General features: G+C 59.1%; 50 protein-coding genes and 4 pseudogenes. 36 read left to right on the top strand and 18 right to left on the bottom strand.

Going from position 1 to position 56,456, the window contains the following annotated elements; translation table 11 throughout:
* Positions 1–517 precede the first annotated feature (517 nt).
* From YUA_RS0135550 to YUA_RS0135535, 4 genes are all read left to right on the top strand, one after another.
* Positions 518–3,487: an HAD-IIIC family phosphatase gene (locus YUA_RS0135550; RefSeq protein ID WP_027534939.1), complete on the top strand. Its 2,970-nt coding sequence runs from the start codon at positions 518–520 to the stop codon at positions 3,485–3,487.
* Positions 3,484–4,512, top strand: a complete 1,029-nt coding sequence (locus YUA_RS46050) for a glycosyltransferase family 2 protein (protein ID WP_051383558.1) — start codon at positions 3,484–3,486, stop codon at positions 4,510–4,512. The genes YUA_RS0135550 and YUA_RS46050 overlap by 4 nt, the downstream gene beginning before the upstream one ends.
* Positions 4,513–4,923: 411 nt before the next feature.
* The gene (locus YUA_RS46045) at positions 4,924–6,180 is read left to right on the top strand and encodes a WecB/TagA/CpsF family glycosyltransferase (protein ID WP_084293084.1); all 1,257 of its coding nucleotides are present in this window, start codon (positions 4,924–4,926) and stop codon (positions 6,178–6,180) included.
* A gap of 52 nt (positions 6,181–6,232) precedes the next feature.
* Positions 6,233–8,644, top strand: coding sequence for a tetratricopeptide repeat protein (locus YUA_RS0135535; protein WP_027534938.1), 2,412 nt, complete (start codon positions 6,233–6,235; stop codon positions 8,642–8,644).
* On the opposite strand, the gene YUA_RS0135530 is transcribed toward YUA_RS0135535, so the two are convergent.
* The 3 genes from YUA_RS0135530 to YUA_RS0135515 form a co-directional block, all read right to left on the bottom strand.
* Positions 8,641–9,876, bottom strand: a complete 1,236-nt coding sequence (locus YUA_RS0135530; RefSeq protein WP_156947507.1) for a hypothetical protein — start codon at positions 9,874–9,876, stop codon at positions 8,641–8,643. The genes YUA_RS0135535 and YUA_RS0135530 overlap by 4 nt on opposite strands.
* Before the next feature lie 36 nt (positions 9,877–9,912).
* Positions 9,913–10,497 (bottom strand): polysaccharide biosynthesis/export family protein, encoded by a 585-nt coding sequence (locus YUA_RS0135520; RefSeq protein ID WP_051383555.1) that lies wholly within the window; start codon positions 10,495–10,497, stop codon positions 9,913–9,915.
* Between the two features lie 132 nt (positions 10,498–10,629).
* A complete protein-coding gene (locus YUA_RS0135515) occupies positions 10,630–11,466 on the bottom strand; it encodes an ExeA family protein (protein WP_027534934.1) in 837 nt (278 codons plus the stop codon).
* A 270-nt stretch (positions 11,467–11,736) separates the two neighbouring features.
* Here YUA_RS0135515 and YUA_RS0135510 point away from each other — a divergent pair, with 270 nt between their 5' ends.
* Together YUA_RS0135510 and YUA_RS0135505 are read left to right on the top strand one after the other, a co-directional pair.
* On the top strand, positions 11,737–13,092 hold the full coding sequence (locus YUA_RS0135510) for a sugar transporter (protein WP_027534933.1): 1,356 nt from the start codon (positions 11,737–11,739) through the stop codon (positions 13,090–13,092).
* A gap of 14 nt (positions 13,093–13,106) precedes the next feature.
* A complete protein-coding gene (locus YUA_RS0135505; RefSeq protein ID WP_027534932.1) occupies positions 13,107–13,916 on the top strand; it encodes a CpsD/CapB family tyrosine-protein kinase in 810 nt (269 codons plus the stop codon).
* A gap of 42 nt (positions 13,917–13,958) precedes the next feature.
* On the opposite strand, the gene YUA_RS0135500 is transcribed toward YUA_RS0135505, so the two are convergent.
* Together YUA_RS0135500 and epsI are read right to left on the bottom strand one after the other, a co-directional pair.
* Positions 13,959–14,600 carry a trypsin-like peptidase domain-containing protein gene (locus tag YUA_RS0135500; RefSeq protein ID WP_245285343.1) on the bottom strand — a complete coding sequence of 214 codons (642 nt, stop codon included), beginning with the start codon at positions 14,598–14,600 and terminating at the stop codon, positions 13,959–13,961.
* Positions 14,601–14,718: 118 nt separating this feature from the next.
* Positions 14,719–15,417, bottom strand: coding sequence for an exosortase-associated protein EpsI, V-type (gene epsI, locus YUA_RS0135495; protein ID WP_027534930.1), 699 nt, complete (start codon positions 15,415–15,417; stop codon positions 14,719–14,721).
* A 273-nt stretch (positions 15,418–15,690) separates the two neighbouring features.
* Between epsI and YUA_RS0135490 the strand changes: the two genes are divergently transcribed.
* The 8 genes from YUA_RS0135490 (at position 15,691) to YUA_RS0135450 (ending at position 22,278) form a co-directional block, all read left to right on the top strand.
* A complete protein-coding gene (locus YUA_RS0135490; protein ID WP_156947505.1) occupies positions 15,691–16,569 on the top strand; it encodes a hypothetical protein in 879 nt (292 codons plus the stop codon).
* A 53-nt stretch (positions 16,570–16,622) separates the two neighbouring features.
* Complete coding sequence (locus YUA_RS0135485; protein ID WP_027534928.1) at positions 16,623–16,844, top strand: XrtV sorting system accessory protein; 222 nt, start codon at positions 16,623–16,625, stop codon at positions 16,842–16,844.
* A 78-nt stretch (positions 16,845–16,922) separates the two neighbouring features.
* Entirely contained in the window at positions 16,923–17,825 is a 903-nt protein-coding gene (xrt, locus tag YUA_RS0135480; protein WP_084293083.1) for an exosortase, read from the top strand.
* Positions 17,826–17,984: 159 nt separating this feature from the next.
* Positions 17,985–18,659, top strand: a complete 675-nt coding sequence (locus YUA_RS0135475) for a metallophosphoesterase (protein ID WP_027534926.1) — start codon at positions 17,985–17,987, stop codon at positions 18,657–18,659.
* Positions 18,660–18,663: 4 nt separating this feature from the next.
* Positions 18,664–19,845, top strand: a complete 1,182-nt coding sequence (locus YUA_RS0135470; RefSeq protein ID WP_027534925.1) for a glycosyltransferase family 2 protein — start codon at positions 18,664–18,666, stop codon at positions 19,843–19,845.
* A 325-nt stretch (positions 19,846–20,170) separates the two neighbouring features.
* Positions 20,171–20,410, top strand: a complete 240-nt coding sequence (locus YUA_RS0135460; protein WP_035972563.1) for a hypothetical protein — start codon at positions 20,171–20,173, stop codon at positions 20,408–20,410.
* Between the two features lie 140 nt (positions 20,411–20,550).
* Positions 20,551–21,234: a hypothetical protein gene (locus tag YUA_RS0135455; protein ID WP_156947503.1), complete on the top strand. Its 684-nt coding sequence runs from the start codon at positions 20,551–20,553 to the stop codon at positions 21,232–21,234.
* A 399-nt stretch (positions 21,235–21,633) separates the two neighbouring features.
* Positions 21,634–22,278 carry a PEP-CTERM sorting domain-containing protein gene (locus YUA_RS0135450; RefSeq protein WP_156947501.1) on the top strand — a complete coding sequence of 215 codons (645 nt, stop codon included), beginning with the start codon at positions 21,634–21,636 and terminating at the stop codon, positions 22,276–22,278.
* A gap of 697 nt (positions 22,279–22,975) precedes the next feature.
* On the opposite strand, the pseudogene YUA_RS52855 reads toward YUA_RS0135450, so the two are convergent.
* Together YUA_RS52855 and YUA_RS51345 are read right to left on the bottom strand one after the other, a co-directional pair.
* Positions 22,976–23,086, bottom strand: a pseudogene (locus tag YUA_RS52855) (PEPxxWA-CTERM sorting domain-containing protein); the annotation flags it as partial.
* Entirely contained in the window at positions 23,053–23,199 is a 147-nt protein-coding gene (locus YUA_RS51345; RefSeq protein WP_198029565.1) for a hypothetical protein, read from the bottom strand. The gene YUA_RS51345 and the pseudogene YUA_RS52855, both read right to left, overlap by 34 nt.
* 458 nt (positions 23,200–23,657) lie before the next feature.
* Between YUA_RS51345 and YUA_RS50565 the strand changes: the two genes are divergently transcribed.
* Entirely contained in the window at positions 23,658–23,825 is a 168-nt protein-coding gene (locus YUA_RS50565) for a hypothetical protein (RefSeq protein WP_156947497.1), read from the top strand.
* Between the two features lie 56 nt (positions 23,826–23,881).
* Here the strand turns inward: YUA_RS50565 and YUA_RS52850 are convergent, their stop codons facing one another.
* Positions 23,882–23,974, bottom strand: a complete 93-nt coding sequence (locus tag YUA_RS52850) for a hypothetical protein (protein WP_371259935.1) — start codon at positions 23,972–23,974, stop codon at positions 23,882–23,884.
* 29 nt (positions 23,975–24,003) lie between these two features.
* Complete coding sequence (locus YUA_RS50560) at positions 24,004–24,216, bottom strand: hypothetical protein (RefSeq protein ID WP_156947495.1); 213 nt, start codon at positions 24,214–24,216, stop codon at positions 24,004–24,006.
* 309 nt (positions 24,217–24,525) lie between these two features.
* Here YUA_RS50560 and YUA_RS50555 point away from each other — a divergent pair, with 309 nt between their 5' ends.
* Positions 24,526–24,693 (top strand): hypothetical protein, encoded by a 168-nt coding sequence (locus tag YUA_RS50555; protein WP_156947493.1) that lies wholly within the window; start codon positions 24,526–24,528, stop codon positions 24,691–24,693.
* Between the two features lie 1,674 nt (positions 24,694–26,367).
* Here YUA_RS50555 and YUA_RS52845 read toward each other — a convergent pair.
* Positions 26,368–26,475 (bottom strand): annotated as a pseudogene (locus YUA_RS52845) (PEPxxWA-CTERM sorting domain-containing protein); the annotation flags it as partial.
* A 1,256-nt stretch (positions 26,476–27,731) separates the two neighbouring features.
* On the opposite strand from YUA_RS52845, the gene YUA_RS51340 reads away from it, so the two are divergent.
* On the top strand, positions 27,732–28,613 hold the full coding sequence (locus YUA_RS51340) for a PEP-CTERM sorting domain-containing protein (RefSeq protein ID WP_051383552.1): 882 nt from the start codon (positions 27,732–27,734) through the stop codon (positions 28,611–28,613).
* Positions 28,614–28,879: 266 nt separating this feature from the next.
* Here the strand turns inward: YUA_RS51340 and YUA_RS0135410 are convergent, their stop codons facing one another.
* Positions 28,880–31,420 (bottom strand): bacteriophage N4 adsorption protein A, encoded by a 2,541-nt coding sequence (locus YUA_RS0135410; protein ID WP_027534917.1) that lies wholly within the window; start codon positions 31,418–31,420, stop codon positions 28,880–28,882.
* Positions 31,421–31,975: 555 nt separating this feature from the next.
* Between YUA_RS0135410 and YUA_RS46035 the strand changes: the two genes are divergently transcribed.
* The 5 genes from YUA_RS46035 to YUA_RS0135390 all read left to right on the top strand — a co-directional run bounded on the left by YUA_RS46035 (position 31,976) and on the right by YUA_RS0135390 (position 36,129).
* Complete coding sequence (locus YUA_RS46035; RefSeq protein WP_051383551.1) at positions 31,976–32,260, top strand: hypothetical protein; 285 nt, start codon at positions 31,976–31,978, stop codon at positions 32,258–32,260.
* A 101-nt stretch (positions 32,261–32,361) separates the two neighbouring features.
* Complete coding sequence (locus YUA_RS0135400; RefSeq protein WP_156947491.1) at positions 32,362–33,045, top strand: hypothetical protein; 684 nt, start codon at positions 32,362–32,364, stop codon at positions 33,043–33,045.
* Positions 33,046–33,068: 23 nt separating this feature from the next.
* On the top strand, positions 33,069–33,371 hold the full coding sequence (locus YUA_RS0135395; protein ID WP_156947490.1) for a hypothetical protein: 303 nt from the start codon (positions 33,069–33,071) through the stop codon (positions 33,369–33,371).
* A gap of 41 nt (positions 33,372–33,412) precedes the next feature.
* The gene (locus YUA_RS50545) at positions 33,413–33,592 is read left to right on the top strand and encodes a hypothetical protein (protein ID WP_156947488.1); all 180 of its coding nucleotides are present in this window, start codon (positions 33,413–33,415) and stop codon (positions 33,590–33,592) included.
* 1,106 nt (positions 33,593–34,698) lie between these two features.
* Positions 34,699–36,129: an undecaprenyl-phosphate glucose phosphotransferase gene (locus tag YUA_RS0135390; protein WP_027534914.1), complete on the top strand. Its 1,431-nt coding sequence runs from the start codon at positions 34,699–34,701 to the stop codon at positions 36,127–36,129.
* 37 nt (positions 36,130–36,166) lie between these two features.
* Here the strand turns inward: YUA_RS0135390 and YUA_RS0135385 are convergent, their stop codons facing one another.
* Both YUA_RS0135385 and YUA_RS0135380 read right to left on the bottom strand, forming a co-directional pair.
* Positions 36,167–36,448, bottom strand: a complete 282-nt coding sequence (locus YUA_RS0135385) for a hypothetical protein (RefSeq protein WP_027534913.1) — start codon at positions 36,446–36,448, stop codon at positions 36,167–36,169.
* 280 nt (positions 36,449–36,728) lie between these two features.
* A pseudogene (locus YUA_RS0135380) lies at positions 36,729–37,064 on the bottom strand (NAD-dependent epimerase/dehydratase family protein); the annotation flags it as partial.
* A 346-nt stretch (positions 37,065–37,410) separates the two neighbouring features.
* On the opposite strand from YUA_RS0135380, the gene YUA_RS0135375 reads away from it, so the two are divergent.
* The 5 genes from YUA_RS0135375 to YUA_RS0135355 are packed head-to-tail and all read left to right on the top strand — an operon-like array spanning position 37,411 to position 42,557.
* A complete protein-coding gene (locus tag YUA_RS0135375) occupies positions 37,411–38,361 on the top strand; it encodes a PDR/VanB family oxidoreductase (protein WP_027534911.1) in 951 nt (316 codons plus the stop codon).
* Positions 38,362–38,379: 18 nt separating this feature from the next.
* Positions 38,380–39,720 carry a Rieske 2Fe-2S domain-containing protein gene (locus YUA_RS0135370; RefSeq protein WP_027534910.1) on the top strand — a complete coding sequence of 447 codons (1,341 nt, stop codon included), beginning with the start codon at positions 38,380–38,382 and terminating at the stop codon, positions 39,718–39,720.
* Entirely contained in the window at positions 39,717–40,193 is a 477-nt protein-coding gene (locus YUA_RS0135365; RefSeq protein ID WP_027534909.1) for an aromatic-ring-hydroxylating dioxygenase subunit beta, read from the top strand. The genes YUA_RS0135370 and YUA_RS0135365 overlap by 4 nt, the downstream gene beginning before the upstream one ends.
* 7 nt (positions 40,194–40,200) lie before the next feature.
* Positions 40,201–41,817 (top strand): ATP-dependent acyl-CoA ligase, encoded by a 1,617-nt coding sequence (locus YUA_RS0135360; RefSeq protein ID WP_027534908.1) that lies wholly within the window; start codon positions 40,201–40,203, stop codon positions 41,815–41,817.
* An 11-nt stretch (positions 41,818–41,828) separates the two neighbouring features.
* A complete protein-coding gene (locus YUA_RS0135355) occupies positions 41,829–42,557 on the top strand; it encodes an SDR family NAD(P)-dependent oxidoreductase (RefSeq protein ID WP_027534907.1) in 729 nt (242 codons plus the stop codon).
* A gap of 61 nt (positions 42,558–42,618) precedes the next feature.
* Here YUA_RS0135355 and YUA_RS0135350 read toward each other — a convergent pair whose 3' ends face one another.
* The 4 genes from YUA_RS0135350 to YUA_RS0135335 all read right to left on the bottom strand — a co-directional run bounded on the left by YUA_RS0135350 (position 42,619) and on the right by YUA_RS0135335 (position 47,465).
* Positions 42,619–43,101 carry a MarR family winged helix-turn-helix transcriptional regulator gene (locus YUA_RS0135350; protein WP_027534906.1) on the bottom strand — a complete coding sequence of 161 codons (483 nt, stop codon included), beginning with the start codon at positions 43,099–43,101 and terminating at the stop codon, positions 42,619–42,621.
* A 14-nt stretch (positions 43,102–43,115) separates the two neighbouring features.
* Positions 43,116–43,595: a MarR family winged helix-turn-helix transcriptional regulator gene (locus tag YUA_RS0135345; RefSeq protein ID WP_027534905.1), complete on the bottom strand. Its 480-nt coding sequence runs from the start codon at positions 43,593–43,595 to the stop codon at positions 43,116–43,118.
* A 148-nt stretch (positions 43,596–43,743) separates the two neighbouring features.
* Positions 43,744–45,309, bottom strand: coding sequence for an indolepyruvate oxidoreductase subunit beta family protein (locus YUA_RS0135340; protein WP_027534904.1), 1,566 nt, complete (start codon positions 45,307–45,309; stop codon positions 43,744–43,746).
* Positions 45,306–47,465: an indolepyruvate ferredoxin oxidoreductase subunit alpha gene (locus tag YUA_RS0135335; RefSeq protein WP_027534903.1), complete on the bottom strand. Its 2,160-nt coding sequence runs from the start codon at positions 47,463–47,465 to the stop codon at positions 45,306–45,308. Before YUA_RS0135335 ends, YUA_RS0135340 begins: the two co-directional genes overlap by 4 nt.
* Positions 47,466–47,594: 129 nt before the next feature.
* Between YUA_RS0135335 and YUA_RS0135330 the strand changes: the two genes are divergently transcribed.
* The 5 genes from YUA_RS0135330 to YUA_RS0135310 are packed head-to-tail and all read left to right on the top strand — an operon-like array spanning position 47,595 to position 51,879.
* Positions 47,595–48,617, top strand: coding sequence for a carbon-nitrogen hydrolase family protein (locus YUA_RS0135330; protein WP_027534902.1), 1,023 nt, complete (start codon positions 47,595–47,597; stop codon positions 48,615–48,617).
* 54 nt (positions 48,618–48,671) lie between these two features.
* Positions 48,672–49,778 (top strand): cupin domain-containing protein, encoded by a 1,107-nt coding sequence (locus YUA_RS0135325; RefSeq protein WP_027534901.1) that lies wholly within the window; start codon positions 48,672–48,674, stop codon positions 49,776–49,778.
* A gap of 42 nt (positions 49,779–49,820) precedes the next feature.
* Positions 49,821–50,729, top strand: coding sequence for a fumarylacetoacetate hydrolase family protein (locus tag YUA_RS0135320; RefSeq protein WP_027534900.1), 909 nt, complete (start codon positions 49,821–49,823; stop codon positions 50,727–50,729).
* Positions 50,729–51,166, top strand: a complete 438-nt coding sequence (locus tag YUA_RS0135315; protein ID WP_027534899.1) for a thioesterase family protein — start codon at positions 50,729–50,731, stop codon at positions 51,164–51,166. Before YUA_RS0135320 ends, YUA_RS0135315 begins: the two co-directional genes overlap by 1 nt.
* A complete protein-coding gene (locus YUA_RS0135310) occupies positions 51,163–51,879 on the top strand; it encodes a hypothetical protein (RefSeq protein ID WP_027534898.1) in 717 nt (238 codons plus the stop codon). The genes YUA_RS0135315 and YUA_RS0135310 overlap by 4 nt, the downstream gene beginning before the upstream one ends.
* Positions 51,880–52,206: 327 nt before the next feature.
* Here the strand turns inward: YUA_RS0135310 and YUA_RS46030 are convergent, their stop codons facing one another.
* A complete protein-coding gene (locus YUA_RS46030; protein ID WP_051383549.1) occupies positions 52,207–52,536 on the bottom strand; it encodes a hypothetical protein in 330 nt (109 codons plus the stop codon).
* A gap of 520 nt (positions 52,537–53,056) precedes the next feature.
* Here YUA_RS46030 and YUA_RS0135295 point away from each other — a divergent pair.
* From YUA_RS0135295 to YUA_RS46025, 4 genes and pseudogenes are all read left to right on the top strand, one after another.
* Positions 53,057–54,187, top strand: a complete 1,131-nt coding sequence (locus YUA_RS0135295) for an ABC transporter substrate-binding protein (protein WP_084293079.1) — start codon at positions 53,057–53,059, stop codon at positions 54,185–54,187.
* Between the two features lie 20 nt (positions 54,188–54,207).
* Positions 54,208–55,224, top strand: a complete 1,017-nt coding sequence (locus YUA_RS0135290) for an ABC transporter permease (RefSeq protein ID WP_027534896.1) — start codon at positions 54,208–54,210, stop codon at positions 55,222–55,224.
* The gene (locus tag YUA_RS0135285) at positions 55,218–56,006 is read left to right on the top strand and encodes an ABC transporter ATP-binding protein (RefSeq protein WP_027534895.1); all 789 of its coding nucleotides are present in this window, start codon (positions 55,218–55,220) and stop codon (positions 56,004–56,006) included. Before YUA_RS0135290 ends, YUA_RS0135285 begins: the two co-directional genes overlap by 7 nt.
* 95 nt (positions 56,007–56,101) lie before the next feature.
* Positions 56,102–56,456 (top strand): annotated as a pseudogene (locus YUA_RS46025) (tyrosine-type recombinase/integrase); the annotation flags it as partial.

Genomic DNA, 56,456 nt, shown 5'->3' with positions numbered 1-56,456 from the left:
TTGGATGCGGTATTGCAAGGCCGCCTCCGATTCGGCAGTTGATGGGGATCTCCGCACCTGTCACTACGCTCCAAAAACGATACTCGAGAACGTATAGCTTGCGGCGCAGCACCGCGGGAAGCCCGGTGCGAGCCGCACAGCGCTGGTAGCCGCGAATGGTCTTGAGGAGTTGCTTTCCCGGCTCCCAGAAGCTCGTAACCCTCTCGCGAGACCAGTCCGGCTCTGTCGCGGAAACCCCTACATCACCTGTAAACTCGTTCATTGCGAAAATCGTGTGATGCGCCTCTTCAAATGCTCGATTAGCCATTAGATCATGTCCGCAAAAAAATCTCTAAATCCCAGCGGTTTTTAAACTATGCTATATTTAAGAGGTTATATATTACCTACGATGCTTAAGGAACTTTGTCATTTGAGCGTTTAAGCCGTTTCGTTCGTTACGAGGAGTTCGAAAACGGGTGATATCTCTGGAAAAGCAGCCGGCAGCCTTTTTGCATATGGCTGGCAATTTGGGATCAAGATGGCTCAAAAGACCGACCAGACCAGATCAGTAGTCATCGCGGCCACGTTTACGGCCGAGCCGCTTCAGCCGAGTTTGGAGTTTCTCTTTGAGAAGATTGGATTGCGTCTCGATGTCCGATTTTCGCCCTACCATCAGGTCTTGCAGGAGCTGATTTCCACTTCAAGCACGCTCGCCAACCTCGACAAGGGTGTGGCCGTGATCCTCGTGCGTCTGGAAGATTTCATTCGCGACATTAACGATCATTCGCGCGCGCTAGAGACGATTTCGTCAATCGCGGGCGAAATCGCCTCCAGCCTCGCAGCATTTGCCGCCCGAGCTAAATCCCCCGCGGTGTTATCGGTTCTGGCCGCATCCCCGGAGGTGCCGGAGCAGTTGAGAGTGGCGATTGAAAAAGCCACCGAACAGCTCGTGGAGCGAGTGACTGGTCTGTCCGGGCTCACCGTTCTCCATCCGCGGGATATCGACGTCGTCGCCGGCAGCGACAGATTTGACCGCGAAAGCGACCGACTCGCCCATGTCCCGTTCACGGAGGATCATTACGCGAGCCTGTCCTTGGCGATTGCGCGAAAGGTCCACGCCTTTCTCGTCCCCGATCGGAAGGTTCTGGTTCTCGACTGCGACAACACGCTGTGGCGTGGTGTTGTTGGCGAGGACGGGGTAGATGGCATCGCAATTCCTCCGAGCTTCGCTTATTTGCAGAAGTTCGCGCTGGGGCTCCAGGCGCAGGGAGTTTTGATCTGCCTAGCGAGCAAGAACGTGGAACGCGATGTTCTTGACGTGCTGGAGCAGCGGCGGGACATGTTGCTCAAGCCCGAGCATATCGTCGCCCATCGGATCAACTGGAATCCCAAGCCGCAGAATCTTGCCGATATTGCGCAAACGCTTAATCTCGGTTTGGACTCGTTTGTATTCTTGGATGACAATCCGGTTGAATGCGAACTCATGAAGGCGGAGCTGCCGCAGGTTTTGACGCTTCTGCTACCTCCCGAGGATCAGATCGAGGCTTTCCTTGATCATCTTTGGGCTTTCGACAAGGTCGCGGTCACGGAAGAGGATAAGCGGCGTACTAGTCTTTACAAGGAAGATGCGGCCCGCAAGGCCTTGGAGAAAGATGCAACCAACATCGTTGACTTCGTTGCCTCTCTGGAGGTGAAGGTTGATGTCGATCCGCCAGGCGAGGGGGACTGGCCGCGCCTTGCGCAGCTCACCCAACGTACGAACCAGTTCAATTTCACGACAGTCAGGCGGACGGAAAGTGAATTACGGACGCTCGTTGATGGCTCGCCTAATCGAGCCGGACAAGTGCTCAAGGTCAAAGTTAGCGATCGTTTCGGCGATTACGGGTTAGTTGGTCTCGTTATTTGCGTCGAGGCCGATCGCAAATTGCTCGTCGACACGTTCCTTCTGAGCTGCCGCGTTCTCGGCCGAGGCGTCGAACACGCAATCCTTCGGTATCTTGCCGCGATTGCCAAGTCGCGCGGGTTCGAAACAGTCTCCCTGCCCTTCGACAAGACCGCGCGAAACGAGCCTGCCTCTGCCTTTGCGGACAGTGTTGCCGAAGCCTTTAAGGGCGCGGAAGGTGACAGAACAGTCTATCGTATTCCCACGCATGTGGCGTTGGAGATCCATCATCGTCCGGGGTTCGACCCTGACGCAGTCATCAAGGCAAGAGAGTCCGACGGGAAGAAACCCTCCGTGCAGGTGACGACGGCAAATGTCAGCGAGCGTTACACGATAGTTTCTCAGGCGTTGCTCACTGGCAAAGACGTACTCAGCGCCCTGAGCAAGTCGAACGTGCGGCATCGAGCGCTTCCGGGGACGGCCGCGTTGCCTGCAACCGAAGCTGAACGCCATATGTTGGCGATCTGGGAAGAAGTGCTCGGTATCGAGGGGCTCGGAATCGATGACGATTACACCGACGCAGGCGGTACCTCGCTTCTTGCTGCGCGTTTGTTCGCCCTGGTGTCTCAGCGCTTTGGCGTGAGGCTGCCGCTGACGTTCATTTTGGAGCATCCAACCGTCCGTCGATTGACTGCGGTTGTGAATCAGGATCGTTCGCAGATTTCATCGCTGGTGGAGTTGAGGAGTGGCGGACGTCACAACTTCTTCTTCGTGCACGACGGCGATGGTGAGACGCTGTTATATCAAAACATCGCGCGGCGGCTTCCTGAGGGGTTTAACGCCTATGGAATTGAGCCTCGTCAGTTGCAGAACATTCCTCTGGCGCACGTATCGATCGAGGATATGGCCACACACTACCTTGATTTGATCCGGGAAAAGCAGCCCGTTGGTCCGTATTTCGTCGGCGGGATGTGCGCAGGTGGCGTTATCGCCTTTGAGATCGCCCGCCAGCTGACGAAAGCCGATCAGCAAGTGGGGCTGGTTGCGCTTCTGGATTCAGCATTGCCCGGGACGCCTCGCCGGCGTGGACGGATCGCCAAGCAACGGGCGAACCGCGTGGCGGAATTGCTATCGGGGCACCCCGAGCAACGGGGTGGATTGGCCGCAAAGGCAGCCATGCTGTGCCGCAAGGCCTTCAACGCCGCGACGTGGGAGGTTAGCAACCGGATGGGCCGGTTGTCCGTTAAGGCACGCTTCGAATTTCTTCGGCATGCTCTGCGTCGCGGCATTGCTTGGCCTGGATTGATGCCGGCACTCACGGTGCGTCAAATCTACGATTCCGCCGAATCGAGCTACAGCCCAGCCCCGACGTCTTTGCCCGGCTTGATGCTAGTGCGGGCTCGAGCGGGTCAGGGGGGCGACACCCCATTCCGGGAAGTGTACGCGGACGACGAATTGGGCTGGCGACGCGTGAGCACCGATCTGCTGATCGAAGATGTGGATGGCGGGCACTACACGATGCTGCAAGAGCCCTTTGCAGAGGCAGTTGCCGAGAAGATCGCAGTCGTTCTTGATGGGAATTCCGGAGTAGCGACACCGCCCGCTTACTTCAAGGCAACCGCATGACCAGGCTGGATGTCGTCGTTGCCATTGTAACCTATAAGTCTGCCGATTTGACCGTCGCTTGCATTCGCTCCATCGAGGTCGAGCGGGCGGCGTCGAAGCTGGCGATATCGGTCGTCGTCGTCGATAACGTGTCCGGTGACGCCCCTGTAATCGCGCAGGCAATTGCGGATAATCATTGGAACGCCTGGGTGAAGCTCGTTGTTGCCCCAAAGAACGGCGGCTTTGCCTACGGAAACAACGTTGCGATCGGCGAAGCCGCGCGAATGGGGCCTCCGCGCTATTGCCATCTCTTGAATCCCGACACGGAGTTGCGGTCAGGGGCAATCGATGCTTTGGTTTCATTTCTTGATCAAAATGCGTCCGTTGGTATAGTTGGCAGCAGCTTTGAAAACTTGGACGGGAGCGATTGGCCGATTGCGTTTCGTTTCCCGACGCTGTTGAGCGAAGTTGAATCCGGATTGCAAATCGGAACGGTCAGCGGAATCTTGAGCCGTTGGGTGGTGGCGCGGCAGATGGGCAAGAGCGCAGAGCCGATCGATTGGGTGCCCGGTGCGTCGATGATGGTCCGCTGGCAGGTGATCGAGAGGATCGGCGGTCTCGATGAGAATTACTTTCTCTATTTCGAGGAGACCGATTTCTGCCATCGTTCATCGCGAGCGGGCTTTCAGACCTGGTATGTCCCGGCGAGCCGTGTGATGCACATTGCTGGTCAGAGCACCAAGGTTACGGAGCGGGACGCAAAGGTGAAGCGATTGCCCGCCTACTGGTTTGAATCTCGAAGGCGCTTTTTTGCCACGACTTACGGGCTCGGCTACGCAATGGCGACGGATTTGGCTGCCTTGGCCGCGCACGGATTAGGTCTTCTCAAACGTTTGTTGTTGGGACGAGGCCACGAAGCGGTCCCGCATTTCATCAGAGATCTTTGGACTTATAGTGTGCTCCGCCCATGCAATCGGCGCGCGGCAATCAAGCACAGTGTTGGACTCGATGGCGGGGCTGGCAAAGTTCGGGTGAGCAATGGTTGATGTATTTCTCGCTCCATTCTTGCCGGTCATGTAACGCAGTATCGAGTTTTGATGGGCCAGGCAGGGGCGGCTACGATCGTCCGGTACCGCAATATTAAGCGGCTTCCGTCTTCGCCGGCCAGGCGGTTCGGCCTAGCCGTAACGTTAATTTCGACCGGCGGGGCAATCGACCACATTAATCACCCTAATTAATTGGCGTTTCGAACGCGACTTCCAGCATTCTATGAGAATCGGCCTTTCTTATTGGGCCGGGCAGGGGCGGCTGCGATCGTCCTGCGACGCTATATCGAGCGGCTTCAGCCTTCGCCGGCCAAGCGGTTCGCCTAGCCGAACCGTTAATTTCGACCGGCGAGGGGCAATCGGACGCATTAATCACCCTCAATTAATTGGCTTTCGGACGCGGCCTCCAGCATGTTATGGAAATCCGTCTTTAAGAAAAGCCATTTGGGATTAATTCGTTCGGTCGATTTGGTCCCAATTTTAGAGAGTTCAGTTTTGAATATTTTACGGACCGCTCGTTTGGGCTCACTTGATGCTCCCGCTATGCGCGTTTCCCCGCGCGCGGTCGAGCCGACTGACTGTCACGTGAATGCAGCCCGGAAGGTGTATGGGCTGCTCGGCTTGCCTGTTGACGCAATTGACTTCGAGACGTTGATCGCCGCGATGGATATGGCTGCTGCAAAGCGAGAGCCGTTTCTGATTTCAACACTCAACGTAAACTTCCTGATCAAAAGCCAAGAGAACGTCAGCTTCCGAGACAGCGTGCTGTCGAGTGATCTTTGCCTCGTCGATGGCATGCCGCTGATCTGGATGGCAAAGTTCCTGCGAGTTCCGATTTGGGAACGGGTTGCCGGCAGCGATCTCTTTGGTCGCTTGAAGGCCAGGACAGACATCCGCTTGCGTGTCTTTCTGTTCGGGGGAACCGGGGATCTTGCCGCAAGAGTGGGCGAGAAGCTGAATGCGGAGAAGGGCGGGCTGGAGTGTGTCGGCGTTCTCAATCCCGGATTTGGGTCGGTCGAGAAACTGAGCTCTTCCGAAATCATAGATCAGATCAATGCCAGCGATGCAGACCTGCTTGCGGTTTTCCTGAACGCTGAAAAGGCTCAAGCTTGGCTGCTGCACAATCATCATCGCTTGACCGTCCCAATTCGCGCGCAATTCGGTGCAACCGTCAATTTCGAGGCGGGCACCATTAGGCGTGCGCCGCCGCTCCTGCGCAGCACGGGATTCGAGTGGCTCTGGCGGATCAAGGAAGAGCCGTATCTGTGGCGGCGCTACTGGAATGACGGTAGGTCGCTGCTTCAGATCTTTCTGACTTCTGTCTTGCCTATTGCGATTGCCGCAAGGCTAAATCCTGGTCGTTCGGAATTTGCTATTCGTCAAAACCACAGCAGTGGAGGCTACGTGCTTGCCCTCTCGGGTGCGGCAGTAGGAGAGAGCGTCGACCGCTTGCTGCCCTTTGCCAATGAGGCTGAGAAGGAGCATCGTGCCGTTACGATTGATCTCTCTGATCTAGACGATGCGGATGGCCGCTTCTTTGGCCTGCTTCTCGGTTTGAGAACCCGGCTCGCCAAGCGAGGTCTTGATCTTCACCTTGCTGGCATTTCTCCGCGCATGCGACGAATTTTCCGACTGAACAGGTTTGAGTTTCTGCTCACCGGGCGCTAATTCGCTTGCGCGTCGCGGCCAGTGCGAGTGCGTGAACATGGGATCCAAAGTAATGACGAATAGCTTCGAAAGGCGGTTGGTTGGTCAGGCTGTCGGGGCTGTCATCATGGCAGGCTTGCTCGCCGGTTGCGGCTCACCTGAACAGAAGGCCCAGGACCTCTATGAAAAGGGAATGGCGCTCGTCGCAAAGAATGACGACCTCAATGCGAGAGTGGCGCTGCTCACGTCGGCCAAATACAGGAGCGACAGGATCGAGGTCTGGAAGGCGTTGGCCGGGATCGACGAGCGTACCAAGTCCAGCTCGCTCTTCGTCGACCTGCGTCGCATCGTTGAGCTTGACCCCAATGACCTGGACGCACGGCTGAGGCTTGCCAGAATTATGGTGGCTGGCGGAGCTGCCGAACCGGCGATCAAGATTCTAGATGCCGCCAATGAGGGCGACAAGCCAAATGCAACGCTTCATGCCGTCCGCGCGCTCGCCCTGGTTAGAACGAATGATGCAGCAGGGGCTCTCCGGGAAGCACAGCGTGCCTACGACATCGACCCCACTAACATTGACGCCGTAACCTTGCTCGCATCCAAGAAGCTCGCTGACGGCGATAGCGGGGGCGCCCTAAAAATGCTGGATACGGTTCCGTCGCAGGCTCAAGACGCGGACCGCTTGCGTGCCATACGGTTGCGGATCGATATTCTCGTAAGGAAGGGCGAGTTGGCCGAGGCTGAAAAGCTGGTGCGCCAATTGGTAGCCGACTATCCGCAGGAGGCCTCGTATCGGCTTCTGCTGGTCCAAATTCTCACAACCGAGCGCAAGTTCGACGATGCCGAGAAGGAGCTGCGAGCGCGGGTCGCGTCCAATCCATCGGACAGCAAACTCGAACTCGAGTTGGTTCGTTTCTTGACCACGTTCAAGGGGGCCGACGCGGCACGTGCCGAACTCGTGTCCCGGATCAAGGCCGGCGGCGATACGTTCGACTTCAGATTCACAATGGCTGAGCTCGATTTCGTTGGGCAGCGGCAGGGCGAAGCGATTTCCGAATTACAGAAGCTGGTTTTGGAGGCCGATAGCGCCGATCGGAAGCTCAAGGTCCAGGTCAGGCTTGCCGAGATGCTGATTGCGAGAGGCGATAAGGCCACGGCGGAGCCCTTGATTTCGGAAATTCTTGCGAAGGACCGCCGGAATGCTGGCGGGCTCCGCCTTCGCGCGGCGCTCAGTCTAGACAAGGGGCAGACGGACAGCGCCATTGCGGATTTGCGCGAAGCGCTCAACGACCAGCCAAAATCGCCTGAACTGCTGATCGCGCTTGCTCTTGCCTACGAGCAGGGTGGGAAGCCCGAGCTTGCTGACCGCCAATATGCCGACGCACTGAAGAATTCGAACCTCAATATCGAAGTTGCCCTTAGATACGTTGCCTTCCTTCAACGACGGAACGATGCCACGCGCGCCGAGGATGTCTTGACCGAAGTCGTCGCTCGCTATCCGGGAAACCTGCAGGTTCTCTCGTCGCTCGCGCAGGTGAAGCTTAGTCGTCAGAACTGGGATGGCGCTCTCTCGATTGCGCAGACCATTGCTGCTAACAAGGACGGTCGCGTCGTAGCCGATCAGATTAAGGCTGCAGCTTTTGCCGGCCAACAACGTATTGGGGAAAGTATCGCTGCGTTGGAAGACGCACGCAAAGCCGCGCCGGAGGCGATCCAGCTAGCGGTTGCGCTGGCATCCGCCTATATTCGAGCCGAGCGAGCTGCCGATGCCGTGACGGTTTTGCAGGAGATGAATAAGCGCTATCCTGATAACGCGGAACTCCTAGTTATTATCGGGCAGGCGCAACTGGTCCAGAAGAAGGATCAGGACGCGATCGCGAGCTTCCAGGAAGCGACTAAGCAAAAGCCGAAGGATGTGTCCGGCTATACTGCGCTGTCGGATTACTACACCCGTGTCAAAAAGTATGATGCCGCCGAGGGTGTCTTGCAGAGCGGCTTGAAGGAAAATCCCCAGAATATGACTCTGAGGATGTCAACGGCGAGTCTCCAGATTCTGAAGAACGACAATGCGGCAGCTATTTCTCAGTACGAGTCGATCCTGAAGGACCAACCTCAGGCGCAATCCTTGATCGTGGTCAACAACCTTGCCAGCCTGCTCCTCGATACGAGGTCTGACAAGGAAAGCCTAGACCGAGCTGCTGCCCTGGCTGAAACACTTAAGGCTTCCAACGTGCCGCAATTCCAGGATACAGTGGGATGGGCTCGATTCAAGCAGGGCGACATCAAATCGGCGATTGCTATCCTTGAGCCTGCGGCAGCGAAGTCCGCAAACCTCTCCGCGGTGCACTATCATCTAGGCCTTGCTTACGCTGCTGACGGGCAGGCTCAGAAAGCCAAAGAGGAGCTGGACACCGCTGCCAAGCTTGAGCCCGATGGAACCCCGCTCAAGAAGAACATCCAGGACGCGATAAAGAAAACGCTCTAATTTCCGTGCGGAAGCACGAGGAAATTGTGTGTGGCAACGAACATCACGCTATGCGAATCCGCGGGACCGGTTCCAGAAACCGTGGGGGTGCCGGTCAGCGGGTCGAAGATCGTCGTTCCCGTGCTCGCGAAGCGGTGCTGGTAGCGATAGTTGAATTGCAACGAGACGTCTTGTATCGGATTGTAGCCATAGGTGGCGGAAACTGAAGCGTAGTCAGTGGTCGTCCCGGTGATCTGTCGGTTGCCGCTGGCCGAGATGGTCAGGTTCTCGCGGCTGTTGATCAGATAGTTCACGCTAGCGCTGAGGCTATCTCGCTTGATCAACGAGCCTACGATGCTCGGTCCGACGGACTGGCTGGCGAGCACGGACAGCGTCGCGGTTTTCATGAACTTATAGGTCAGAATGGCGTCGCCGATCCAGTCGAGGGAGGTGCTCCCGATTGGGATATTCGAGTTCACGCCGCCAATCGCGGATGTCGACACGCCGCGATCGGTCACCAGATACGCAGCGCCGATATTGCCTCTAAAGGACAGCAAGGAGGACAGGGCAGTGTCAACCCCAACCTGATTGCGAAAGATGTTTACCTGCGTACTGAAGGCATTGTCGTAGGCTAGCAGCTCGGTTTCGGACGACAGGTTCACACCGGTCGTGGAACTGATGCCGTGTCGCCAGGATCCCCGAGCGATCGTATCGGTAAAAGCGGTCCCGCTGCTCGAAGGTTCGTAGTAAGTGCGGGTTGATGTCGCGAGCAAGTTGATGCTGTCGCGCGCGTTGAACGCGCGATCAATGCCGCCGGTTGCCGTGAACCGATCAATGAAGCCGCTGGCTGGCGAGATGACACCGAGGTCATTCAACAGCGCCAGCGAGGTGCTCTGCTGCCTCCAGGCGGTTTCAACGAACTCTCGGTCGAATTTGTTTTTGCCGTATTGATCGTAGCGCGCCGTCGCCCCGTAGGAGATAGATTCTGGTACTCCCTGAGCGCCTGGTCCCCAATAATTTCTGTAAGAACCATCTCCATCGAGGGTGAGCTTGGACGTCGGTGTAAGAGCCTCTGCGGTTCCTGTAATCGTGGAGTACGAGCCGAGCGAACCAGCGGGGGATGATTTCAAGAACTGGTTGCTGTTGAGTTCGACCGTCTGGCTTTCAGAAGTTCTGAGCGACCAATCCCACGCGAACGCCGTCGCCGGTGCTAACCCGAGCGAAATCGAGACCGCAGTCGCAATCCTCTTCACTGTCGGTCCCGCCCCAGGCTGCACTTCACTTGCGTTTTAGTCGAAGAATCCTCGCTCCGGGACCATGATCACGTCGCCGGCTCTCAAAGCGATGTTGCCTTCGAGATCGGCGCCGGCCTCATAAGCCCTGTAGTTGAAGACATAGATTGTCTCGTCGCCGCCTGGGGCGCGCCGACGCACCTGGATTCGCTTCTTAGCCGCGTACGGACCGAGGCCACCGGCAAGCGATATGGCTTGCATCAGTGTGGTGGGCTGCCGGACGACGTAAGGTCCAGGCCTCAAGACCTCTCCGGTGATGAAGATCTTCGGCTTCAGATCCTCTTCCGGAACATCCTTGGGGGCATTGGCCAGCGCGACCGTCACGTCCAATGCATCATCCTTGTAGTTCGGCTTCAGCTTCGCTCTGAGGACGTTTTCAAGTGCGAGGGGCGTTAACCCGCGTGCTCTGATGTGCCCGGCCAGCGGAAATGCGATTTCTCCAAGCGGGTCAACGACCACCGTGCGGTCGAGTTTCGGGTCCTGCAATACGGTAATCGACAGGGTATCGCCCGGCTTGAGCGTCTGTGAGAACGCAGACGTGGCGAAGATAGTAATCAATACTGCCAGCAAAACCGTCCGCATGTTTCTATCCTCTTCGCGAAGGGCGCAGATGCGCGAAGTAAAGTGTTAATCTTAATCTTTGCTGAACAACTCAAGCTGAGACACCCCCAGCGAGCCGAGGACAACTTTCGGAAATTAATGGGTTTCAGCTACTTAAGGAACCCGCGAGAGCTGCTTCACGGGAAAAATACTGTACTGTTGCTTGTCTGCAATAACGTCCCGGACCAGTTGGTCGCTTATGGTCTTTTGGTCATTGGCAAACCCATACACGAGGGCTGTGTCGCATAGGACGTTGATCATTCGTGGAATCCCGCCGCTGGCGGCTCCGATCAATGTACAGGCTTCTTGGGTGAAAAGCGGTCGATGGGCGCCGACGGCCTGAAGGCGGAAGGCGATGTAATTGGCGACTTCACGGGCATCCAGCGGTCGCAGATGGAAGTCGGATGAAATGCGCTGGGCGAATTGGTGCAGTTTGGGTAGCAGGAGCAGGTCGCGCAGTTGCGGCTGACCAACAAGTATAAGTTGCAGGACCTGGAATTTGTCTGCATTGATGTTAGATAGCATCCGCAAATGCTCAAGCGCTTCCGGCTCGAGATTTTGCGCTTCGTCAATGATCAGGACGGTGCGCCGGCCAGTCGCGTATTGGCCATGCAAGAAGTCTTGTAAGTTTTTGAAAAGATGAGGGTAACTCCCATCGAAGGGTTGCCCTAGCGCCATTAAAATCCACTGGAGAAGCTCCTCGCGCCCTTGGGGTGAACTGGAGATTAGCCCGAGCGTCAGTGTCGGGCTGAGCTTCCTGAGGAGGTGCCGCACGAGGGTCGTCTTGCCCGAGCCGATTTCGCCCGTGATGACGGTAAACCCGGCATTGTTCATGATGCCAAACTCCAGCATCGTGAACGCCATCGAGTGCATCTTGCCCCAATAGATCAGGTCTGGGTCGGGCAGAATCGAGAATGGCTTCTCGCGCAGTTGATAAAATGACTCGTACATTCTGCCGTTCTCTAGCCTGCCTCCGCCGCCTTATAGCGCATAACCAGCTATCCAGGCTGCCGCGAGTATTGAACGAAATTGCCTAAAGAACGACTCACGATCGTCATTAAGGCTGACAATTCAAATCCTTCTCGCGGCGCAATAATTAATGAGCCTCTATGCAATTTCGATGCTAAAATCCATTCGAAATGATCGATTGCAGGCTGACCGAACTTACAAAATTACGTTTTCGCGCTTTGCAGGTCGCACCAACCAGGTTTCAGAAAACGCATGCTGCAAAAGATTGATTTTGAAGACAGTTTCGACGGTCAGGTCGAGCAGGATCGGTCTCATCTGCTGCGGCCTTCCTATTATCTGGATATCATGAAACGGCGCTGGCCCTTCTTTGTCCTGCCGTTCGTCCTGATTGCCGTTGCCGGAACCGCTGCGGTGTTGATCTGGCCCCCGACTTATCTTTCCGAGGGCAAGATTCTCGTCCAGTCGCAGCAGATTCCCACCGAACTTGTGCGGCCGACCGTCACCAGCGCGGCGCAGGAGCGAATCCAGGTCATTCAACAACGCACGATGACGCGGGACAACCTCATCGCGATCGCCGACAAGTTCCAGCTTTTTCCCGAAAAGCGCACGCTCATGTCGGTGACCGAGTTGGTCGAGTTGATGAAGAAATCGACCAAGATCACGCCGGTCGATCCCATCCTCGATTTCAAGCAGCGGACCAGGGCCGAAAATCCGACGATCGTCTTCTCGGTTGGATTTGAGTACGGTGATCCTGCTGTCGCAGCTCGTGTTGCCAACGAGTTGATGACTCGAATTCTAAACGAGGATCTTCGCGATCGGACGAGCCGTGCGACAGACACATCGCGTTTTTTGTCCCGCGAAGTTCAGCGGCTGCAGACCGAGAATGCGACGCTCGATGCGAAGATCGCCCAGCTTCGGATTGCCCAGGGCAAACCGGCGACGACATCCGGCCAGGATCAGCCGACGAGCACGCTAGCTCAATTGAAGGCGGAACTGATTCAGAAGGGTGCGCTCTATTCCGATAAGCATCCGATGATTCAGTCGCTGAAGCGTCAGATCCAGGCGATGGAAAGCGTAGCTCAGGGGCCGGCTCAGACTTCAACTGGAAATGATGCCGCGGCAGCAGCGAGCCTCGACGCTCTTGTAGCTCAACAGGATAGCTTGCAAAAAAATCTCGAAGCGGCCATGGGCAAGCTGATGGCCGCAAGGCTGGGCGAAAACCTCGAAAAAGATCAACAGTCCGAAAAGCTTGAGGTCATCGAGCAGCCGACCGCGCCTCAGGAGCCGATCAAGCCGCATCGGCCAAAGCTGTTGGTCTTTACGCTGGCGCTGGCGTTTGGTGTTGGCGCGGGCCTGACCCTTGTTCTCGAACTGACCGACAAGGCGATCCGACGCAGCAGCGAGTTGTTTACGATCGTCGATAATCGTCTCATCGTTCCGATCCCATATATCGCAACGAGGGGTGAGCTGCGCCGACAGAAGCGTCGCAGGATCGCCGTGGTCGTGCTGGCCGTCGTGGCTGTGATAACGCTTCTTGGGGGCGCCTACTTCTTCATGCCACCGCTCGATCTCATGCTCGCGAAGGCGCGGGCAGGCCTGTTCCGCTAATCCGAGAGGTTTCCATGGACTCGATCAAGCAGGCCGTGGAGCTGGCGCGCTCCGGTGACAGTCTGGTACAGCAAGAGCTCATCGGCGGATCGACGCCGATCGCCGGGGGGCAGCGCGAGCCAGTCTCGGTACGAGAAGTCCGGCTCGATGCGGATCATCTCGAGGCCAATCGTATCGTGGCTTTCGCGACCGGTAGCGAAAGCGGCCGCTACTACGATATGCTGCGCACGCAGGTGTTGCAGGAGATGGACAAGAAGAACTGGCAGTTTCTGGCTGTCACTTCGCCCACTGCAGGATGCGGAAAAACCGTGACTGCGTGCAATCTCGCGATGAGCATCGCAAGGCTTCCTGAACGGTCGGCGCTCATCGTGGACCTCGATTTGCGCAAGCCTATGGTCGCGAACTATCTTGGATTGCCACGTAGCGGCGGCGTTCTCAGTGTACTCGATGGACAGGTGCCGATTTCCTCGGCGGTCATCAGGGCGGGAGTCGGACCGAACAGCTTGTTCTCGTTGCCAGGCTCGGCACCAGCTTCCGGTTCGTCGGAGTGGATGGCCTCACAGACCATGACGGCGTTGCTTCAGGCGATCAAACGGGAATTTCGTTCTCATACCGTGATATTCGATTTGCCTCCCATGCTGCTCGGCGATGACGTGATCTCGATCCTGCCGCGCATGGATGCGGTCCTGCTAGTAACCGGCGTGGGAAGCTCGTCCGTGGCCGACATCAAGGAATGTCAGAAGCATCTCGAACGTGTTCCCGTTGTGCGTGTCGTCGTCAACAAGGCGTCTGAAAAGATCGATACTTATTACGGATATTATTAGGGACCGAGACCAATTCGGCTTGATCATTGACCAAGCGGGGGCTTACCGAATATCGAACGTTCCGGGAGGAACGAAAGCTGAGATCTCCGCGGCCGATACGAAGTACTTCGCAACGTCGTACGTCTCTTCTTTTCGGGTCACCGGATTGGACCGCTTCTGACTAATCTTGCGACTCATGATGCCGAGTAGGCACTTCCGCTTCGCGTCGAAGACACCTGAGCCCGAATTGCCGGTCTTGGCAACATCAACAATCGCAGTGCTGAATCGCCGTGCTCCCGCGGGAATGCGCTCAGGGGCGATGATACGGGACGGAACGACGGCTTCAGGCACAACGGTAACGACTTCCTGACCCGGCCGAGGCGGACCGTCACAGAGGCGCATGCGCCTGAGCCTTAACCGCATCGGCAACAGATTCTCCTCCACGGCGAGCAAGGTCAGGTCGGTCCCCTCGAGTTGGCCTTCCTTGACGACCCGGGTCGGATACTCACGACCCGCAATCGTGACTTTGGGCCGCGTCAACCAGGTTCGTCCGGCCACGTGGGCGGCAGTCAGGAAATAGCCCTTTCCGAGATAAATTCCGTAGCCCGGTCCCCATGTCTGCATGGGCGTCTGATGAATATTCACGGCATAAGCGAGCAGGGTATCTTCGAGCGCCTGTGCGACGGCGGCTCCGATCCCCGCCACTTGCATCGCTATGCAGGCTGCGACGTGGATGAGAATCCTCGGCGTTCTCCGGCGCCCGAAGCATGATTGGTTCGCTTCCCCACTCCGCTCTGCCGGGCGCATCGTCATCCATGACTAATTAGGAACTTCCTAGGAAGAAGCCTCTCTCCTGGGAAGGCAGAGCCACCAGCAAGTCCTTGATGAATTGATCTTGCAGCTTGAACGAAGCGTCTTTGGGAAGACCGATGGTCGAGACCCTGAATAGGGCGCCGTCCGGAAGGATACCGCGCAGACCGTATTTCAGCCGACTGATCTGATTATCGACGACCCCGTTGGAGACGTCGTCCCCGATTTTCATCCAATAGGTGATGGATTCGAACCGCGACTCTCGTTCCGCGATCAGTCTCGTAGTCATCAGAGAGCCCCCGGGATAGTCCAGATTGGAGCTAGTTTTTTCAGACACGCGAAATCCGTTGGCCGTGTAGCAGATTTCGGGCCGGTGCGCCTTGAGCTTGTAATTCTGCACAGGGCCGTAGGCAACGAGCAGCATGACAATATGACCGGCGCTATCCGTATAGCCGCGCGCCACTTCCTGGCTGTAAACCTTCGCGGAGAGAGGATCCGGTGGCTGGACATAGGCTTCAGGATCAACGGGCTTCACCGGGCTGATCTCGGGGACAAGCTTCCAGGTTCCAAACTGTTGGGGAATGACAGTTTCGAGGCTTTGGGATGCCGTCGTACGAGCCATCAACTGCCGCGGTGCAAAGACCTCGGCAGCAATCGCGGTGCCGGCAATTGCAACCGCCGCGAGAACAACTCCAACCCGGCTGGACTTCATGGTATGGTTCCTGTTCGGCCAATTGTTAGCTGTCCTGCGGGATTAAATAAAGAGGGCAATGGCACTGGACTTCCTCACAATCCGTCACGAGCGGCCTTCCAGTCCAGCATTTCCTAATTAATCTAAATATCGGGTTTTCGGCTTGGGGTGACCTGCTGTCTCGACGGCTCGGCAATAGCCAATTATTGACTATTCATGCGGTCACATTTCCGATCGACCAAGTTCAGTATGGCTTGCCGATTGTATTCGCTGAATAAAAGCACGGAGCGTCGGGTGAAAAGATTTGGTAATATGCGCACTTGGAGTCTGGCTCTCTTCCTGACTGCGTCCGGTCTCGCCCTGGCCGCGTGCGGTCAGCGGAGCGGCGATCAAGCGACTGCGGCAAAAGGACAAGTTGTCGCGCGTATTGGCAACGAGGTCATCACGACGCAGGAACTCGATAACGAGTTCAGGCTGGCTGGTATCGCTCCGGCCAAACAGAAAGATCCGGAGACCGTGAAACGGGTTCTCGGCGAGATCGTTGTTCGGAAGTATTTGCTGCAGCAGGCGATGACCGCGAAATTGGACCGCGAACCAGGAGTTCTGCTGGATCTATTGCGCGTGCGGGAGCAGGTCCTAGGTAACGCGATGCTCAACCGCGCCGCATCGGCCAAGGCGTCAACCAAAGCTGACATCGACCGCTATATTGCGAAGAACACCTGGAAGTTCGCTGATCGCAAGCTCTACAGCGTGGACGAAATCGTCATGCCGCTCACGCCCGCGACGCAGACTTTCGTCAACGCGAACAAGGACGCAAAATCGCTCGAGGAATTGCTGCAGCAATTGACTTCAAGTGGAATTCCGCATGGTCGTCAGTTGGGCGTCTTGTCGAGCAGCGACCTTCCTGAGGAGCTTGTCGGCCTGATTCAGAAGCGAAAGGACGACGATATCTTCTTTACCAGGGTTGGCACGAACGGGCTCTTCTTTAAGGTCAGGGCCGAGGAACCTCGTCCGATTGAAGGAGATGCCGCGATCAACCTGGCGCGACAGATGATGCGGGCGGACGCCCTCACAGCAGAACTAGGCCTTGCAGCCTATTCGGCGAAACTCGAGGCCAAATATGAGGGCGACTACGCTGACCTCATGAAGCAGGGTGAGGCCAAGTCACAGTAGATCGTCTAAGAGCTCCTCGCTGAAGCCATTCCCTTTTGTATAGTGTATGGAACATGGCAACCTTATTTGACATCGTCACCGTCACGAGTTTTGTCGGACTGGTGCTCGCATTCTTTCAATTTTCGGACCGCGAGATGCGGACGCTCATGCACCTCATGTTGGCCGGCATCGTGTTTGCCGTCGCCAATCAGGTCGGCAATGCCGGGTATTTTATTCTCGCGGCGGGGTTGATCCTTGCGGGAATACTATTTGCCGTGCTGGCGATCAAAAGATAGTCGATTGTTGGCGTGGGCAGGTAATGATACTTTCCGGCACGAACTGGAATCGATATTTAAATCACAGAGTCCGAATTGATGACTGATATCCATATCCGCAAATCGATTGGAACCGGTCTGTCTGCCTCGCTTCTAGGACCTGCTTTGATAGCGGTTGCCATACTTGGCGCCTACACCCCAACGATCCGCGGCTTGATCAATGGCCCATGGCAGACGGAGCAGGAAGGCCACGGGCCCCTGATCATCGCAGCGACGCTCTGGCTGGTTTGGCAATCGCGCGAGCGTCTGATGCGCGCTAAGGTCGCACCCGCGCCTGTCATGGGATGGATCGTCTTGGCCCTTGGGCTGGTGCTTCTGTACCTGTCGCGGTTGCAACAAGGGCTACTCACTGTTGAGATGGGGTCGATTCTGCCTGTGATCATGGGATCGGTTCTGATTTGTGCCGGATGGCCCGCACTCCGGGCGCTGGCCTTTCCGCTCAGTTTCCTGGTCTTTGCGGTGCCAATGCCGGATTGGATCGTCGACTCGATGACGGTCCCGTTGAAAGTATTCATTTCCGACACAGTGACCCGAGTTCTGTATGCTGCGGGTTTCCCGGTGGCGCAGAACGGTGTCATGATCATGATCGGGTCCTACCAACTCCTGGTCAAGGATGCTTGTTCGGGCATGAATTCGATCTTTGCCCTGTCGGCGATCGGTGTGTTTTATGTCTATGCCTTCCGATGGAGGGAAAAGCTGCGCGGTTTCCTGCTTCTGTTGGCAATCATTCCCATTACGATTCTCGCTAATTTCTTCCGCGTCTTTGCGTTGGTCCTGATGGCCTATTATGGCGGCCCTGATCTGATCGAGGGCATTGTGCATGACCTGACGGGAATTAGCCTGTTTGTCGTGGCGCTTCTTCTATTGTTCGCCTTTGATGGTCTTCTCGGGATTGTCCGCAGCCTCGTCATGAGATCCCGAGGCAAGTTGGCCGCAGCGTGAAACGCCCTCGCAGCAGATCTTGAGCAACGTTTGTCCAAGAGAGCTGCGGAGGAGGGTGACCACTTTCAAAAAGTGGAGCCGGTGCCGACATCATTTGGGTGCTGTCTTCAAGAAGGTCGGTGGCGGTGCAGATCTGTGCGCTCCTCTTGAGGCCTGCTCATGAGTCTGACTTATGCCATACCCGACCTTCACGGGCGGCTCGATCTGCTCGAGCAAGCGTTGTCGCGTGTTCTTGAGCACGCCGGCAATCAGACTGCGCGCGTTGTCACCCTTGGCGATTACGTCGATCGAGGACCCAACGCTTGCGGCGTGATCGAATTCCTGATCCAGTGGTCGTTTCCCAATTTGCAGCTCGTCGCCTTGAAGGGAAACCACGAAGCCATGATGTGGGAGGCTTGCAACAATTTCGTCGAGGCCGAGTGGTGGGTCGAGAAAGGGGGCGGCGAGACGTTGGCTTCCTATGGCATTGAATATCGTGTGGAGGTCCCGCTTCAGCGGATCATTCCGGATTATCATTTGCAGTGGATCGACCAGCTTCCGTTGATGCACACGGATTTGCATCGGGTTTTCGTGCACGCCGGGGTGGATCCGAGGATCCCACTCAATCAGCAAAGCGATCGAACTCTGCTCTGGAAGAGATATCCTAAGGGAGCCGATTCAGGGCACGGCCGCCGCCATGTCGTTCACGGCCATCACGCGGATGAAAAAGCTCCGCTCGTGTTCAGGGGAAGAACCAACCTGGACGGTCTGGCCTGGAAGACGGGGCGGCTCGTCGTTGGTATATTTTCTGATGACCAGCCGGGTGGCGCGGTCGAGTTTCTAGACGTGAGATGATTCCATGTTTTTTTTGATCGTCGTCATTACCAGCCTGGTTTTGATTCCAACGCTTGTGCTCTTGACCGAGGTCTTCGGTTCGCTTTGGGCAGGTGCGTCGTCTGCCGGGGATGACCGAGTATCCGCCGGTCGGGTCGCAGTCGTAGTGCCCGCACATAATGAGTCCATCGGAATCATTCCCACCCTTCAGGACGTCGCCTCGCAGCTCAGAGAGTGCGATCGTATGATCGTGGTGGCCGACAATTGCTGCGATGATACGGGGCCAGTTTCAGCGGCTCACGGCGCGCATGTGCTTCCGCGCAACGAGCCGGACCGGCGCGGCAAGGGCTACGCGATGGCCTGGGCGATCGCACATTTGAAGGACGATCCGCCTGAATTCGTTCTGTTCGTGGATGCGGATTGTCGGCTGCAACAGGGTTTCCTCGCCAAGACGCTCAATTATTGCGCGCGAACAGGCGAGCCCATTCAGGCGCTCTATCTCATGACCAGCGCCGAGGGATTTCAGGTCAACCAGTGTGTCGCGGAGTTCGCCTGGCGGCTGAAGAACTGGGTCAGACCGCTGGGGCTCAATCATTTCGGCAGGCCGGTGCAGTTGATGGGCACAGGGATGATGTTTCCCTGGGAGGTGATTAAGTCTGCGCCACTTGCGAGCGGCCATATTGTCGAGGATTTAAAGTTAGGCTTGGACTTGGTTTTGACCGGTACCCCAGCCCGCTTCCTGCCAACAGTCCGGATAACGAGTGAGTTTGCAACCACGGAGCGAGGTGCTGAAAGCCAGCGGCAGCGTTGGATCGAGGGACACTTGGCAATGATCGTGAGCTACGTCCCGCGGCTATTGGTGTCGTCGATCGCGACGCGCAATTTCGATGCTTTGGTGCTCGCACTCGATTTACTCGTGCCGCCGCTATCGCTTCTCATGGCTATCGCAGGAGGTGTTGCGGTTCTCGGAGGCGCCTATGCCTTGCTGGCTGGGGCGCTACTCCCAGCCGCACTGGCCATTTTAAATCTCTCGGCGTTGGCCGCCGCGCTGACATTGGCCTGGCTTAAGTTTGGCCGCGACATCCTACCTGCCTCGCAGATTCCATTCGTTGCGAGGCAGATCCTGCGACGGTTTCATCTCCTGCGTCATCTTGCCCGGCGCGGCTCCTCTGAATGGATACGCACCGATCGTAGCAGACCCGATTAGGTCGAACATCCTCGGGCCGGCGCGGTCGCAGAGAATTATTTAATTGCTCAATTTAATGGTTTACCGAACTATTACTGCATCCGACTTGCTCGCTTATTCGGCAGCCTGCCGAAATCTGTCGATTTTTGACGCCAAGCTGACAAATTCAAAACGATTCGGCGCGGTCGCGCCGGCTCCGTCAGTGCCCATATCCGACGTCTCCGGGCTGGCCTTTGCGGCAGAGAAGTCACTCCGCACAGAAATTTCGCGATGAGCGGGAACCGCCGCTTCATACGCGGGGAACTCAGTGGTAAGTGGGCATGCCGGCTGAGAGGCTCCGAAGAACATGTCCAATCAAATGCCAGACTCGATTACGCGCGTCCTGCTGGCGGCGCTTAATGCCGCAGAGGAAATCGTTGAGCGTAACTCGGATCTTGCCATGCCCGTCAGCGCCGAAGCGGCGCCGGTAGTCAAAGCCCTGGCTGGGCTGACCAGGATGCCGATCTTGGATCTTGCGGATGATCGTCAAAATCGTTTCGCGGCAACGATTTGCTTGAGCATGGATAAGTTCAAGTCGGCGTCCTGACGCCGGCAACGCCTCTTGCAAATGAGCCCAATTGTCGCCCCGCCAGGGCAAATTGGCGAGCGCGCGCCGCTTTCGATTCGGATATAGTCTGAGTGACGAATCAGTAGCGTTCGATTCGGTAGCCCAACAGTTCAGAGAGTATGGTGCGCGAGAGCTTTCCTTCGCGTCAAAATCGTTTGTGTGGCGCATGTGCGCTACTCAACTGGAATGATATTCTTAATTTTTCAAAGAAGGACGAAACAGTGAAGATTGTCACGCTTTTCGGGGCTGCGATTGTCGGCGTCACGCTCATGATCATGCCAGCCCGCGCCGCGGTCTTGACCGAAAGCTTCACCTTTACCGGTTCGGTCTACAGCGTTATGGGCCTATTCACCTATGAATCGTCGGGTGGTCAGCTGCAGTCGATAAAGGGAGATGTCATAGTCGGCGGCGAGTCGAAGCCGATCACTGGCCTCGTCACGGGGAGCTCTCCGTTTTATCCGGTTCTCGGCAATACCAACGGCTTCAACTTCGACAATCTCTTCGATGCGGCGTCCCAGCAATTTACTGAAAACGGGATTTTGTTTTCCTTCGGCGGGGATAACTACGGCAGCTTTTACTACTTCCCCACGCCCTTCTTGGCGACGTGGTTGCCTGAGGGGCCGGGGTCTCCCTCCGACTGCTCTGCGGGGGATCTTTATTGCCCTGGCGATGCTGGAACGCTCAAATTTGTCGCCGTGAGCTCCGTCCCCGAGGTGTCAACCTGGGCGATGATGCTGCTCGGGTTTCTTGGAATTGGCTTCCTCGGACCAGCTGTTCGTCTATTCCCTGCCGCTCCTCGCTAAGCTCCTTGCCGCCCGTTGCTCGTCGGACAGGGTAGTCAGACCCTCCCGCGCGTTCATTTCTAGTTTCGCCAAATTCGCTTGGCCAGTCTGTTCGAGGGCATGTGCCATCAGGATCGACAACTAGGGAGCGTAAAGCTGGCCTATCCAGTTTGACGCTCTGAGTCAGTCCGCTGCCCTAGGTGGCGCCTCTAGCCGATATAAATGTCGTGCTGGACGGCGTCGCTCACTGGCTGGCTCGCATATTTAATAGAAACTTACTTTTATTTAAAATATTGAATTGACTAAATGTACCGTCAGGCTTAGCGTGTTTGCATTGCCGAAGAGTGGCATGCCCAAGTGACGTTTTGTCTATCGAGCCTTTCTTGCCGATTTCCGGCAAGCCCATCAGGAGTATCTATCATGACGCGAAGGAGCGGGCTGCTAGGCCTAATCGCCGGAGCAGGATTATTGCTTTCCACAGGCGCGAACGCCGCGGTGGTCACCTTGGGTGGTGTTGCCGCAGGCGACGGTTCGGGCCTCACTTCGTTCTACGGAACGACCTATAATTTCGATACGAGCTTTGCGGCTATTTCTGCCGGCAACGTCGTGTCGGGCTCGTCGAGCGGTCAGTACGCCGCGCCGAACGGCGATTCGACCAGCTACTACACCGTTGGCTCATTTATCACCCCGCAGACCGCGACCCTCACCTTGGCGGGCAACTCCAACTATCTTGGCCTGCTCTGGGGCTCGGTCGACAACTACAACGCGATCACGCTTCATCTGGCCAACGGCGGTACTGAGGTCATCGACTCGTCGACTCAACCGCTCCTGAATCCTGCGAACGGAAATCAGGGGCCGGGCGGTACGTCGTACGTCAACATCTATGCCTCGGATTATATTACGAGCATCGATTTCTTCTCGGGCAAAGCTGCATTCGAGTTCGACAACGTGACGGTTGCGGCGGTCCCCGAGCCGGCCACTTGGGCGATGATGATCGTCGGCTTCCTGGGCCTCGGCTTTCTGGGCTATCGCAAGTCGGCTGGCGCCTCTTTCCGTCTCGCCTGATGCCGTTCAATTGATGAATACCGAAAGGCCGCCAGCAATGGCGGCCTTCATTTCGTGTATACGGCCAGCAAAGCGGCCCAAGAGAGCATTTTGCATTGGAAGTCATTGGTTCATGCCTCAACTGTTTTCCTTCGTCCGGCTGCTTGCTGGCGAATTGCGCGGGAGCTCTTGCCGTGTTGGGCTTCGCAATTTGGCGTGGAAATTTCGGCAGCTCGGTTCGCTGAGAGAGACTCGGTAGTCGGAGCTTGATGACATTCCGCGCAGGCGGCCTCCGCTGCGACTGTCATGCACGACCTGTTTGACACAATTTCTGCCGGTTGGGGCGCAGCCTGGACGCGCGACCGCTGCTCGGCGGGAGCGGCGTACGGAGCGCTTGGCCTATGACCACCAAGCATCGACGTGATAAGCACCCGCTGAAGTGGCCGAACCGCAATCGCAAATACGACTCGGGCTCATTGGCGTCAAGGCATCGAGCTCGTGAGGACGTCATATTGCGCGGAGTTTTGTCCGTCGAAGCGCCCCCAAGGTGGGAGCTTGTTTCCCTGAGACGTTGCGATCGGACATGGCGTTGGAGCCTTGCTCTCGCCCCAATGAAAAACCTGGTTCGGGGGTGAGATCCGAGCCGGGGTTCGGGCTTTCAGGAAGGCTTGTCCTGGGGGCGGTCTGCCAGATGTTACGCGGCGATCAAGGCCCTCGTTCAGGCCCGCACGGCCGCGACAGTCCGCTTGCGGCGATAAGTCATGAAGCCCAGCCCGCCGAAGCCCAGGAGCATCATCACCCAGGTGGACGGCTCAGGCACCGCGGCGACCCCGGGGCTGGTTTCACGTCAAAGACGTGCCCAGTGATCGGATCCTTGGCATCGAGCGAGAACAGATAGATGTCATCGATCGCCAGTTTGAACGAGCCGCCGTCGTATTTCATAGTCTGGGGTCCGCCAAAGTCGATCTCGACGTAGCCGAGGCCCAAGAAATCAGACCGACGAAGTCTGCCGTGAACACGCTCGAGCCGGGTCCAGTGGGCGAGGTGAAGGTGACCTTTAGATCGAATTTGGTGGCCGAGGGATCGTCGAACAGGATGTTATGAAGCGATATGCTACCATTGGCCGACGCGCGCTGCGCTCTGTCGCCGGCTCTCTCCAGATTTTTGCTCGAAATGTCGTGGAGCTGCGTGGCAACCACAGTCCCCTGTTTTTAGCTGGGTGTCATGTTGCGAGGATATAATTGTCGATGCTGGACACTTTTTGCAGTTCGCTGCGCGAAGGCGCGTCACGGAACCTTGATCGAACTCCTTTGCGTGAGCCTCTGACCAACGCAGGGGACACAAGCGGACAATCGATCTGCTTGGATCCAGTCTGCTGGTTTTTGGGGCGGGGGATTTTCATGAAAGAAGTTTTGCCGAAGGCACGCAAGCTGCGCGAGGCAAGGAAATCGAAGCAGACTCCTAAGAAGGCTGCGACTCCCCAAAATATCGCGGAGCAATATTTTGAAGTATTGCGGCTAAGGCAGCAATTGCTCGAGGCCCATGCTTGGCGGACCACCCGTCAGTGAGAATTGCTGTCTGGGCCGAGCCAAGGCGTGCTATCCGGGCTGGCTCCGGTGCTCCGTCATGGTCGCCATAGCCCGCTTGAGGCGATGGTCATGAAACCGAGGCCGGTAAAGCCCAGTAGCATCATGGCCCAAGGGGAAGGTTCAGGCACCGCGCCGGCAACCGGAGGCGGGTTCGACGTCACGTCAAAGACGTGTCCGGTGATCGGATCCTTGGCATCGAGCGAATGCAGATAGATGCGTCGAACAAGATGTTCTGAAGCGACAGGCGTGCGCGGTCACGCGCATATGGCAGGACTAAACTTTCGTAGCGGTCGGACGTCACGCCCGGGCCTTTTTTCAGCACTCGCGCGATCAGCGTTCGCCAGACCTGTTCATCTTCATAAACGGTCATTCATATCCAACGCGCATGTTATGCCGTTCGCCAGAATCGAATTGACGAAAACTCCGCCACGGCGTTAGGCTTCGCGATAATACCCCACCAGGAATCTCATCACGCGCGTCCCCGAATTTTCGTGCGCTACGTTCCCGACGAGGAGTGGGTGGTCTATTGCTTGGCTTGGAATTTTTTCGTGTTGAACGGGCCCAAGGGACTTTGATCGAACCACGCTGTACGGCTGCGTGACCAACATTGCTTCGGTAAGTCATGTTTCAATGCCTTGGTACGCGTTTTGCTTCTTAATTATTGGACTTGGAGATTTTCATGAAAGATGCATTTCCGAAGCGACGGAAGTCCGGTGGATTGAAGAACGCCAAGCGGATGCCAAAGCGGCCTCCGGTCGGCGAAACCATTGCCGAGCGGTATCTTGAAATCTTGCGGCTAAGGCAGCGTGTCCTCGAGGCGGGCACTTGGCGCCTCGATCGTCACTAAGGATTTGAAAATGCGTTCGCTTTACGTTACGTCGCTCGTGGTCGGGATGGTTGCGTGGCTCTGGGCAATTACCGCGGGAATCGCGTAGGTCTTTGGCGCATAAGATCCGCGAAGAGTGAAGGGCAGCCGGGGCGCTCCTTGCTCTCGAGCTGTGGGTAGGGTGAATCAGGTCGCACCGGCGGGGATCCGATCGCAGCATTGAGAGGTAGGAAACTTTCTTTGCAGAGTTCTATCGTGGAGCTGTCGGTTGTTTCGAACGTTAGATCTCGGTACCCGCACCAGTCTTGTGGTGCAACAGCCCACCGGCACTGGCAGCATTCAGCTCAAGCACGGCGAGACAAGTCGAAAGCTCTGCGAATTTGCGGTTCGGAAGACTCGCGTGGTGACCGTGACGCTGACGGCGGAGAGCGCGTCGCTTCGGTGTTCGGTCCAGTCGTAGGACTGTTGATCCACCACGGACGCCTCTAGGTTTTCGACCATGCCGCTGGGGGCCCGGGATGGTGCGCCAATTTCGGCTAGGCCCGAAAAAGCTCGGGGCGGCGTGAGATTGACGTCACCACTCTCATCGATCATGGGGGCAAAAAGCGAGTGAACGGGGTCAATTGCAAACCCGTTTCTTGTGATGGCTGGTCGTGTCCCGATCGGTCGATGCCCTTCCTTCGCCTTATCGGATCGAGATGCACCGCGTCGTACACGGCTGTAAGGTTGGCCATCGAAGTCCACCTAGCCAAAATCAAAAATCACTATGGGATAGCGCTTATAGATAGAAAGGCTGGCCTCGACTGTAATCGTTGCTTAATTTGCGCAGTATTGACAAGCGTACGCTGATCGCTGATGGACACGATGTTGCGCTGTCGGTCGACGCGCACCTGGCCAATATAGGTGGGAACGAAAGGAGTGTGGGGTAGTTTGCTTCTGGGGCATGCGAAGGAATATTCGGTGAGTTGGTTCCTGATCGTCGCCTCTGTATTGGTTGCGGTTGTCATAGCCGGACGGGCTCACTCTCGCTATCTGGACGGCCTGCAGGTAGATCCCGAGCGCCAACTGATATCGGGAAGCAGTTTTGAGCGGTCGGTTCCAATGCGGCCGCTTCGTCACCGCGCATGGCTTCAGCAAGCAATGTTGGATTTGAGCTAAGGTCGCGCGAGTCAGGCATTGGTCGCGAAGCCGCCGCCGATTGCCTCGGCAATCGACGCAGACGGCGATACTACGTCGTCCCGCGTGGATACATTTTTGGCAGGACGCACGAATTGCCATAAGCGCCGCCGGACTAGTAGAGTTAGCAGAGATCGAGATGTCGCAGCGATATGCTCGTGTTCGCGATAGGCGCGGCCAATGGGCAGACCAAACCCTGGAGCTAGATCCAGGTTTGCAGTTCGCGATGCTCGATTCGTGTGAGTTTGAGGTTGTTATTTTTTGGTCGACGCTCTGGCCTTGAGAAACCAAATGCAACGAGCATCGTCATGAAATATCCAGCCAGCATGTGTCTCTCTCCAGCGAAATAACAATGGGAGACGCTATGCTCTTGCAGCCAAATAATTCAATCGCGGTTCTTCCTTAGCCCTAATTATCAATGTTACTGCCGATCAGAGCGCGCTCTTCAAAAAAAATCTCAATATCAAAACGAGAAGAAGCCGCCAAGCACGGTCCTTTTGTCAGCATTCGGGAGCGAAATTAGGCGACGCGCATCGCCGAATTACGGCGCCGATATGTGAGGAAGCTGACGCCGGAGAAACCGAGAATCATCATCGCCCACGTGGAAGGCTCAGGCACCGCGGTGATCGTGAAGACAAATTGTTCGTCGGTGTAATTATTGTCACTCCAACCTGTCTGATGCAGGCTGAGATCTTCGAAGCCGACATAGGTGCCGGCGGGGATATTCCCATCGCGCTTGAAGGCCGTCGAGTAGACGTGGTTCACGCCATCGGAATTCATCTTGATGTCGGAGTAGTAGGTGTAACCGGTCGTCTTGACGTCGATGTAGAACACCAGTGTGTCGCCGACGCTGACGTTGCCGAAATCATGCGCCTGTCCGTACGTACTGCTATGATTGTCTAAAGCAGCACCTCTATCCTGGCCGTTGACGAGCAGGCCCAGGCTCTCGCTAAAGGAGGCGCCTGAACCATAAAAATATGCGACCAGCGACCCGTTCGAGGTCGAGGTGAAAGTGTATGTAGTCGGGTTTTCGGTGCCGGGGTTCGGGTAGACGACGTCTGCTTTCGCAGCTGTGGCTAGAACGAGCAGAAGCATGGCTGTGGCAACACACGTCTTGATCATCACGGGCCTCACGCATTAACATTTTAATATTTCCATTTAATATTGAATATAATTTGGAGTCAATCGTTTGATTTGAACTGCTTTTTTGAGCGCGTTAAATGTTTCGCAGAGCGTGCAGCCACCTTTGGGCCGAGGTGGTCGCTTATGACAATGTCCCCGGCTCAACAAGCCCTCGCTGCGAAAACTACCGGCGCTTTCGCGCGCGCCTCTTCGGGGCCGCTATGGCCTACCGGCCTCGATGAGCGCTGAACGCGGAGTTCTGCCTGAGCCACCTGTTCTCGCCTTCCGGGCGGATAGAACCGGCAGGGAGAACTAGTCCCCAACAGTCACATGGGGCACCAGTTGTGTTCACCATGAGGTGGCAAATGCGAGACCAACCTCCTTTAGGGGCTGGGTGCGGGGCGCTATAATGTTCGAATGCACATTGCCTGGACACTCATGAATTATTTCGACCCCGAAGACTTGGTCGGCTTTGCCGGAGGCTGTCTTTGTGGGCTCTTACTATTGGCGACGAGAAGCCGCTGAGGCCAGACCGCAGGGCCCCGCAGGCGTGCGATCTCGAACGCCGGCACCCCTCAGGCGCAACTTGAAGGTGTCGCAGAATAGGGTTGGAGAGGTCCAGAGGCCAGGAGCGACCTCCTTCGGGCGCGAGCAGGGGGAACCGATAATGTGGGTCCTCCTGTTGCAGCCGAGATAATCCTTTGGTAATTATAATGCGCGGCATATGATTTAATTCGCAAATGCCGCATTGGGAGTCTGGAATGTCATTGCGTTCGTCTTTGCTGATTGCTGCGTCTTTTGTCTGTCTCGGATCGACCGCCGCCTTGGCCGCCACCGTCGCGGTGACGAGCTATGACATGAACAACGGCAACGGGATTACGCAAAACGGTGGGTACAATTATTTTGACACGACCTACAATGGTTCCGGTAATCCTAATCAGAATGGTTCGTCACTTGTGGTGCCCTCTAATGGAGCGGCCAAGGAGTCCATCCTGACCGGTGGGACCGGCAAGCTGACCGATGGCGTGATCGCAGACAAGAATTTCTCGATCTCTCACGATCAATATGTTGGCTGGAAGTATCAGGATCCTACGATCGTTTTCCACCTAGCGTCAGGGCAATCCGTGAGTTCGGTTTCACTTTACGTCGCGAGTTCGTATGCGGGCAGCAACGGCTGGCTGGGCTTAGTGGGAACCCCCAGCGCGGTCGACGTGCTTCTTACACTCGGCAAAACGACGTTGACCCCTATTTATTCGACAATCGTGGCCACTTATCAGAACAACGTCTACACCAACATGGACGTTGTAACGCTCACGTTCGCTACGCCGATTTCCTCTGATTATGCTTTCAGTCTCACGCTGGACCGGGCACCGCTTCTGCAAGATGGCACGAACTACTACAACAACCATGTGGCCAAAAAGGGTTGTGACGCGAACGGTTGCTTCCTTGATGACGTGAACGATTTCAAGAACAGCGCATATGACGTCAACAAGGAGCCATGGATCATGTTGAGCGAGGTTGCCTTCGCGGCCGCTGTTCCAGAACCGTCGACGTGGATGATGCTGATCGCTGGGTTTGCTGGAACGGGCTTTATGGCCCACCGCCGCCGCCGCGATTTGACGGCGGATCTCGTAACGTCCTGAACTTCGCGAATTGCTTAGAGCGATCAGCCGCTGGACTGGGCCGCCTTGGGCGGCCTTTTCTAGTTGTGGCTGCGATGCTGGATCGCTCGAGGCGTCGGTATGAGGAAAGAGCAGGAAGGCATTGAAAGTTCCTGAACTAGTCAAGATACTTGGTTTGCGTGCAGACAAGGAGTTTGCCTGGCCGAAACGGAAAACGCACCTGTTGCCCCATCAGGACGATGCGGTGAGGCCGTCCGAGTGGGCAGGCTGATTGGCGCGTTGCGCGATTAATAGTTCAACGAAGTTTGCGCGAAGATACCTTGGGCTCGTCCTTCGCCGGCCAGCCGAAATCGATACTGCAATGTCAGCTCAAGATAAGATGGCGGTGCGAGGTACTTTGTCTCGCCGAACCAATAGCGAAGCGATGCGCCAACGCCAGCCGAATAGGCTTGGGGCTTTGCGAATGAGTCGTCATAGCTGGCGGCAACGACCGCATGCGGGAACAGTACCAAGTTGCTGCTGATCGGATCGAGCCGGAAGCTGTGGCCAAATCGACCTTCGAACAACCAGACGAACTGCTTGTGCTCAAGAAAGCGATCGACCTCGGTGTAGACGTACCAGGTCGGCCAATGACTATCCAGCACGCGCAGATCCGTGCCGACCGTGTACGAATACAGTGCTCTCAGTAATGTATCGGCGCGGGCCGCATCTCCAACGGCAAACAGCTTGTCTGCCTCGAAGACCAGGTTGTGGTCCGAAAAAGGCTTCCAGCGAGCGCCGACCATTCCTTGGGTCGTCCGCCAGCCGGTTGGACCGCCGCCCTGATCGTAGAGCGTTTCAAACAACCTGCCGAAGAGATCGAAGACTGCCCCGTTTCGATTGCCCCATTCGGGCCGGTAATAAAGCTCGGTGCCGAGCTGCGACGTGTAGTTGCTCGGAACATTGTTGAGTGTGAGAAACGGGTTCGGTGCAGAGCCAACCTTGCCATAGGTGATCGAGCTATTGACTCCCCACTCACGCGACAGATCCGCAACCGTTCTCCTCGTCTCGAACAGCTTCTGGTCGTCGAGATCGATCCGAGAGTCCGCCCTGGCATCGATCCCTTGTTTCAGATATGCGATCGCTTTGGCATTCTCGAAGCGACGCATTGCGGTATATCCCGCGTCGATCGTCGCGCGCGGCGGCAATTGCCCTATGGATGCCGCGCGATCGAACAAGCGGAGTGCCACCTCGTCATTGCCGACCGCTGCAGCCAGATAAGCGACATCGGCGTCTCGGATGGTTCTTAGCCGGCCACGCGCTATCGCCTCGTCAAACTTTGCGCGAGCCTCGGTTTTGTGTCCGAGATCGACCATAAGATTGATCTGGGCGCGCAGAGCATCGTCGCGCTGCTGCTCGGCTGGCGCCAATCGTTCGGCGGTCTTGAAGGCGGCCAGCGATGGCTCCTTGCGTCCAAGCGCTTGCAGGGCATAAGCTCGCCGAATAGCGGTTTCATAGCTCCCTGGCAGTCGATCGAGAGCGCGCAACGCTCGGGCAGGCATCTTGGCTGCCAACGCCGCATCCGCAAGGGCGAGGCCGACGCCTCGTGCCTGATCGCGCGAAAGTCCCTTTTGTAAGGCGATTTCCCAGTCGGACATCGCTTTTCGGTCTTCATGAAGCAGCTTTCTCGCATAGCCGCGCTGGGCGTACACCTCGGGCGTTGCTGAGCCGGTATCGATCAGCCGAGTCGCTTCAGCTTCGACCTCTGCCGACCGTCCGGCCGCCGAAAGCACGTTCATGAGCAGAAGATGATTCGCCAGCTCGCCCGGATTATCCTCGATCGCCGTTCGGGCCTCGCGGATTGCGACAACGTAGTCTTTGTTGCGGGCAGCCCGATAGGCTCTATCGCCGGCCTTGTTGCTCTCCGCGACTTTGTCGATCGGTGTGACGATGCTCTGAACTAGCGGTGCCTGAAGGCTGCAGACGGTCCCGCTCGCGGTCGTGCGGCAATCCTGCAACGGCGCTGGCATATTCTTTCCGTCGCCCCTCAAGGTCCCGGTACCGGCCGCAGCTGCCTCCGCATCGGCGAGACGGACGATGACCTGCGGATCGCTACGGGGGTATCCAGCCACGAGCTTTTGTGCGGCGGCGAAGTCGCCTGATGCAAGCGCCGCATCCGCCGCAATCAGACGAATGGTCTTCATCTCTCTATCGGTGAGATTCGGGAGAGCGAGCGCCGCATCAAAGTCGACAATGGCTTGCGCGCGCTTGCCGAGCTTCTGGTAGATATAGGCCCGCCAGACCACCGGCACGTAGTTGCCGGGATCGAGCTTGATCGCCTCCGATGCGGTCTCGGCGGCACCTGCAAGACTATTGTCGGCGAGTTGGGCCGCGAGCAAGAGCAGGCGATAGGACATCACGTCCGGCTCGTACTCCACGGCCTTGCGAGCAGCACGTATGGCCGCCTTGGCGTCACCCCGTTCCAGCGCCTTATAGCCCTCGCCAGCCGGCTGTTGCGCAAGTCGCTGGCGAATGCTGGCTTGTCGGGACTCCAGTTCCTGGTTTGCGGAGAATGTTGCTAGTGCCGCGGCCGTCGCCTGCTGCGCGCCAGTAAGGTTTCCGGCGGCAATCAGCGCGTCGATCAGCAGCAATCGCAGACGCACGATGTCGGGCCGCAACGCAATCGACTCCGCGGCTCGGTTTGCGGCGGCTTGGTAGTCCCCCTTGTCAAAGGATTTGTACGCGTCTTCCGCTGCGACGTACGCTTCGCCATCAAGCGGGCGATCCGAATCCGTTGTCTGTGCGGCTGCCGGACATGTCAGGGCGAGCGAAAGCGCCAGGCCGCCCAAGGCAGCCCGCAGCTTATGTCGTCCCAGACGCCCCGCACCCCAAAAAACCATGGCCCCCAACGGCGGATGAATCTATCAGCCAGATTAGCGGAGCCGCTGTTCTGGCGGAACCCGGAATGCGATGTCTGGTTGCTGCAACGCCTTCAAGTATATTCGTTTTCCAAGGCGTGTTGCTGAATTGCTGCGGTATTTCATCAGCATTTTCAGGCCGCAAACCGCTTGTCAGAAAAAATTAAGCTTTTCATCTATTTGTCGAAGCTTCCGTTGCCTTGGCTGGCCGCTCCCTCGTCGCCGCCATACTCTTTAAGAGATCTTATCGTCAACCGCGCTAGTCCCGCGCCGAAGTTGAGCTCCGGTGAGTTGCTAATCAGCTCATAACCAGGCTTTTGGGTTCGATATCGCAAGGATTGCCGCAGACCGATTGATCGCAACGGCGGTTCGGCGAGAGCCGGGGGGCAACAGGCAGGCCTTTGTGGCCTTGTCCTGCGGATAAGGGACCATTAAGACTGTTAACCTCTGTGGAATTTGAATCGGGCGGATCAGAGGGGCGCGACAATGCTGAAACTGGCTGGAGCAATCGCCGGTCTTTCGATGATGCTGGCAGGAGGGGCCTCCGCGGCGCCGCTTCAGGCTCAGACCACCGTGCCTCATTCCAGTCTGGCGGTCGAGCAAGTCAAAGTGATCTGCGACGAGGGCGGGCGCTGCTACCGTCCCCCGGTTCGCAAGCCGGTCGCGCGCTGGGTCTATGGGGACGGCAATTTCTACGGCCCGTATGATGGCCCCGGCTACTACGGTAATCCGCGGCTGAAGTATCGGGTATTTCCCTACTTTTGGTGGTAATGCGCTGCGATTGGCATGGATGATCAGCGCCGGCTGGTCGAGCCGGTCGACACTCAATTAGTCTTGGCAACGATTCTTGGCAACGATCCTGGAGGTTTGCGATGACCGATTTGTTCACCCCCAGACAGTTGAGCTCGTTCTTGGGCGGGGCCATCTGCGCCGCTTTGCTTTGCACTGCTATGGTCGCGACAACCCCGGTGCGCGCCGCAGAGAACGGACCGTCGTCCCCGGCGTCCGCTACCGCCCCGTCCACCCCGCTCAATGATTTTCGCAGCCAGCTGGGCGATGTCCGCAAGAGCCTCGAAGGGGTAAACGCGAGGATTGAGGAAAAGGCGAAAACGATCGAATCCCTGTCGAAGCCCGACGCAGCGAAACAGCAGGTCGAGGAGCTTCAGGCCCTGATCTCTCAGACGCTGGGGCTGGTCGCGGACAATGGCGAGATTGCGAAGCTCGGTGCCCGCGCGCTGGGATATGCTCGCTCCAAGCAGGAGCAGATGCGCAACGACACCAAGTTCACGCCGTCCGAACGGCAGGCCCTGCAAAAGCGCTGGGATCAGAACGTTGCCGACATGGTGAAGGCGACGGACGATCTGGCTAAGGCCAGCGGCGAGTTTGCGCAGCTTCTGAAAACCGTGCAGACCCGGGGCGACTATGCTGCCGAGGTGCTGGAGGTCGAGAACGCTGACGAGATGGTCAGGGTGGTGCGGAATCTCGCCGGTGACGTGCGGGGCGCCTCGGAAGGATTGAAGCTCTTCATCCGAAGCCTCACTCCGCCGGAGTCATGACGCCGAAGCTAGCTCGAGCCGTCTTGGTTGCGCTCGCGGTGGGATTGGCTGGGTGTGGCTGGCGCGAGGAAACGGGCTTCGTCGAGGTGAAGAAGAGCTTTGCCAGCTTGGCCGTCGGCGACACGCTGATCCTCAATGCAACGACGCTCGATTTCGGCGCGCGCAGCAGCCTCATCATCCAGCATCCGACCGGCACGGGCAGTCTGCAGGTCAGACGCGGTGAGACAAGCCGAAAACTCTGCGAATTCGCGGTCCGGAAGAACCGGATGGTGACCGTGACATTGGCGTCAGTAAACGGCGGTCTTCGCTGCTCAGTGCAATTGTGAGACTGAGCCGAGAGGAGGTCCTGCCTCCCGGAGGCGGCTCTATGGCCGGCTCGCTCGATATCGGCATGCTTGCAGGGGCGGACCGCGAGGGGCAGAGCAACGATGTTCGGGCCGGACCACCCTTGGCGTATATCCAGACCACCCTTGGCGCATATAATGAGTCCCGTATTAATTCGCTGTTGACCGGGATTAAAAAATCGAGAACATTGACAATTATTTAAATCGACTTTTTATCCTACTCCGCGAGGGGGTCGGTTTGGGCAACGACATATCGAGATCGAAGGTGCGGCCCTTCGCGGTCCCGCTTCCACCGGATGTCGAGCCCCTCCAGACCATTGAGACTCGATCCCTCGCCGAGTCTTCGCGTGGGGCAACTTATGGGCCGAGCAGAATTTCACCTTTCCGATCTGCGGCGCCTTCAGCAGGCGCTGGAAAATATTGCGTCCGATCTCGATGAAATCGAAGGACGCTCCCATATGCGTCTTCGTGATCTGGCAAGGAATTTGTATGAAAGCCCAAGTCGGAGCCTCGAAGCCTGTATGTCCAACTTCGAAATCGCGGTGCGGGGCCGCTTGGCGAACTAAGGCGTCTTGATTTGGTATCTCCGCGCGGAGCGGTCACCGCGCCTCCCTTGAGGGCGGGTTGCGGGTGATGCCGCGCTTTCTGACGTGTGGGCCATCTGTTGGTTCGGCAGATGCGCGTCTTCGTTCTAGTCCGCGAGCAAACCGCCAATTCGTCAGGGCTGACTTAGGCATTCACCGCAGCTGAAATACGATCATCACAGATTCTTTCGTCAAGTAGACTCCGATCACGGCGACGTTCCTGATGGGAACAGCATCGAACCTGCCGGCTGTTCCACCGGCAAGATCATTTCGTGCTTTTGATTGGCTCTTCATCCCGCCCGCAACAATGCGGCAAGGTCTGCGCCGGCTGCAACGCTGGAGCGGGATCTATGGCGGAAATGCTTGCCCACGTCTTCTTTTGCGATACATCTTTAGATGGCAATCCATTGTAGTTCTCGTAACTGATCGACGCGTCCGCGAGCACTGCTGTCCGATGCGCATCCACGCATCTGCTCGAGATCAATTTCGAAGCGGAACTTGATTGGAAATGCGGCAACGAGCGCATTGGTGTGTCAGCGTTGTGACGAATACTTCCCGAGTTGCAAATCCATCAAAGTGCACTCGTTTGATTCTTGCATCGCAAAAGTTTTGCGTGCGACGCCACAATGTCGCTGCGATCACTTAACACCTTGTCTCGCGGGAATGAGGCGAGTCTTCAGCATCACGATGAGCGTCAGGCACTTCCTCGATATGCAGAGGTTCGAATGGCTGTTGCAACTTACGGTTATGAAGGCGCGCCTGCGCTGTCGTCCGCGCGCGGCAGCGCTCTTCAAAGACCGTTTCAGATCGTGATCATAGCTGCTGATTTCCTGCTCATCCTGCTGAGTTATGTGATTGGAGCGTCCCTCTACGGTGCGGCAGTTGCTTCACCCGCAGACGGCCCGTCAGTAGGAGCCGGGTTGTTCGTCGGAGTCGTATTTGTCACGGTCGCCTATTTTCGGGATGTCTATGCTACGCACCGTCTGCTCGATCTCGCCTGGCAGCTTCGAAAGGCGCTCTTCATCTGGTTGACGTCACTGACCATTCTGGCCGTCGTGGCTTTCTTGTTGAAGTCAACGGACAATCTATCCCGAGGGACTGTCATCGTCTTCGCTGCCATCGGTGGCACCGGCCTGATGAGTCTCCGCTTCGTTTGGCAGGCCGTGTTCGGTACAAGCTTTGCGAGAAGTCGTCTGGTTGATCGCAAGGTGATCTTGCTGAGTCTGAGGCCGCTCGATTTCACCTCCAGCCGCTTTAAGGATTTGCGGCGGAACGGCTTCGATGTCGTTCGCCATTTTGTCCTCGGGATCAATTGCGAAGATGACCACTGGGAGCGACAGATCCGCGACGTCATCCGCCAATCGCGCTCGGCTGATGTTGATGAATATCTGCTTGCGATCGATTGGGATGAGTTGCCGCTGCTTCGCAAGCTGGGGTCGTATTTGCGCGCTGTGCCGCAACCGATACGTCTGTTGCCAGACGATCCCATCGCAGATCTCGTGGCCCGTCCGTTTCTTCCGGTCAGTGGAACCGTCGCGATCGAAATTCAGCGACCGCCCCTCAGCATCTTCGAACGGTTGCAAAAGCGCTGCCTCGACGTCGGAGTGGCGCTGTTTGCGCTGGTGCTTCTGACGCCGCTGTTGCTGACCGTTGCCGTTCTGATCAAGCTGGATTCACCGGGAGCCATTATTTTCCGGCAGTCGCGGCGCGGGTTTAATGGCAAGCCGTTCGAAATTTGGAAATTTCGCACGATGACCGTCTGCGAGGATGGTGAGACGGTCAGGCAGGCAACCAGAAGGGATGCGCGGATCACCAGGATCGGGCGCTTCCTTCGCATGACGAGTATCGATGAACTGCCCCAGCTCTGGAACGTATTGCGGGGCGATATGTCACTGGTGGGGCCGCGTCCGCATGCGGTTGCTCATGACAACTATTATGACGAGCTCATCAGCAAATATGTCTATCGCCATCACATGAAGCCGGGTCTGACGGGCTGGGCTCAGGTAAACGGATTCCGCGGTGAAACGCCGACGATCGACCTGATGGAAAAACGGGTCGAGTATGACGTTTGGTACGTCGGCAACTGGAGCATTTGGCTTGATCTCAAGATCATGGCGCGCACGGCCTCGGCTGTGCTGTTCCAGGAAGCTTATTGAGCCGACATCTCAAGGCGGATCAGCAGGGGACTCGGGTTCAGTTACGGGGCGGCTTTCGAAAGAAGCGAATAATCGTGTCGCCTAGCGCGATGAGCGGCGGTGCGAGGACGAAAAAAGCGCCCATCGCGACGGAAACGATGACGTGTCGAAGCAGGAGCGGCTCGTCCTGTTCTGCTTCTCTGCGGCTCCGCTCGATGGTGGCTGGCGAGAGCGTTTTCGCATCGGCGATCGGCTGCGGCTTGCGCGGGCGAATGACGAGCAAGACGAACAGAATGTTGAGCAGGACCCAAACAATCAAAATTGTGAGGACGATCCGCATCCCAAGCCACCGGAAATGAACGAAGAATATAGGTTCAAAGCTAACCTCTTGGAACTCGAAAGACAAGATGCCCAAATTTTCGGCAGTCGAGGCGCCAATCCTAGCTTTAAACTAGGGCAGGAGCAGCATCTTGCGAATTCCGGACGAATACGGAGATTGAGCGGGGGCAGGGCTGCGCACGTCAGGGGTCCTCCTGAAGTCTTTGCTCTTCCACCAGCCCTTATTGGGGCTAGCCAAGCGACGTAAGCCTCACCGGAGCAAATATCAGCTAGCCCGAGCGGATGCGGCGCCCCCTGTGCCAGGAACCGGTGCCGAGATTGAAGCTGCCGCCGGAATATCCCGCTTCCAGGAGCTTCAACGCGGCGACATGCGCTGCGGCTCGGTCGATGATGTGGATGTAGTCGCGGATCGCGGTACGATCGGGCGTGTCGTAATCGTCGCCGAACACCGCAAATTCGAAATGGCCCTGCAACGCCATCATGGCGCGCGGAATTGGGCGGGTCTCGTTGTCACGCAACTCGCCGATGCCGCCGGCCGGATCGGCGCCGCTGGCATTGAAATCGCGCAGGCAGAACGCGCCGTAAGCCGCGCGGTAGTCGGCGAGCATGCGCTCGATCCTCGGGTCCTTTCTGTCCTGAATGGACCACCAGTCGTTTTTCATGCCAACCGGCGGCCACTCGGGTTTGCAGATCTCTTCCTGGCTAGAGGACGGCGCGTGCACCGGGGGATCAAGAAAAACCCAACGACGCCCACTGTGATCAGACGTTCCGCGCTACGGGACGCGCTGCGAGAAGCGCCGAATTGGAGTCGCGGCGGTTAATTTGAGCGCAGACTTCCTCGGCCACGCGGAGTGTACACAGGCTGTTCACCATGGACTGCAAGTCAAGCGTGCCTCGACGATTGACAAGGCAATTATTATATGTCTAAAAATATGCAAATTCATACAATTGTGAGATGCCTGAATGGACACGCATCCGCTCAACTTCAAGGTGAGGTCGTATACCGCGGAAACGCCGTTGGTGCGGAGCCTTGTGTTTGACGTGGAGGGCGGAGTCGCGCCGCAATGGCGGGCGGGCGCGCATGTTCGCGTCGCACTCCCGAATGGCGGCGACCGGCCGTATTCGCTAATGGCCTTGCCGGGGCTCTCCGACGGTAGTCTGGCGCTTGGCGTCCTGCGCGAGCAGGCCTCGACCGGAGGCTCGCAGTTCATGCACGCGCTGAAGATCGGCGATGTCGTGAGGGCCACCGCGCCGGTCAACAATTTTCATCTGCACGGGGAGGCATCACCCGCGCTGCTGTTTGCCGGCGGCATCGGCGTCACGCCCATCCTGTCGATGGCGGCTGAGCTGAAGGCCCGCGGCAACCCATATCGCCTGCACTATGCGGGCCGCGCGCGCGGGATGCTGGCGTTCCTGCCGCAATTGCAGGAGATCTGCGCGGACAGCCTCTCCATCCATCACGACGACGACGCTTCACGCCTCGATATCGCGGCGGCGCTGGGCGATGCGCCGGCGGGCTGCCACATCTACGTCTGCGGCCCCGCTGGCATGATCGAGGCGGTAAGGGCGGCCGCGCTGGCCAGGAGCATTGCGCCGGACCACATCCATTACGAGCTCTTCAAGGCGGAGCAGCCGCGCGCGCCTGACGCGCCGTTCGAGGTCGAGCTCAAGTCGAGCGGGCAGGTCGTCACCGTCGCGGCCGGCCAGAGCATCATCCAGGCGCTGGAGGCTGCGGGTCTCGACGTTCTCTACGACTGCCAGCGCGGCGATTGCGGCATCTGCCAGTGCGGCGTGATCGCGGGCGTTCCCGATCATCGCGACGTCATTCTCAGCGACGACGAGAAGGCGTCCAACACGGTCATGCAGATCTGCGTATCGCGCGCGAAATCGGAGCGGCTGGTGCTGGATCTCTAGCGGGAGGCAAGGAGCGTCATGGACAGGTATCGGAACAATGCCTTTGCGCTCGGGGAGCTAGTGCGCGACGCCGAGGTGCATCGCGACGTCTATGTCGACCCCGAGATCTTCGATCTCGAGATGGAGCACTTGTTCCCCAACAGCTGGATCTATGTCGGGCATGCGAGCCAGCTCGCAAAGCCCGGCGATTTCATTACCGCCAATATCGGCCGCCAACCGGTGCTGGCGAGCCGTCATACCGACGGCTCGATCCACGTCTTCTACAATCGCTGTCCGCACAAGGGCGTGAAGATCGCGTCCGAACCCTGCGGCAACACCGGAAAGTTCTTCCGCTGTCCCTATCACGCCTGGTCGTTCAAGACCGACGGCTCGCTGCTCGCGATTCCCCTGAAGAAGGGTTACGAGGGGACAGGGTTCGGTGATGCACGCGCCAACGAAGGGCTGTCGCGGGTCAGAAACGTCGTCGTCCATCGCGATTTCATCTTCGCGCAGCTGAACGACAACGGCGTCTCCTTCGAGAACTATTTCGGCGAGAGCCTGTCGACCATCGACAACATGGTCGACCGGTCGCCGGAGGGGAAGCTCGCGGTCGTCGCGGCGCCGATCCGCTACATGCACACCTGCAATTGGAAGATGCTGGTCGAGAACCAGACCGACACCTGCCATCCGATGGTGGCGCATGAAAGTTCGGCCGGCACAGCGGTCAAGGTCTGGAAGCGCGAGCAGGGCGATTCCACGGAAACGCCGATGGCGGTGCAGCTCTACGGGCCCTTCATGAGCCCGTACGAGTTCTACGAGCAGAGCGGCATCAGGATCTGGCCGAACGGCCACGGCCACACCGGCGTCGCCAACTCGATCCACTCGAACTATTCGGACATCGAAGGCTATCTCGGCCAGATGGTTGCGGCCTATGGCGAGACGCGCGCGCACGAGATCCTCGGCGAGGTCCGGCACAACACCGTGTATTTTCCCAACATCATGGTGAAGGGGGCTGTCCAGATCCTGCGCAATTTCATTCCGGTCGCGGTGGACAAGACGCTGGTCGAGAGTTGGGTCTATCGCCTGGTCGGCGCGCCCGACAAGCTCTACGAACGTGCGCTGATGTACAACCGCTTCATCAACGCGCCGACCTCGATCGTCGGTCACGACGACCTCGAAATGTACGAGCGCGCCCAGGAAGGTTTGAAGTCGAACGGCAATCAATGGGTCAATCTGCAACGCCTCCATGAGGCCGGTGAGCAGGCGGATGTCACCGCCGTCATCAACGGCACATCCGAACGACAGATGCGGAACCAGTTTCATGCCTGGGCCAAATTCATGACCATCGACATGGACAAGCGCGTCGAGGCCGCGGAATGATCACCGAGAAGACCATCACAGACTTCATCTATCGCGAGGCCGATCTGCTCGATACGATGCAGTGGCAGGCCTGGCTCGACCTGTTTCATCCCGAAGGGCGCTACTGGATGCCGCTGGAATGGCAGCAGCAGGACCCGGTGCTCCAGCCGTCCCTGATGTACGAGGACCTGCTGCTGTTGAAAGTACGCGTCGAGCGCCTCGCCGGCGAGCGGACTTTCAGCCAGAAGCCGAAGAGCCGCTGTCATCATCTGCTCCAGGCGCCGCTGATCGTCACGTGCGAGCCGGCAGCCGGAATGTTCAAGGCGAGGACGTCCTACATCTACACCGAGACGCGCGGCGACGTGCTGGAGCGTTTCTCGGGATGGGCCTCGCACGATCTCGTCCAGGTTGGCGACGCCCTGAAGATCAGGCTCAAGCGCGTTGACCTCGTCAATTTCGATGCGCCGTTCGGCAACATCCAGCTCTTCATGTGAGAATGCCTTGACCGCAGCGACCACCGTTTACGCACGCTTTCGCGAAACCGCCCTCCGCCGCGGCGATGCCGGCTTCCTCAACGTCCTGCCGGAAACCGCAGATATTTATGGCATCGCGGCCGGCGAGATTCCCTACCGCGCCATGCTCGAACGAGTCGAGCACTGGCGGTCGGCGTTCGCGAGCAGGGGCTATGGCGAAGGCCACCGGGTCGGGCTGCTGCTCCAGAACCGGCCGGTGTTCATCGAGCTGTGGTTCGCGTTGAACGCGCTCGGCGTCTCGGTCGTGCCGATCAATCCGGACTTGCGGATGAGCGAGCTCGAATACATCATTTCCCATTCCGAGATGAACGCGGCCTTCGTCCTCGCCGAACGGCGCACCGAGGTTGAGACCGCGGCGCGTCAGGCCGGCCGCGCCATTGCGGTAGTGACGGATGGCGATGGGGTCCCCCCGCCATTCGGCGGCGCGCTGGCTGCGACGGCTGGCGACGGCGCGAGCGAATGCGCGCTACTCTACACGTCGGGAACCACCGGGCAGCCCAAGGGCTGCGTGCTGACCAATACCTATTTCCTGCATTCCGGGAACTGGTATCGCGACGTCGGCGGGCTGTGCGGGCTGAAGGCTGAGGGCGAGCGCATGATCACGCCGCTGCCGCTGTTCCACATGAACGCGATGGCAGTGTCGCTGATGGCGATGCTGTCGGTCGGCGGCTGCCTGACCATGCTCGACCGCTTCCATCCGCGTAGCTGGTGGAGATCGGTGCGCGAGAGCCGCGCCACCTGCTTGCATTACCTCGGTGTGATGCCGTCGATGCTGATGAGCGCCCCTGAAGCAGTGCAGGATAGGGCCCATACCGTGCGGTTCGGCTTCGGCGCCGGCGTGGACAAGCTGCTGCACGCGCCGTTCGAAGAGCGGTTCGGCTTTCCTCTGATCGAAGCCTGGGCGATGACCGAGACGGGCAGCGGCGGGGTGATCGCCGCCAATGTCGAGCCGCGCAAGATCGGCACCAGCTGCTTCGGCCGGCCCGCGCCCGAGGTCGACATCCGCATCGTCGACGAGGGCGGCAATGACGCGCCGGTAGACATGGCGGGCGAACTGCTGGTGCGGCGGGCGGGAGTAGATCCGCGCTACGGCTTCTTCCGCGAATATCTGAAGAATCCGCAAGCCACCGATGAGGCCTGGGCAGGTGGCTGGCTGCACACCGGCGACATCGTCTTGCGCGATGCCGATGGCGATTTGCATTTCGTCGACCGCAAGAAGAACGTCATCCGCCGCTCCGGCGAGAACATCGCCGCGGTCGAGGTTGAATCCGTCCTCAACCGCCATCCCGCAATCCGGCAGGCCGCGGTTGCGGCGATGCCTGATCGGGTACGCGGCGACGAGGTGGCGGCAGTGATTATCGCCGGGCAGGCCGGCGCCGATCGGCAGCTTGCCGAGGACATCGTGCGGTGGAGCCTGGAGCAGATGGCCTATTACAAGGCGCCGGGCTGGATCTGCTTCGTCGACAGCCTGCCGCTGACCGCAACGGAAAAGATCCAGCGCGGCGGGCTCAAGGATTATGTGGCGAAGCTGATGGGCGAGGGCGCATTCTTTGACCTGCGCGACCTCAAGCGGCGGCAGGTCTGAGGGCATCGGTCATGAGCGCGATCCGCACCACACTCGTCACCGGCGGAAATTCGGGAATCGGGGAAGCGCTCGCCAGGAGGCTCGTCGAGAAGGGTCAGCGCGTCGTCTCGGTCGGGCTGGAGAAGCCGGGCTGGACCCATGATCTGCTCGCCGCCTATTGCGCCGACCTCACCGACATCGAACAGACGCGCGCGATCGCGCAGGAGATTTGCAGGGATCACGCCGTCGATCGCCTCGTGCACAATGCCGGAATCATTCTGCCGAACCTGCTGGAGAACGCTAAGCCCGAAGACATCCTGACGCTGGCGCAGCTGCATCTCGGCGCGCCGATGCTGCTGACCCAGGCTGCGATGGAGGGGATGCGCGCGCGCCGGTTCGGCCGCGTGGTGTTCGTCTCCTCGCGCGCAGCGATGGGCGCGGCGACGCGTTCGGCCTATTCGGCCACCAAGGCCGGCGTGCACGGCATGGCCCGGACCTGGGCGCTGGAGCTTGCCGCCAGCGGCATCACCGTGAACGTCGTCGCGCCAGGGCCGATCCTCACCGACAATTTCTGGGGCATCATCCCGAAGGGCTCGGAGCAGCAGGAGCGGATGGCGCGCAACGTGCCCGTCGGCCGGCTCGGCTCGCGCGAGGACGTCGCCCACGCGATCGAGTTCTTCCTCGATGAGCGCTCCGATTTCGTCACCGGCCAGGTGCTCTATGTCTGCGGCGGCACCAGCCTCGTCGGTCTTGGTCCATAGAGCATGATCCGGAAAGGTGTGAAGCGGTTTTCCGAAGAGATCATGCTCCAAACAAACAGAGCTAGATCTGGTTCTGCCTGATGTTGTCGACCATCTTCGCCAACACGCGGGCGCAGATTTCGATCTCGTCGGGGTCGATGCCCGCGATCAGCCGGTCGTAATTGGTGACCATGATCGGCCAGATCTTGCGCAGCAGCCCTTCGCCATCCGCCGTCAGCGCCACCACCCGGCGCCGCTGGTCTTCCTCCGCGATCTCGCGCATCACGAGGCCCGACGACACCATGGATTCGACCATGCGGCTCGCGGTCGATTGCTCGGTGACGGCGAGAACGGCGATCTCATTGACGGTCAGGCTCTTGTAGATGAACAGCACCGACAAGGTTCGAAACACGACATTGTTGATGCCGTGCTCGGTGAGATCGCGGTTCTGGTCCAGGTTCCAGCGATTGGCGAGCCGGTTGAACAGATACGGAATGTAGCCTTGCAGCTGGTCCCTGGTCCGGGGCGGACCCGATTTCCACCTGCTCCTGGAATCTTTGGCCATTGTCTTTTGCGACTTTACTTCTTGTTTTCGGGACGAATCTTCAAGGAGAGGGAACGCAGCACCGACAATGCGGTGTCCAGCTCCCGGGCCGGAATGTTTTCCAGCCGCTTGCTGAGATGCTTCTTGTGGACGTCGGCAGCCTTCCGGAACAGCGCTTCACCCTTGGGCGTCAGGCGCACGATGAACGATCGCCGGTCCTCGCTCGACATTTCCTTGCTGATGAGGTCGTCGGCGAGAAGGCGCTGCACCAGCCCCGAGACGTTGCCGCCGGAGACTTTCAGGTTCTGCGATAATTGTCCGAGCGCGAGGCCGTCCCGGGTGCGATCGAGCTGGGCCAGCACATCGAACTTCGCCAGCGACAGCCCGAACTCCGCGCCCAGCACCGCATTCAGCGACGCGAAAATCTCGCCATGCAGGGACAGCAACTGAAGCCAGAGCCGGGTTTCGATCTGCCCATAGGCGGGACCAATGTTCTCTTTGAGTGCTGCCGGCATCGCATGACCATCAGGTACGAGGTGTGGCGTCGAGGGGGATTATCGCTGGGTATCGCTCCGATGAACGAGATGAGAATCGTAGTCAAGCCGCCTGATTCTGGCGTCCTTCAGTCCGGGCGGCAACCGAATCATCGGCCGGCCGGGGGCCTCATACAAAACTCTTGATGGTCTGGATCACGCCGTCGAGCTCCTTGCCCGGGCCGTCCTTCAGCGCCACCTCCCGCAGCCGCCGTGCCCAGTCGGCGGCATCCTCGCGCTGTTCCACCAGCTTGATCGCGGCCAGCGTTTTGTCGAACTTCGACAGTCCGCGGCTGTGGGTATCAGAATAGCCTTTCACCATCCGGCGGCATTGCAGGATTTCGACGCCGAGCTGGTAGTTGATGCCGACGGCATCCATCGCATCCTTGAGCCAGTGGTCCCGATGATCGGTCTCGACCGCATGACGCAGCGAGCGGCGGCGCAGGCCGCGCAGCCCGCCCACCACATAGAGCGCGAGGAACCAGGGCAGCGAATAGGTCCGCACCCGGCGTCCTTTGTTGACGCGGCGATCGAGCCAGCCGAGCAGACGCGGCTTCGCGCCAAGCCAGCGTCCGAAGCTCGCCGGCAGCATGCCCATGACCTCTTCGATGCGCGGATGCATGAACTCGGTGGTGTGCAGCACCTGGTCTTGCGACAGCTCCAGCTCGCTCTCGATCCGCGTGCGACGACTGCTGCGGGTCTTGAGGTCGGCAACGCGGATGACGTCGTCATAGCTCATCGCGTTGGCGAGATGTTTTGCAGCGGCCTGCGTGAATGCGTAGCCCTTGTCGGCGCCACCGGAATTCTTGTCGGCCACGTGCAGCTTGCCGAGGATGTCGAGATACTCGCTGCCATAGGCGACGTCCTGGAAATCGACCACCTTTCTCAAGCCAGCACGCGCCATCGCCTGCGCGGGCTCGGGCAATTCCCGCGTGATCCGCGCGACAAGCCCGCTGAGCCGCGGATCGAGCGGCGCGGGGGCGGGCGTTGTGCTGGCCTGCGCCGGCTGGATTGGTGCCGCAATGTCCGCGGCCCCGGTCTTGACGCGGTCAAAGGCGGCGTCAAAGGTCTCGATGCTGGCTTTTGCGCCCTTGCCACCGGCACGGATCACGTCGAGATAGCTCTCGCGGCTGAACGGCAGCACGTCGGCTCCCGCCAGCGCACCGAACATCGCCGCCGAGATGACGCTGCCATGCGCGATCGCCAACGCGTTCAAATCGAAGATGATCTCGGTCTTGGCGGCAATGCCGATCGCACCCGTCACCGCGCCCTGATCGGCAATGCCGTTGCCCGGCGCGATCTTCTCGCCGATCGCAAACGAGCGGTGATTGGACGCGATCAGCGTCGTCCGCTCCGGCGTCACGAGGCCGCGAAGGATCGAGCGTCCGGCCTCCATGAATTCCGCGGCCATCACCACGTCGACGTCGCCGGGTGTCGGCATCAACGACAGGATCGGCTTGCGGCCGTCAAGCAGCGGCATCGCCTCGATGTAGTAGATGGTGGCGCCGGTGCGCTGGGCGACGCCGGGCACCGAGGTCGATTGCGCGGCCCAGCCGTGGTTCTCGGCGAGCTGCACGATCCAGTCGGTGAGGACGCCGCCGCCCTGGCCGCCCATCGCGACGATCGCGATCGAGATCGGCCGCTCGGTTGCATCGCCCGCAGCCGGCAGGGCCTGCCGTACCGTCTCGTCTCTCATGCCAGCGCCTCGAGCGCTGGACGCCGGCGGTCGCGCCGCCGTTGCAGCCAGCCGATCACGGACATCGCGACCTCAGACTTGAACTTGTCCCATCGGCTTGGATTGTGGATGACGTCTGCGCGATAGAAGGAGGGGCAGAGCACGGCAGCTTCGGCAACCTCGCCGCAATTGCCGCAGCCGACGCAGGAATTGTCGATCGCCGCGACCGGATCGTCGCGCAGCGGATCGTCGAGCTGTTTCACGGAGAGCGACGGGCAGCCGGAGAGCCGGATGCAGGCATGGTCGCCCGTGCACACGTCCTCGTCGACGCCGAAACGCTCCTTGACGGTGCGCACGCCGTCCTTGATCGCCTTGTTGATCTGCGGCTTCACGCGGCGCTGTTTGTTCAGCATGCATTCGGACGAAGCGACGATGACCTTGGGACCTTCCTCCTTCGTGGTCAGCGCCTCCTTCAGCGTGTCGCGCATCTTGCCGACGTCATAGGTGCGGTCGAGCTGGCGGACCCATTGGCCGCCGATACCCTTCACCGCCTGCACGATCGAATTGTTGGTCTTGCGCCGCTTGTTGGTTGCGCGCGAGGACAGGATGTCCTGGCCGCCGGTCGCGGAGGTGTAGTAATTGTCGACGATGACGAAGACGCCGTCATGCTTGTTGAAGACGGCATTGCCGATGCCGCTGGTCAGCCCGTTGTGCCAGAAGCCGCCATCGCCCATCACCGCGATCGAGCGCTTGTCGGCCTTGACGTTGAAGGCCGAGGTCGAGGCCGGACCCAGGCCGAAACCCATGGTCGTCGCGCCGATGTTGAAGGGCGGCAGGATCGAGAACAGATGGCAGCCGATGTCGGCCGAGACATGGTGCTGGCCGAGCTCCTCCTCGACGAGCTTCATGGCGGCGAAGATCGGCCGCTCCGGGCAGCCGGTGCAGAGCCCGGGCGGGCGCGCCGGCACGACCTGCTTGAGCTTTTCGACGGCGGGATGATTGAGCACGGGCGCGGCATCCGGCGCGGGCGGCCGGTTGCCGAGCAGCCGCGGCTCGGTCTTCTCCAGGAATTCCCTGACGCCGCCGAGCAGGACCTGTGCGGTGTAGTCGCCGCCCATCGGCAGCACGTCCTTGCCATGGATGCGCGCCCGGATGTCCTTGCGGCGCAGCACGGTGTTGATCGCCTGCTCCAGATATTCCGGCTGTCCCTCTTCGACGATCAGCACGGCCTCCTTGTCGAGGCAGAACTCGGCAACCTCCGTGTCGATCACGGGGTAGGTGACGTTCATGACGTAGAGCGCAACCTGCGTGTTGCCATAGGCGTCCGACAGCCCGAGATATTGCAGCGCGCGGATCACGTTGTTGTACATGCCGCCCTGCATGATGATGCCGACCTTGCCCTGCTTCGGTCCCATCCATTCGTTCAGCTTGTTGTCGCGGACGAAGCCGATCGCAGCCGGCATGCGGGTCTTGATCTTCTCCTGCTCGTGCTCATAGGCCGCCGGCGGCAGCACGATGCGATTGAGGTCGCGCTTGGGATTGTTCAGCGCGTCCTTGATGGTGTGCGCCGGCCTGACATTGTCCTTGCAGGCAAAGCTTCCATGCATGTGGCAGGCACGAACGCGGACCTCGAGCATGACAGGGGTGTTCGAGACTTCCGAGAGCTCAAAACCCTTCTCGATCAAACTGACGATGCGTTCATGGTCGGGGCGCGGGTCGAGCAGCCACATCTGCGACTTCATCGCAAAGGCGTGGGTCCGCTCCTGCATGATCGAGGAGCCTTCGCCATAGTCCTCGCCGACGATGATCATGGTACCGCCGGTGACGCCGCCCGAGGCGAGGTTGGCGAGCGCATCGGAGGCGACGTTGGTGCCGACCGTGGACTTCCAGGCCACCGCGCCGCGCAGCGGGTACATCACCGAGGCCGACAGCATGGCGGCGGCCGCGGCCTCGTTGGCCGAGCTCTGGAACACGACGCCGAGATCGTCGAGCACGTCCTTGGCATCCGCAAGCACGTCCATCAGGTGCGAGATCGGCGAGCCCTGATAGCCGCCAACATAGGCGACCCCCGATTGCAGCAGCGCTTTCGTGATGGCGAGGATGCCTTCGCCGCGGAACGTGTCGCCATCACCGAGCCGGAGATCCTCGACCTCGCGAGCAAAAGACCGTTCAGCCATTGCACCCTCCAGAAATATGCGATAGCATACGTTTACATATAAAGTAAGTCAACGCCGCGCCCATGCTATCACGCCTCCGGGGCCTTGCTCCGAAAGCGCGGATCATGAGCCAGCGACAGGGTAGGGCCAATGCTGAAGCTGCCTCGCTTTAGAGCCGCCGCCGTCCAGGCCTCACCTGTATATCTCGACCCGGGCGCGACCGCCGACAAGGCGGCTTCACTGGTCCGTGAGGCCGCTGGCCACGGCGCGAAGCTCGTCGCGTTCCCCGAGGTGTTCGTTCCCGGCTATCCCTATTGGAACTGGATCACCGATCCCGTCACGGGCAGCGCGTGGTTCGAAAAGCTCGCCAAGGCATCGGTGCTGGTGCCGGGTCCGGAGATCGACATCGTCAGGAAGGCGGCGCGCGATGCGGGCTGCCATGTCGTGCTCGGCGTCAACGAGCGCAGCCCGGTGTCGCTGGGCGCGATCTACAACACGCTGGTCTTTATTGGGCCGGACGGCGCGCTGCTCGGCAAGCATCGCAAGCTGGTGCCGACCTGGGCAGAGAAGCTGACCTGGACCGGCGGTGACGGCTCGAGCCTGCGTGTCTATGATACCGAGATCGGGCGTCTTGGCGGGTTGGCCTGCGGTGAGAACACCAACACGCTGGCGCGCTTTGCCCTGCTCGGTCAGGGTGAGCTCGTGCACGTCGCCAGCTACATCTCGCTTCCCGTCGCACCTCCCGACTACGATATGGCGGAGGCGATCAAGTTGCGCGCGATTGCCCATTCCTTCGAAGGCAAGATCTTTACGATCGTCTCGTGCTCGACCGTGTCGGAGGAGATCATCGCGGCGATGGAGAGCGTCGTTCCCGATGCGCGGGCGCGCCTGCAGCGCAAGTCGAGCGCATTCTCAGGCATCATCGGTCCCGATGGCCGCGTGGTCGGGGATCCCCTGATCGATGACGAAGGCATCGTCTATGCCGACATCGACCTCGAGCGCTGCATCCAGCCGAAGCAGATGCATGACATCGTCGGTCACTACAACCGGTTCGACATTTTTGATCTGCGGGTCAACCGTCGTCCGCAGACGCCGCTTGGTCTTGCGGAGACGGAAATAGTCGCGGGACATGAGCAGGCGGGCTTCTCGTCCATTCCAGGTAAATCGGAATGAGGGTTGGGCTCGCCTCGAACACGCGGTGCCGTGAGACAGGACTTGGAGGATAGGATGCGCGAGAACGTGATCGGCCGGGCCAATGTCGAGGACACACCCGAGCTCAAGGCCTATTACAAGGACCTCGAAAAGTACGAAGCGGGAGCGCTCTGGACCGTCGCCAACAAGATCGAGCCGTGGGCGCCGCAATCGGCATCCGTTCCCGTGCTCTGGCGCTACAAGGATTTGCGCGAGCATGTGCTGCGTTCTGTCGAGCTGGTTTCGCCGGAAAAGGCGGGCCGGCGGGTGATCTATCTGAACAATCCCGGCCGCCGCGAGGTGTCGGCGGCGGTGGGCTGGCTCTATTCGGGGCTCCAGGTGATGCATCCCGGCGAGGTCGCCACCGCGCACGCGCACTCGGCCTCCGCGCTCCGCTTCATCATGGAAGGCGCGGGCGCCTACACCATCGTCGACGGTCACAAGATGACCCTCGGAGCGCGCGACTTCGTGCTCACGCCGAACGGCACCTGGCACGAGCACGGCGTCGATGGCGACGGTTCAGTCGGCATCTGGCAGGACGGGCTCGACATCCCGCTGGTCAATGCGCTGGAAGCCAACTTCTTCGTCGTGCATCCCAAGATCCAGCAGGATGCCTCAGGCTATCCCGTGGACGACATGACGAAGAGCTGGGGCAATCCCGGTCTGCGGCCGGCCGACTCAAAATGGTCGAAGGGCTATTCGCCGATGTTCAAATATGAGTGGGAGCCGACCTACGAGTCCCTGCAGAAATACGCCGTCGCGACCGACGGCTCGCCCTATGACGGCATTCTCATGAACTATGTCAATCCGGTCACGGGCGGGCATGTGATGCAGACGATCGGCGCCAGCATGCAGTTGTTGCGGCCGGGCGAGACGACGAAGTCGCACCGGCACACCGGGAGCTTCATCTATCAGGTCGCCAAGGGCAGCGGTTATTCGATCATCGCCGGCAAGCGTCTGGATTGGGAGGAGCGCGACATCTTCTGCGTGCCGTCCTGGGCCTGGCACGAGCACGGCAATGCGTCTGCGAGCGAGGATGCTTGCCTGTTCTGCTTCAACGATCTTCCCGTCATCGAAGGCCTCGGCTTCTACCGGGAGGAGGCCTATGGCGACAATGCGGGCCACCAGCCGGTCGCCGCCTGACGTCTTCGCAGAATTCAATCGAAAGAGCCGGATAAAGCTGCCATGCGTCTTGTCACCTACACCACGGGCTCCAGCGGGCCCCGCCTCGGAGTTCTCGTCAGCGGATTGGTCGTCGATATCGAGCGCCTCGGGGCGTCGCATGGCCTCGCCTGGCCGAGCGACATGCTCTCGTTCATCGACAACAGCGTGACGTTGCTGCCGGCGCTGCGAGAGTGTTTGGAAAGCGCCAATGGGCGCCTGCCGACCGGCTCGGCTGTTCCGGTCGAGGACGTGAAGCTGCAGGCGCCGATACCACGCCCGCGCAAGAACATCTTTGGCATCGGATTGAACTACCGTGAGCATGTTGCTGAGTCCGCCAAGAGCCTGGATACCAGCAAGGATCTGCCGAAGCAGCCGGTGGTGTTCTCGAAGCCGCCGACGTCGGTGATCGGCCCCGGCGCCGCAATCCACCACAACGCAAAAATGACGCAGCAGCTCGACTGGGAGGTCGAGCTCGCCGTCATCATCGGCAAGACCGCGACGCGTATCCCGGTCGACAAGGCCATGGACCACGTCTTCGGCTATTCGGTGATGATCGACATCTCCGCGCGCGACAATCGCCGCGCTGGCCAGTGGATCTTCTCCAAGGGCATGGACACCTATGCGCCGTTCGGCCCCTGCATCGTGACCGCGGACGAGATCCCCGATCCGCACGATCTGCGGCTGTGGCTGACCAAGAACGGCGTCATGAAGCAGGACTCCAACACCAAATACATGATCTTCGATATCCCGGTCCTGATTGCCGACATCTCGTCCGGGATGACGCTCGAGCCCGGCGACATCATCGCGACAGGGACGCCCGAAGGCGTCGGCGCGGGGATGAGCCCACAGGAATGGCTGTGGCCGGGCGATGTCGTGGAAGCCGGGGTCGACGGTGTCGGTGTCATCAGGCACCCGGTTGTCGCGATCTGATGACGTCGTTCTCGTTCGATCGCGAGCTGCGCTTCGGGGACTGCGATCCCTCGGGGATCGCGTATTTCCCGTCGTACCTGAACATTCTCAACGGCGTCGTCGAAGATTTTTGGGCGGGAATCGGTTTTCCATGGCCGGAATTGATCACGGTCCGGAAGATCGGGACGCCCACGGTGCACCTGAATTGCGATTTCTCCCGGCCGTCGATGTTCGGCGATCTCCTGACGTTCAGCGTGCGCATTGTCCGGGTCGGCGGATCGTCCCTGCATCTGGAGCATGTCATCTCGGGTGCGAATGGCCCACGCTGGCGCGCGCGCCAGATCCTTGCCGCGACATCGCTGGTGGATCATCATGCGATCCCCTGGCCCGATGACATTCGCGCCGCGCTGATGGCGCATGTGAGCATGGGCGAGGGCACCGAGGCAACGCCAGCATGATCTCGCTCTTCATGACATTCTCCGATTCCACAGGCGAACGGCGAATTCTTCCTGACGAGGCTGGCGCCGTCGCAGAGCTGGTCGGATCGATCCCAGACTTGACCGAGGGCCTGCTGTTCACGCCGCTCGAACAGTCGGTCGATCATCCCTACAAGGCCGACGGCTCCGGCCCCGTGTTTGCGCTTCAACTGCGGTTTGCCGACCTGTTCGCCTGCGAGGCGGCGATGGACCGCGGTCGTGTCCTTGCCAGCCTCGCGACAGGTGCCGGACTATTCGGCCTCGCTGGCCTCGACGTCACGCACCAGGTGATGTTGACGCGCGCATTTCCCGTCGATGTCGCCGAACATCCGGCTGGAACGACAGGTCCCTGCAGCTACCTCGTCCACTATCCCGGGCCAGCCGATGACATGAACGCCTGGAACCTGCACTATCTGGAGCATCATCCGTCGATCATGCGGACCTTCCCTGATGTCCGCCAGATCGAGATCTACACCCGCATCGATTGGGTCGATCGGCTGCCCTCACGGCGCGTCGAGCACATGCAGCGCAACAAGCTGGTGTTCGACAGCCCGCAAGCCCTCGCGCGTGCGCTCGGCTCCGACGTGATCAGGCACATGCGCGCGGACTTCGTCCAGTTCCCGCCATTCCAGGGCGGCAACAAGCATTTTCCGATGCTGACGCGGGTGGCGAGGCCTGGATTGCCGAGAGCTTGAAAAATGGAACGTAAGCTCGCAGATTTTGATTGAGCGCCAGATGTCCGCCTTGGCGCGCATTTCAGACTCAAGTCTCGCGTCACGGCACTCCCGAAAAGGGCCTGTGCCGACTTGATGAAATCGAGACGCGGGAGATCACGATGCAACGAACGTTTGCTGACTTTGAGGATTATTGGACGACCAGTACGCTCGCTGCGACCGTTAGCCAAACCATCGCGGCCATGCATCCAAACGATGTCGAACTCCTTAGAGCCCGAATGCAAAGGCGGCTAGCTGCGAATGGAGCGGGGCGGATCCGCGGCAGATGAGCGAGATATCTTGTCAGAGTCATTTGGAGGCAGCGGTCTCCTTGAATAGCTCAACCCTTCTGCACGTATTGTCGGTCACCGCAAAGACCTCGTAGAAATCGATCTGTGGCTTCATGCCGTAGCGCTGGATGATGCCCTTGAGCCACGGCCCGGTGTAGAACGCCTTGGCGTCCTCGATGCGATTCCACTGGTACACGCCGCCCGCCCAGCCGCTTTCGGTCCAGATGAAGTGCTTGCTGATCAGCCCCGTCACCTCGCGGAAGTCGGGTGCGATCTTGTGAAAGTGCTCGCGGCACGCGGCATAGTCGATCTGCGGCGGCAGTTTGTATCGTACAATGGCGGTGATCATGCGACCTCCTTGTAAGGATGGCCCCGGCGCAACATTGAGGGCATTCCCGCGATCAAGCAAGCGAAGCGGGAAGCCGATATGGGCAAAAGCGCAAAGCCAGTAGCTTCCGTTCTACTGCGATAAACCGATTAACCTAGAGCCATGCTGGGCCACTAGCTGAAGTTCAGCCTTGTCCTGCTGATCTGTGGTTTTCGTGCGGTGCGCGGCACGTCGCTCATTTTGGGCAACCCAGGCTCTATGCAGGTGCACGCGCACGACGGAGACATCGATCATCTACCCGCGCCGATCGCGACCAAATGCGACAGATGCGGCGGCGATTAGGTCGGCAACGCGATTGACAAGTGCCTTTGATCGGCGCGTAGTTGCGCCCTTCCAATTTTTTTCTCCAATGTGAACGATTTCACACTTGTAAGGCAGATCGGCTCGGATGATGCCGAATGAGGGGCGAGCCAAGCCTCCACGAAGTGCACCCGGTTCCAATGGATTTACTCCACCCACACGCAAGTTTGGGAGTGACATCATGGAAAAGCGCAAAATTGGCAGCAACTTAACGAAAGGTCTACCCGAGGCGAAACGGCGCGCCTTCTCCCGGCGCTCGGTGCTCGCCTTGGTTGGCACCCTCGGGGCCGCGGCGCCGTTTGGGATCTTTGGAGGGGCTCGCGCGCTGACGGCATCCGGGGCTGGATCGCTGTCTTATATTCCTGGCGAGCTTCCTATTTGCCGCACCGGGGCGAGCAGCGAAGAGCTACAGGGCCCGCCCCGCCAGCTCAAAATCGCCTGGAACGCCAACGCGGCGTGCACGGTCGCTGCGGCAGTCGCAAAGGAACGGGGCATCTTCGCCAAGCACAACCTCGACGTCGATTTCGTCAATTTCGGCGGTACGACCGACCAGTTGTTAGAGGCGATTGCGACTGGCAAGGCGGATGCCGGTTTGGGATTGGCCCTGCGCTGGCTCAAACCGCTGGAGCAAGGTTTCGACGTTCGGATCACCACCGGTGTGCACGGCGGCTGCATCCGGCTCCTCGGCTCCAAGGCTGCGAATATTGACAGCCTGGAGTCCCTGCGCGGCAAGGCTATCGGGATTAGCGATCAAGCGAGCCCAGCGAAGAACTTCTTTTCAATCTTCCTCGCCAAAAAGGGCATCGATCCGACCCAAGAGGTAGAGTGGCGTCAGTACCCGGCCAATCTGCTCGCGCTTGCTGTCGATAAGGGCGAAGTGCAGGCGCTAGCCGAGATCGATCCGCTGCCCTATTTCTGGCTTAAGGAAGGCAAGCTTAACGAGATCGCGACGAACTTAGCGGGTGAATTCGCCGACCGCACCTGCTGCATTCTCGCGATACGTGGCAGCCTTACCCGAAGCGAATTACCGGTGGCGGCCGCTCTGACACGATCGATAATGGAGGCGGCAGGCCGTGTTGCCAGCGATCCCGCCGACGCCGCAGCGATCTATTCGGGCTACGGCGGGAGAGGATCCGTGGAGGATCTCGCCACCATGTATCGCAGCCATACTCACCACAATCATCCCGTTGGAGCGTCGCTCAAAAAGCAACTTTTACTCTATACCGAGGAACTTAAGGCGGTGAACGTCATCAAGCGAAGCACCGACCCGGCCAAGTTCGCCGAGCGCATTTATCTCGACGTTCTAAGCTGAGCTGATCGGAGAGATCTGCAGTGAGCGCGGTCGTCGATGAAGTATCGAGACCCCAGAAACCTGGTTTCGGTTTTTTTGCAAGGCCAGCTACTCGATCGTTAGTTGGGGGGCTGGCCTCGGCCACCGCGTGGTTTGTGGCGGCAGCGCTCACCGCGTTCTGGCCGGATAAGATCGAAAGCGATTGGGCCTACACCGGCAGCCTCGCCGCTGCCTGCGGAGCATTGGCCGTTGCTCTTGCCCTGGCGGCCTTTGCCAGCGTTCGTTTTACTGTTTTCCGGCGTTTCCAGCGGCTTTCTCCGTGGCTGTTCGTGCTCGCGCTGTTTTTGGCTGCTTGGGAGGTCGTCACCGCAAAGCTCGGATTGCTGCCGTTGCCGTTTTTTCCGCCGCCGCAGGCCATTGTCGAGGTCGTAATCGACGACTGGGGGCGGCTGGCTGCGGGCATCTTCGCCTCTGCTCGCCTACTCGCGACCGGCTATTTTCTCGGTGCGGCGGTCGGGTTCGTGACTGGCGTGGCGATCGGCTGGTCGCGGCTCGCCGGTTATTGGATCCACCCGGTTTTGCGTTTCATCGGGCCACTGCCGGCAACGGCCTGGTTACCGCTCGCATTTTTCGTATTTCCGTCGAGCTTCAGCGCCAGCATTTTTTTGATTGCGCTCGCCACCGGCTTTCCCGTCACGGTGCTCACCTGGTCGGGTGTCGCCGGCGTGAACAGCGCCTATTACGATATCGCACGGACATTGGGAGCAACCCAGCGCTTCCTCGTGCTCAAGGTTGCCATTCCGGCGGCAATGCCGCATGTCTTTGTCGGCCTGTTCATGGGTCTCGGCAACTCGTTTGCGGTTCTCGTCGTAGCCGAAATGCTAGGCGTGAAGGCGGGGCTCGGCTGGTATCTGCAATGGGCGCAGGGTTGGGCGGCCTACGCCAATATGTACGCCGCGCTGCTGCTCATGGCGTTCTTGTGCTCCGGATTGATCACGCTGCTGTTCCGCTTGCGGGACCGCTTGCTATCCTGGCAGAAGGGTCTGGTGCGGTGGTAGCGGCGCCCGCAAGCGACGACCCGGTCCGCGGATCGACGCTGACGCTCCGCGAAGTGAGGCATTGCTTCGATCTGGAAGGGCAGCCGCTGCCGGTATTGGACCGCATCAGCCTGCAGGTCGGCCGCGGCGAGTTCGTCGCTCTCCTGGGGCCGAGTGGTTGCGGAAAATCCACCTTGCTGCGGCTAGTCGCGGGGCTCGACGCTCCAACAGACGGCTCTCTGCTAACGGAGGGACGGGAGATCGAATCACCCGATCCGTCGCGCGTCGTCGTTTTTCAAGACCCCACCCTTTATCCATGGCGGACGGTGTGGAGCAACGTTGCGCTCGGTCTGGAAGCACGCGGGTTGCTGCGCACGCATCGCGGACGTATCGAAGACGCGTTGCGGCTGGTCGGGCTCACCGGCTTCGCCAATGCCTACCCGCACCAGCTTTCCGGCGGCATGGCGCAACGCGCGGCTCTGGCGCGCGCGCTGGTCAACGACCCAAAGCTGCTCATTCTCGACGAGCCTTTGGGCCAGCTCGACTCGCTGACGCGGATCACGATGCAGGGCGAACTCGTGTCACTGTGGCAGCGCGCGGGCTTCACCGCGCTGCTCGTGACCCACGATGTGGAAGAGGCGTTGTTCCTTGCCGGCCGGGTTATCGTGTTCAGCCAGCGCCCAGCACACATCAAGGCGGAAATCGTGAACGCCAGGCCGTATCCACGCCACCGGGGCGACCCGCATCTGGCCGAGCTTCGCCATCAAGTGCTCGCGCATCTCGGTCTCGATGCCACATGGTAAGGAGCGGGAAGGTTGGCCGATTGGCGGCATTTCGTTGGTTCTGCACCTGCCACTGACCTAGCCGCCGAACTCGTCGAGACGCTATGGCGGCGTAGGGCAAAGGCGGCAAGGACCGTAACGTGATGCTGTCGCCGAGCCTGCTCAATCTGCTGCGCGCCTGGTGGAAGGCGGCGCGGCCGCGGGGCTGGCTGTTCCCGGGCCGCGATCGGGCGCAGCCGATGACGACGCGCCAGCTCAATCGCGCCTGCCACGCCACCGCCCAGGTGGCGAAGATCAGCAAGCGCGTCTCGCTGCACACCTTGCGGCACAGCTTCGCCACCCACCTGCTGGAGCAGAACATCGACGTCCGCGTGATCCAGGTGCTGCTCGGTCATGCCAAGCTCGACACCACGGCACTCTATACCCGCGTCGCCACCAAGACGATCAGCGAGGTCATGAGCCCGCTGCAGC

The organism is Bradyrhizobium sp. WSM3983, assembly GCF_000473045.1.
Lineage (GTDB): Bacteria > Pseudomonadota > Alphaproteobacteria > Rhizobiales > Xanthobacteraceae > Bradyrhizobium.
The sequence above is the reverse complement of the archived record's forward strand: the minus strand, read 5'-3'. Positions and strand labels throughout refer to the sequence as shown.

Excerpts from the sequence above, each read along its gene's own strand:
- YUA_RS0135345 (WP_027534905.1), bottom strand. The coding sequence starts at position 43,595 with ATGCCGGCAGCACTCAAAGAGAACATTGGTCCCGCCTATGGGCAGATC.
- YUA_RS51340 (WP_051383552.1), top strand. The coding sequence starts at position 27,732 with ATGTCATTGCGTTCGTCTTTGCTGATTGCTGCGTCTTTTGTCTGTCTC.
- YUA_RS0135295 (WP_084293079.1), top strand. The coding sequence starts at position 53,057 with ATGGAAAAGCGCAAAATTGGCAGCAACTTAACGAAAGGTCTACCCGAG.
- YUA_RS50545 (WP_156947488.1), top strand. The coding sequence starts at position 33,413 with ATGGCCGGCTCGCTCGATATCGGCATGCTTGCAGGGGCGGACCGCGAG.
- YUA_RS0135520 (WP_051383555.1), bottom strand. The coding sequence starts at position 10,497 with ATGCGGACGGTTTTGCTGGCAGTATTGATTACTATCTTCGCCACGTCT.
- YUA_RS0135310 (WP_027534898.1), top strand. The coding sequence starts at position 51,163 with ATGATCTCGCTCTTCATGACATTCTCCGATTCCACAGGCGAACGGCGA.
- YUA_RS46045 (WP_084293084.1), top strand. The coding sequence starts at position 4,924 with ATGTTATGGAAATCCGTCTTTAAGAAAAGCCATTTGGGATTAATTCGT.
- YUA_RS50555 (WP_156947493.1), top strand. The coding sequence starts at position 24,526 with ATGAAAGATGCATTTCCGAAGCGACGGAAGTCCGGTGGATTGAAGAAC.
- YUA_RS0135365 (WP_027534909.1), top strand. The coding sequence starts at position 39,717 with ATGATCACCGAGAAGACCATCACAGACTTCATCTATCGCGAGGCCGAT.
- YUA_RS46035 (WP_051383551.1), top strand. The coding sequence starts at position 31,976 with ATGCTGAAACTGGCTGGAGCAATCGCCGGTCTTTCGATGATGCTGGCA.
- YUA_RS0135400 (WP_156947491.1), top strand. The coding sequence starts at position 32,362 with ATGACCGATTTGTTCACCCCCAGACAGTTGAGCTCGTTCTTGGGCGGG.
- YUA_RS0135330 (WP_027534902.1), top strand. The coding sequence starts at position 47,595 with ATGCTGAAGCTGCCTCGCTTTAGAGCCGCCGCCGTCCAGGCCTCACCT.
- YUA_RS0135325 (WP_027534901.1), top strand. The coding sequence starts at position 48,672 with ATGCGCGAGAACGTGATCGGCCGGGCCAATGTCGAGGACACACCCGAG.
- YUA_RS51345 (WP_198029565.1), bottom strand. The coding sequence starts at position 23,199 with ATGAAATACGACGGCGGCTCGTTCAAACTGGCGATCGATGACATCTAT.
- YUA_RS50565 (WP_156947497.1), top strand. The coding sequence starts at position 23,658 with ATGAAAGAAGTTTTGCCGAAGGCACGCAAGCTGCGCGAGGCAAGGAAA.
- YUA_RS0135355 (WP_027534907.1), top strand. The coding sequence starts at position 41,829 with ATGAGCGCGATCCGCACCACACTCGTCACCGGCGGAAATTCGGGAATC.
- YUA_RS0135340 (WP_027534904.1), bottom strand. The coding sequence starts at position 45,309 with ATGAGAGACGAGACGGTACGGCAGGCCCTGCCGGCTGCGGGCGATGCA.
- YUA_RS0135510 (WP_027534933.1), top strand. The coding sequence starts at position 11,737 with ATGCTGCAAAAGATTGATTTTGAAGACAGTTTCGACGGTCAGGTCGAG.
- YUA_RS0135485 (WP_027534928.1), top strand. The coding sequence starts at position 16,623 with ATGGCAACCTTATTTGACATCGTCACCGTCACGAGTTTTGTCGGACTG.
- YUA_RS0135350 (WP_027534906.1), bottom strand. The coding sequence starts at position 43,101 with ATGGCCAAAGATTCCAGGAGCAGGTGGAAATCGGGTCCGCCCCGGACC.
- YUA_RS0135335 (WP_027534903.1), bottom strand. The coding sequence starts at position 47,465 with ATGGCTGAACGGTCTTTTGCTCGCGAGGTCGAGGATCTCCGGCTCGGT.
- xrt (WP_084293083.1), top strand. The coding sequence starts at position 16,923 with ATGACTGATATCCATATCCGCAAATCGATTGGAACCGGTCTGTCTGCC.
- YUA_RS0135460 (WP_035972563.1), top strand. The coding sequence starts at position 20,171 with ATGTCCAATCAAATGCCAGACTCGATTACGCGCGTCCTGCTGGCGGCG.
- YUA_RS0135550 (WP_027534939.1), top strand. The coding sequence starts at position 518 with ATGGCTCAAAAGACCGACCAGACCAGATCAGTAGTCATCGCGGCCACG.
- YUA_RS46030 (WP_051383549.1), bottom strand. The coding sequence starts at position 52,536 with ATGATCACCGCCATTGTACGATACAAACTGCCGCCGCAGATCGACTAT.
- YUA_RS0135370 (WP_027534910.1), top strand. The coding sequence starts at position 38,380 with ATGGACAGGTATCGGAACAATGCCTTTGCGCTCGGGGAGCTAGTGCGC.
- YUA_RS50560 (WP_156947495.1), bottom strand. The coding sequence starts at position 24,216 with ATGACCGTTTATGAAGATGAACAGGTCTGGCGAACGCTGATCGCGCGA.
- YUA_RS0135475 (WP_027534926.1), top strand. The coding sequence starts at position 17,985 with ATGAGTCTGACTTATGCCATACCCGACCTTCACGGGCGGCTCGATCTG.
- YUA_RS0135455 (WP_156947503.1), top strand. The coding sequence starts at position 20,551 with ATGGTGCGCGAGAGCTTTCCTTCGCGTCAAAATCGTTTGTGTGGCGCA.
- YUA_RS0135390 (WP_027534914.1), top strand. The coding sequence starts at position 34,699 with ATGGCTGTTGCAACTTACGGTTATGAAGGCGCGCCTGCGCTGTCGTCC.
- YUA_RS0135450 (WP_156947501.1), top strand. The coding sequence starts at position 21,634 with ATGACGCGAAGGAGCGGGCTGCTAGGCCTAATCGCCGGAGCAGGATTA.
- YUA_RS46050 (WP_051383558.1), top strand. The coding sequence starts at position 3,484 with ATGACCAGGCTGGATGTCGTCGTTGCCATTGTAACCTATAAGTCTGCC.
- YUA_RS0135535 (WP_027534938.1), top strand. The coding sequence starts at position 6,233 with ATGACGAATAGCTTCGAAAGGCGGTTGGTTGGTCAGGCTGTCGGGGCT.
- YUA_RS0135505 (WP_027534932.1), top strand. The coding sequence starts at position 13,107 with ATGGACTCGATCAAGCAGGCCGTGGAGCTGGCGCGCTCCGGTGACAGT.
- YUA_RS0135375 (WP_027534911.1), top strand. The coding sequence starts at position 37,411 with ATGGACACGCATCCGCTCAACTTCAAGGTGAGGTCGTATACCGCGGAA.
- YUA_RS0135315 (WP_027534899.1), top strand. The coding sequence starts at position 50,729 with ATGACGTCGTTCTCGTTCGATCGCGAGCTGCGCTTCGGGGACTGCGAT.
- YUA_RS0135515 (WP_027534934.1), bottom strand. The coding sequence starts at position 11,466 with ATGTACGAGTCATTTTATCAACTGCGCGAGAAGCCATTCTCGATTCTG.
- YUA_RS0135385 (WP_027534913.1), bottom strand. The coding sequence starts at position 36,448 with ATGCGGATCGTCCTCACAATTTTGATTGTTTGGGTCCTGCTCAACATT.
- epsI (WP_027534930.1), bottom strand. The coding sequence starts at position 15,417 with ATGAAGTCCAGCCGGGTTGGAGTTGTTCTCGCGGCGGTTGCAATTGCC.
- YUA_RS0135320 (WP_027534900.1), top strand. The coding sequence starts at position 49,821 with ATGCGTCTTGTCACCTACACCACGGGCTCCAGCGGGCCCCGCCTCGGA.
- YUA_RS0135470 (WP_027534925.1), top strand. The coding sequence starts at position 18,664 with ATGTTTTTTTTGATCGTCGTCATTACCAGCCTGGTTTTGATTCCAACG.